Raw genomic sequence first — 56,399 nt, forward strand, 5'->3', positions numbered from 1 at the left:
GAACTCGGCCTCGACCAGTTCCCCGAGCTGCACCCGAACGTCGTGGCGTTCGAGGAGCGGCTGCCCAACTCCGAGGGCCAGGGCATGATCTCCATGGCCGAGCTGGTGCGGCGGTCGCTGCGTATGAACCCGTCCCGCGTCATCGTCGGTGAGGTGCTCGGCGACGAGATCGTCACCATGCTCAACGCGATGTCGCAGGGCAACGACGGCTCGCTCTCCACGATCCACGCCAACAGCTCCGCCGAGGTCTTCAACCGCATCTCGACGTACGCCCTCCAGGCGAAGGAGCGGCTGCCCGTCGAGGCGTCCCAGATGCTCGTCGCGGGTGCCATCGACTTCGTCGTCTTCGTGCAGCGCCGCAACGACTTCGAACGCGGCGGCACCCTGCGCCGTGTCGTCACGTCCATCCGGGAGGTCAACGGCATCGACGGCCGTGTCCTGTCCAGCGAGGTCTTCGCGGAAGGTCAGGACGGGCGGGCCTACCCGCACGCGCCCCTGTCCTGCCTGGACGAACTCCTCGCCAACGGCTACCAGCCCTCGGGGGTGTGGCGATGATGACCGGTGTGTTCTCCCTGCCCGTGCTGTACGGACTGCTGGCCGGCGCGGCCGTCGGCGGCGGCATCGCGCTGTTCGTCATCGCGCTGCGCGGCTGGGCGCCCAAGCCGGGCGCCTCGAAGGACAGCGGCAAGCGCGCCGCCGAAGTGGCCCGCTTCCTCTCCACCCGCGGCTCGCTGGCCATCGGCGGCGGACTCGTCGTCCTGGCGCTGACCCGCTGGATGGTGATGGGCGCCGCCACCGGCATCCTCGTCTTCACCTGGGACCGGCTCTTCGGCGGCGCCGCGGAGGAGCGCTCGGCCATGAAGCGCGTCGAGGCGCTCGCCGCCTGGACCGAGTCGCTGCGCGACACCATCGCCGGGGCCGTCGGCCTGGAGCAGGCCATCCCGGCCTCCGCCCGGGCCGCCGCACCCGCGCTGCGCGCCCACCTGGAGGCGCTCGTCGACCGGCTGCGGTCGCGTACGCCGCTGCCGGAGGCGCTGCAGCACCTCGCCGACGAGATCGACGACGCCTCCGCCGACATCATCATCGCGGCCCTCATCCTCAACTCCCGGCTCCGCGGCCCCGGCCTGCGCGAGGTCCTGGGCGCCCTCGCCAAATCCGCCCGCGAGGAGGTCGACATGCGCCAGCGCGTCATGGCGCAGCGCGCGAGCACCCGGCGCAGCGTGCAGATCGTCATCGTCGTGTCGGTGACCTTCGTCCTGGGCCTGGCGATCTTCAACCGGAGCTTCGTCGAGCCGTACGGGACGGCCGTCGGCCAGCTGGTGCTGGGCGTCGTGTGCGCGCTGTTCGCCGCCGGGTTCTGGTGGCTGCGCAACCTGTCGAAGATCGAGACGCCGGAACGGTTCCTGACGAACGCACCCGAGCGGCACGAGATGGGAGCCCGGTGAACAGCATCTTCCTGACCGTGACCGTCGGCGCCATCGCCGGCCTCGGCATCTTCGCCCTCGTCCGGGCGCTGATCCCGAACCGCCGGGGCGCCGTCGCGACCGTCGCGCAGATCGACGCGCTGCGCGCGGCCGGCCCGTCGAACGGCCCCGCGCCCCGCGCCACCGACCTCAAGGGGCGGATCGGCCAGCGCGTCTCCGCCTTCTACCTGCAGCAGGGCTGGGAACAGCGCTCGCTGCGGGCGGACCTCGCCGTGCTCGACCGCAGCTGGGACAACTTCCTCGCCACGAAGGTGATGCTGTCCGCGGTCGGCGTCTTCTTCGGCCCCTTCCTGTTCGCGATCGCCTGGCAGCTCGGCGTCGGCAGCAACCCGGTCATCCCGCTCTGGATGGCGCTGCTCTTCGGCGGGCTCTTCTTCTTCCTGCCGGACGTGGAAGTCCGGCGCGACGCCGTCGACAAGCGCCGCGACCTGCGGCGCGTCATCGGCGCCTACCTGGACCTCGTCTCCATGAACCTCGCCGGGGGCCGCGGCCTGCCGGAGGCGCTCATGGCCGCCGCCGAGATCGGCGACGGCTGGGCGCTGCTGCGCATCCGCAACGCCCTCGCGGACGCGCGGATCACCGGTACGAGCCAGTGGATCGCCCTGGGGCGGCTCGGCGACGAGCTGGGGGTCGAGGAGCTGAAGGACCTGTCGGTGACCCTGGGACTGGTCGCCGACGACGGGGCGAAGGTGCGTGAGTCGCTCGCCTCGCGCGCGGAGACCATGCGGCACCGGGAGCTTGCCGAGATCGAGGGCGGGGCAGGCGAGAAGTCGCAGTCGATGCTCGTGGCACAGCTGTTGCTCTGTGCGGGCTTCCTGGTGTTCCTGATCTTCCCCGCCGCAATGCGCGTTTTCAAAGTCTGATCCACGTAGTCACCGAGTCGAGAGGACTTGAACCATGAACCGTTTGCCCGTCAGTCACCCCGCGATCGCCTTCCTCGTCACGTTCGTCCAGGGGCGCGTGCAGCGTGCCCGAGCCGAGGAGACCTCGCGCGGCGCCTCCGCCGTGGAGTGGGTCATCATCTCGGCGGTGGTGGTGACGATCGTCGGCGTGGTCGCCGCACTGATCAACAACGCGCTCAAGGGCAAGGCCACCGACGTCGGCAACTGCATCTCCGGGACCACGGACACCGGTACCTGCAAGTAGGCCCGACCGCGAACAGTGACATGACAACGGGGAACAGGTCGATGAGCACCCGATCAGGGTCTTTCGTACGCCGCAGGCTGGACGCCGCCCGCGGCGACAGCGGTGTGGGCAGCAGCCCCGCCGGGGACAGCGGCATGACCGCGATCGAGTTCGTCTTCCTGACCCCCGTGCTCTTCTTCATGATCTTCGCGACCGTCCAGTTCGGGCTCTTCTACTTCGCCGACCACGTCGCGCAGGCCGCCGCCCAGGCGGGCGCCCGCAAGGCGCGGGCCGAGGCGGACGCCAACCCCGGCGGCTGGCAGGCGAAGGCGAGGTCGACGGCGCTGAGCTACATCGCGCAGCTCGGGCCGAACCTGCTGGAAGGGCCGACGGTGACGTCGTCCGGACCCGCCAACAACACCGTGGGGGTGCGGGTGACGGCGACCGTGCCGACGGTCTTCCCGGGGATGACGTTCACGGTGAACGAGCAGTCGCAGGGTCCGATCGAACGCTTCGTACCGGACATCGGGGGCTGAGGCCGGTATGCGTAGTCGGTTGCTGAACAGGCAGGACTGGTGGGACCTCCGAGGCAGAGCCCTCCGGAACAGGGTCCTCCGAACCGATGGTCCCGATCGGCCCGATCGACCCGGTGACCAGGGGATCTCCACCATCGAGGTGGTGATCCTCGCGCCGGTCATGATCCTGTTCATCCTCGTCCTGGTCGCCTTCGGGCAGCTGGTCGACGGCCGCGGCGCCGTGGACGGCGCCGCCCGCGACGCCGCCCGAGCCGGCTCGCTGCAGCGCAACGGCGGGACGGCGATGAGCCAGGCCCAGGCCGCGGCCGAGGCGGACCTCAAGGACACCTGCATCGGCCACCCCACGGTCACCAAGACCAGCGCGGGCTTCGAGGCGGGCAAGACCTTCGCCGTCGAGGTGAGCTGCAAGATCCGCGGGTTCGGGATCCTGGGGCTCGACATCACCAACACGATCACCGCCAGGAGCGCCTCGCCGCTCGACCCGTACCGGAGGGCGGCACCGTGACCCGGCTGAAGGCGCGGTGGAACGCCGCGCGCGACGATCGCGGTTCCGGCACCGCGGCCGTGCTCATGTTCGCCCTGGTGTTCATGACGCTCGCCGCCTTCGTCGTGGACGGCGGCCTGTCGATCCACAAGCGCGAGCGGGCGGCGGACATCGCCGAGCAGGCGGCCCGCTACGCGGCCCAGGACATCGACGTGGAGGCGCTGCGGAACGCGCCAGCCGGAACCGCGCCGCGCATCAACACCGCGAACTGCGACGCCCGGGTCCGGGACTTCGCGCGGCAGTCCGGGCTCAGCATCGCCGACGCCGCCGCCTCCGGCTGCGACATGGCCAGGACAACCGACCAGCATGTAGAGGTGCGGATCCAGCTCACCTACAGTCCCACCCTGACCGGTTTCTTCTACAGCAAGGACTTCACGGTCCGCGGAACGGCGGCGGCCGAGGTCGCCACCGGCTGACGCGTCCCGCACCAGCCACACGCACACGCACACTCGCAGGCACACGCAGCACGCACCACGCACCACGCACACGCACCGGCCCCAGCCAGCACACGCCCCACGTCCCCGTCCACCGCACCACCGATGGCAGAAGGCAGAGGAACGAGCCCATGGCACGCACGACCGCCAGCCGGCGACCGGCCCAACCGGCGCAACCGGGCCGGCCGCAGCCGCCCCGGCGCCGCCGCACGTTCGGGGACGTCGTCCGGGCGCTCACGGCTTTCCTCGCGCTCGCCGTCCTGGTGGCGGGGGTGCCGCTCGCGCTGCTGAACCTCGTCGGCTCGCCGTTCCCCGACAACTTCTCGATGGACGTGCTGCGGGAGCCGATCACGACGGACACGTTCATCAACGTGCTGGCGGTCGTGGTCTGGCTGGCGTGGGCGCAGTTCGCCGCGTGCGTGATCGTGGAGACGAAGGCCGCGATCAGCGGGATCGGCATGCCCTCGCGGGTGCCCGCGTCCGGGCCTAGCCAGCTGCTGGCGCGCCAGTTGATCGCGGCGCTGCTGCTGATCGGCGCGGGCGCCGCCAGCCTCACGCCGGGGCTCGCGCAGCTCGGGAACCTGAACGACCAGCCGCATCGCGGCGGCCCGGCCGTGACCGCTCAGCAGACGCCGGGGCAGGTGCAGCAGCACCAGCAGAGCGCCGCCGGTGCGCAGCAGCAGGGGGGCGGTGGCGCTGCCCCCACGACGGTGACGCCGGATGCGGCCGCCGCCGCGAAGGCCGCCGAGGCGGCGACGAAGTTCTACCGGATCCAGCCGCCCGAGGGCCGGCACCACGACTCGCTGTGGGAGATAGCGGAACGCCACCTCGGCGACGGCCGCCGCTACAACGAGATCTACCAGCTGAACAAGGACCGGGCGCAGCCCGACGGTTCGAAGCTCTCCAAGGCGAGCCTGATCCGGCCCGGCTGGATCATGGAGATGCCCGCCGACGCGCGCGGCGGCGACCTCGTGGAGATGCCCGTCGCGGCGCCGAAGCCCGCCCCCGACGTGCAGCACTACGCGGAGCGCGGCGGGGCCAAGGACACGAAGGCCGAGGGCGCGCACGCGGCGCAGACGGCACCGGCCCGGACGCCCGCCCAGACGCCCGCGCAGACCCCGGCCCAGACGCCCGCCCAGACTCCGGCCCAAGCCCCCGCACAGGCTCCCGCCCAGACCCCGGCCCAGACCCCGGCCCAGACGCCCGCCCACGCCGAGCCGGCGCCGGCCGTGGCCGCGCCGTCCGCGTCCCACGGCTTCGGGCACGGCTTCGGCCTGCCCGAGGCGCTCATCGGCGCCCCGCTGCTGGCGGCGGGCCTGCTGGCCGCGCTGGGCAGGCGCCGCCGCACCGCGCTGTGGCAGTCGGTCACCGCGGGCCGGGTGCGCACGCCGCGCACCCCCACCGGCCCCGAGGCCGACGCGTCCGACGCGCTGCGGATCGGCGCGGACGCCGACACCGTCGCCTTCCTCGACCGCGCGCTGCGCGCCCTGTCCGCGCGGCTCGCGTCGGACGGCGGCAAGCTGCCCACGGTCTACGCGGCGTGGCTCACCGACGAGGCGCTGCACCTGCAGCTGGCCTGGCCCGAGGGCCAGCCGCCCGCGCCCTGGCAGCTCGGCCAGGACCAGACGTTCTGGCGGCTGGACCGGGCGGACCTGCCCGCCGACGCGGACGTCGCCGCCAGCGCCCCCTACCCGGGCCTCGCGGCCCTCGGCACCCTCGACGGCGCCCGGCTGCTGCTCAACCTCGAAGCGGTGCCCGGCATCGTGTCGCTGACCGGCGCCCGCGCCGACCGCGAGGCGGTGCTCGCCTCCGTCGCCGCCGAACTGGCCACCAACGGCTGGTCGGACCGGATGACGGTGACGCTCGTGGGCTTCGCCGAGGACCTCACCGCCCTCGCGCCGGCCAGGATCCGGCACCTCGCGGACGTCCCGGAGGTCATCGAGACGATGGCCGCCGAGACCGCGCAGCGCTCCGGCGCCCTGCGGACCGCCGGCCAGGACAACGTCCTGACCGGCAGGACCGGCAACGCCCAGCACACCCAGCGCTCCCCGCACCTGGTCCTGATCGCCACCGAGCCCACCGAGGAGGAGGCCGACCGGCTCGCCGAACTCGCGGCCGACTCCGGCCGGCTGGGCATCGGCTACCTCGTCGCGTCGGCCCGCGACGACCTGCCGGGCGCCGCCTGGGCGCTCGAGGTCACCCCGGCGGGCCGGCTGCTCGCCCCGCTGCTCGGCCTGGACCTGGAGGCGCAGCTGCTCCCGGCCGCGCAGTACCAGGCGATCCTCGGGCTGTTCGCGGCGGCCGACCCGGACGGCGAACCGTCCGCCTCCGTACCGCCGTTCATGGTCGACCTCACCGACCAGGGACGACCCGGGGTGTACGCGCGCCTCCTCGGCCCGTTCGAGCTCATCGGCCTGCAGACCCCGGAGGCCGGGCGCAGCCTGCTGCTGCACGAGGCGCTGGCGCTGCTCCTGCTGCACCGCGAGGGCGTCCACCCGCGCGTCCTGGCGTCCGCGCTCTGGCCGCGCGGCGTCACGGACGACGTGCGCGACGCGCTCATCGACCGGCTGCGGGACTGGCTGGGCACCGACCCCGACGGCTCGTCGCGGATGTCGTTCGACGACACCGGCCGCCTGGTGCTGTCCAGCACGGTCGTCTCCGACTGGGACGTCCTGCAGACGCTGCACCACGCGGCCTTGGAGGGCCCCGGCGCCGACGACCCGCAGACGCGCCGCCGCCTGCTGGCCGACGCCCTCGCCCTGGCCCGCGGCTCCCTCCTGGAGGACCGCACCCCGGGCCGCTACGGGTGGCTCGCCCACGAGATCGTGGACGCCCAGCACCCCGTCCTCGTCGCCGAGGTGGCCCTCGCGCTGGCCGGCCTGCACCTCGACGCGGGCAAGCCGAAGGCGGCCGTGGCGGCCGTGCAGACCGCCCTGGCGGTCACCGGTTCCGACGAGCGCCTCTGGCTGGCCCTCCTGCACGCCACGCACGCCACCGGCGACCCCGCCCGCCTCGAAGCGGCCGCGGAGTCCCTCCTGGCCCGCAACCACTCCCTGAACGGCGCCGCCCGGGGCCTGCCGCCCCGCGTGGAGGCCCTGCTGGACGAACTCCTCCCCACCTGGCGCGGCAGCATCGCCAACTAGGCGGATCCTGACCACCGCCCCCGGCTCAGCCCTTCGACACCGCCGCCAGGATCTCCGGGAGGCGGCCCAGGAGGCGGGGGGCCGTGAAGCGGAGGGAAGCCGCCGCGACGGCGACGGCGTAGGCGGCGCCCAGGGGGAGCAGCAGCCAGAGGTAGGCGTGGTGGCCGGCCAGGTGGAGGTAGATCGTCAGGCCCGCCAGCGGGAGGCAGCAGGCGGCGCCCGTGAGGCCGCCGCCGAAGAGGCTGATGGCGGCGAGGCCGCCCTGACCGGGGGCCGAGCTGCCGAACGGGTTGTCCTGGGGGAGGGCGTACGGGAAGCGGACGCTGGCGAAGGCGCCGGCGGCGATGAGGGCGCCCAGCAGGGCGAACGACAGGCCCAGCGTCTCCGGGATCGCGTCCGGGCGGCCGAGGAGCAGGGCCGCGCCGATGGTGACGACCGTGACGTACGGGACGGCCACGGTCGACAGGGCGAGCGCGCGGGCGCGCAGTTCCGCGTGGGCGTCGGCGCGGGTGGAGATGGTGGACGCGACGGTCCAGAAGGCGGAGCCGTCGACGCCGAACTGGTTGTACATCTGCATGCCGAGCAGCCCCGCCGCCCAGCACGCCGAGTAGACGCTGCCGTGCTGGACGGCGGCCACGATCGGCAGCAGCAGGCCGACGGCCAGCGCCGTCGCCCAGGCCGCCTTGGAGCGCGGGTCGCGCCAGGCGTAGCGGAACTGGCGCTCCATGACGGTGCCGGTGCGGCCGCCCGGCAGCAGCCCGGCCAGCCGGCCGCCGCCGGTGCCGGCCTCCTTCTCCGCGGCCTGGAGGGTGGAGGCGTCGGGCGTGACCATCAGCCGGTACAGGCTGTGGTGCCACCAGCGCAGTACCAGCGCCAGCACGGCCGCGACATAGAGGAGTTCGGCGGCGGCGAGCCCGTAGGAGCCCTCGGCCGCCGCCCGGACCGCGTCGATCGCGGGGGCCGGCGGCAGCCAGCGGAGCACGGAGGCGAGCGACTTGACGCGCTCCAGGCCGTCGTTCGAGGCCAGCGAGCTGGCGCCGAGGTTGACGAGCTGCGCGCCGACCGCCACGAACAGGCCGCTGAGCAGCGCGAGGTCGCGCCCCTTGCGGCTGGTGAGCAGGCGCGTGTTGGCGGCGGCGACGGCGCGCGACAGTGCCACGCACAGCAGCAGCACGAGGGTGACGGCGAGCACCGCGACCGCGATGGAGACCGCGTTGCCCGCCAGCGCCGAGACCGCGCCCGCCGTCACGACGACCGTGAAGACCGGCCCCACGCCCAGCAGCGAGGAGATCAGCAGCGCGGTGATCAGCGGCCGCGGGCGCAGCGGCAGCATGGCGAGGCGGGTGGGGTCGAGGGTGTCGTCGCCGCCGAAGAGGAACAGCGGCATGACGGCCCAGCCGATGAGGAGGACGACGGCGAGCCCGACGGCCGCCGCCGGACCGTACTCGCTGCCGCGCAGCGCGATCATCCCGGCGCCCATGGCCAGCGCGTACAGCAGCGCGAAGACGACGCCCACGATCCAGCCGACGGTGCGGCCGGTGGACTGCCGCAGCCCGTTGCGGATGATGGCGAGCTTGAGGCGGATGAAGACCGGGGTGATGGAGGGGTCGTCGGGCGTGGCGGTGGGCGGGGCAGTGGACCGGGCGGGGTCGCCGGCGGGCGCGCTCATCGTGCGCCCCCCAGCCAGTCGAGATCCTGGCCGCCGCGTTCGGTGGCGCCGACGAGCGACAGGAACGCGTCCTGGAGGGAGGCCGCCCCGCCCCGGACCTCGGCGAGCGGGCCCTGCGCGACGATGCGGCCGGCGGCCATGACCGCGACCCAGTCGCAGAGGCTCTCCACGAGCTCCATGACGTGCGAGGAGAAGACCACGGTGGCGCCCGAGCGCGTGTAGCGCTCCAGGACACCCCGGATGACCTGCGCGGAGACCGGGTCGACGCCTTCGAACGGCTCGTCGAGGAAGAGCACTTCGGGGTTGTGGAGCAGGGCCGCGGCCAGCCCGATCTTCTTGCGCATGCCGGTCGAGTAGTCGACGACCAGTTTGTTCTGTGCGGCGGAGAGGTCGAGGACGTCGAGCAGCTGCGCGGCGCGCTTGTCCACCTCCGCGCCGGGCAGGCCGCGCAACCGGCCGGTGTACGCCAGCAGTTCCCGGCCCGACAGGCGTTCGAAGAGCCGCAGCCCCTCCGGGAGCACGCCGATCCGGGACTTCACGGCGACGGGGTCGGCCCAGACGTCATGGCCGGTGATCAGGACGGTGCCGTCGTCGGGGCGGAGCAGGCCGGTGACCATCGACAGCGTGGTGGTCTTGCCGGCGCCGTTCGGGCCGACCAGTCCGATGAACCGCCCGGCCGGGAGTTCGAGGTCGATGCCCGCGACGGCCACCTGCTCGCCGAAGCTCTTCCACAGGCTGTGGACGCTCACGGCGTACTCCTGGCCAGGAGCGCCCGGTGCTTCCGGCTCGAATGTCTTCGGCACGTTGCGCCGTCCTTCCCCGTGGAGACCGCTGATCCACGGGGAAGCCTAAAGCAGGCCGTTCGGCCCGTTAGCGGGCCCGGCTCGCCGCCGCCTCGCGGCCGCACGCGTACGCCAGCGGGCTCAGCAGCTCCTCCACGTCCGGGAGCCAGCGGTTGAGGGCGGTGGGCTGGCGCGCCCACTGCACGGAGCCGCCGGTGCCGGTGCGGGTGGGCGGGGAGGCGATGAAGTCGCCCTCGCCGCGGACCACGAGGTCCAGGGAGGCGGGCGGCCAGCCCAGCTTGCGCAGCAGGTCGGGCACCTTGACCGAGGCGCCGGGCAGCACCAGGAAGACCAGCCGCCGGTTGGGGGTGCAGAGCACCGGGCCGAGCGGCAGCTCCATGCGCTCCATGCGGGCGAGGGCGAGGCAGCCGGCCACCTCGGGGACGTCGATCGCGTCGAAGGTGCGTCCGGTCGGCAGCAGGATGGACGCCCGCGGCTGCTTCGACCACATCCGGCGCACCGCGACGGCGCTGCCGCTGGCCTGCGTCGGCCAGTCGGGGCGGGTCGGGTGCGCGCCGGGTGCCGGGCAGGCGGGGGAGGCGCACGAGCAGCGCGTCCCGCCGCCGTCGTCCTCCAGCCAGGAGCCGGGCAGCACGTCCCAGTGCCGCTCCTCCGCGTATCGGACCGCTGTGTCGAGCAGTTGGTCGGTGAGCTGCTGCGGGGGGGCTCCGATGGTGTCTTCCACGCGCTGCACAACTACGCCGGTCACCAAGGGTTACGGGGTGGGGCCGAGGCTCATCGCGGGCGCACGGGTGTAAGGCGGGGGGCGCGTGCGGGGACGGGGGTCCGGATGCGGGTAGTCCCTGGTGGGCGCGGTGACGTACGCCCGGGAATAAAAGCCGTGAAAACGGCGAATCCACGTCACGTGCTCTGGGCATTGATCTTCTGCAGAAGATCACCGGAGCTACCCCAGGGGGGCGGAACGCCGGGCGCGAGCCCGTGGTCCCGCGATGAAGGAGGGGCACGACATGGCCGCACGACCACTGGTGGCGCGGCAGCCGAACGAACGGCTGCAGGCGCTCATCCAGGAAGCCGGCTGCTCCAACGCCGGCCTGGCCCGCCGGGTCAACATGTGCGGGGCCGAACACGGCCTCGACCTGCGGTACGACAAGACGTCCGTCGCCCGCTGGCTGCGCGGTCAGCAGCCGCGCGGCCGGGCGCCGGCCATCATCTCGGAGGCGCTGGGCCGCAAGCTGGGCCGCGCCGTCTCCATCGACGAGATCGGCATGGCCAACGGCAAGAACCTCGCCACCGGCATCGGGCTGCACTTCGCGCCCACCGTCGTCGCGGCGGTCGAGCAGGTCTGCGAGCTGTGGCGCAGCGACGTCGGGCGCCGGGACTTCCTCACCGGGTCGACGGTGGCCGCCTCGGCCCTCGTCGAGCCCAGCCGCGACTGGCTGATCACCCGCCCCGACGCCGCGGTCGCCCGCTCGGGCGGCTCCCGGGTCGGCCGGGCGGACGTCGAGGCGGTGCGGGCGATGACGAAGGCGCTGGTGGACCTGGACCACCGCTTCGGCAGCGGCCACGTGCGCCCCGTCGTCGTGCACTACCTCAACAGCGTCGTGTCGGGCCTGCTGGCGGGCTCCTACCGGGAGGCGACCGGGCGTCAGCTCTTCGCCGTGGTGGCCCGGTTGACGGAGCTGGCGGGGTACATGGCCGTCGACACCGGCCAGCCGGGGCTCGCCCAGCGCTACTACATCCAGGCGCTGCGGCTCGCGCAGGCCGCGGGCGACCGCGCCTACGGCGGCTACGTGCTGGCCGCCGGGATGAGCCACCTCGCCGAGACGCTCGGCAACCCGCGGGAGATCGCCCAGCTCGCACGGGCCGCCCAGGAGGGCGCGCGCGGGCAGGTCACGCCCACCGCGCAGGCGATGTTCTACGCCGCGGAGGCCCGCGGGCACGCGCTGCTCGGCGACGCCCGGACGTTCGCCTCCGTGGCAGGCCAGGCCGTCGACGCGCTGGAGCGGTCCGACGCGGACGACGACCCGGACTGGATCGCCCACTTCGACCAGGCCTACCTGGCCGACGAGTTGGCGCACGGCCACCGCGACCTCGGGCAGGCGGCCCCGGCCGCCCGGCGCGCCGAGGAGTCCCTCGCCGGCCACCCCGTGACGCGGGTGCGCCGCCGCGCGATCGGCCTGCTCCTCCTCGCGGAGGCGCAGGTGCAGCAGCGCGAGGTCGAACAGGCCTGCGCCACGGGGGCGGAGGCGGTCACGCTGCTGACCGGGCTGCGCTCGCACCGAGGTGCCGAGTACCTCGACGGCTTCCGCCACCGCCTCGAACCGTACGGAGCGGAGCCCGCGGTAAGGGAGTTCGGCGCCCGGCTGCAGGAGCAGGAGGCCGCGGCCTAGCGCCCGGCGGACCCGGCGGACCTGGGGACTTGCTCTCCCGGCTCTCCCCGCGCCGGTCGTCGGGTCCGAGCGTTCGCGGTGCCGGCGGAATCACCGTCCGCCGGAATCGTTACCGGAACGACATCGCCGCGCGGGGTGGCCCAAGAGACGGCCCAAACCTCGCCATTCGGCTCTTCCCCGTCGTCAACCCGGGCATGTCCGGCGTTCCCCCGATCGGGTGCGTGGTGGGTTCTCAGGCTGACCCGGTAGCGTGAGCCGTCGAGTCCGATGACGGGTCCGACGAGGGGTAGAGGCGGGAGTGCCGGCGATGCACAGCGGACACGGCGACGAGACGCCGGACGATCAGTACCGGCAGAACCCGGGAGCGCCCGAGCCCCGCAGGGGCGTGGTGCTGCCGCCGGAGCAGCCGCCGCAGCACTACGGCGACCACGTACGGCCGGCGGGCGGGCAGCCCTGGAACCAGGCGCCGGGCGCCGCGCAGCCGCTGCCGCCCGAGGCCGGCACCGGGGCCGCCGACGCGACGATGATGTTCCCGCCGTACCCGCAGGACACCCCGCCGGCGCCCGCGATGCCGCCGGCGCCGCCCACCATGCCCCCGCCGGCGCCCGCGGCGGCCGCACCGGTGCCGGAGGCGGACGCCACCCAGTTCCTGCCGCCGTACCCGCGCGCGTCGCCGCCCGCGGAGCCGGCCACCCCTGACCCGTTCGGGCCCGGCCCGTACCCGCAGGAGCCCTTCCGGGCCGAGCCCTACGCCCCGGAGCCCTACACGCCGGGGTCCTACACCCCCGACCAGTTCCCGCCCGAGCAGTTCGGGGCAGGAACCGGGCCGGGCGGGTACCCGGAGGAGAGCGACGCGGAGGCCACCCGGCACCTGTCGCTCTCGATCTTCGACGAACCGTCCACCGACCAGCCCCGGACAGCGCCCCCGTACGGACAGCCGTACGAGGAGCCGCAGACCACCCCTCCGGGCGACTACGACCACCTGTACCGGCAGGAGGGCCCCCGGCAGCAGCCGAGGCCGGAGCCGGCCCGCCAGCCGTACCGGGCGCAGACCGCGCCGCAGGCGCCCGCTCCCGGCGGGCCCGGCGGCCCCGGCTACCCGGACTCCTACGACGGCGGGAACGGCGGCGGTGGCGGGTCGCGCCGACGGCTCTCGCGGGGCGCGGTGATCGGCATCGTCGTCGGCGGCTGCGCCCTGGCCGGACTGGCCGCGGGCGCCGCGCTCAGCATGGGCGGCGACGGCGACAGCAAGGACTCGGCCGCGACGACCAAGCCGCCGGCCTCGACCGGCGCGTCCGCCCAGCCGGGTGGCGGAGCCGACGACGCGGTGACGCAGCAGGCGAAGGCGCTGGACGCGCTGCTCAAGGACAGCGGCAGCAGCCGCTCCTCCGTGGTCAGCGCGGTCGAGTCGATCAAGTCCTGCAAGAACCTGCCCCAGGCGGCGAACGACCTGCGGGCGGCGGCCGGCCAGCGCGCCACGCTCGTCACCCGTCTCGCGGGCCTGCAGGTGGACAAGCTGCCGCAGCACGAGGGACTGACCGAGGCGCTGAACAAGGCGTGGGCGGCGTCGGCGGCCGCCGACAACGCGTACGCGTCCTGGGCGGACCAGGCGGCGAGCGACAACAAGACCTGCAAGGGCGGCAAGGCGAAGGGGACCCCGCAGAAGTCGGTGGGCGACCACGAGAGCGGCACCGCGACGACCGAGAAGAAGCGCGCCGTCCGCATCTGGAACGGGATCGCGAAGCAGCACGGCCTGACCGAGCGCGAGTACTCGCAGCTCTGAGCAGTGAGCGTGGTGAACGGCCCCTGAGGGCGCCCGTGGACGCGGGCGCCCTCAGGGGCCGGTCCTACTGCCCGTCGTGGTTCACCGGGCGGCCGAGCGTCGGCGCCATGTCGACGAAGCCGGTGCGGGCGGCGACCAGCTGGCCGTCGTGGACGACCTGGTAGACCACCTTCGCGTTCACCATCCGGGGGTGGCCCGGCACCGGCAGCATGTTCTCGTTGCGCCAGCCGAGGTCCGGGGTGAGGCCGCCGGTCGAGACGCCGGTCGCCTTGTCCAGCGCGCGCTTGAGCGTCATCGCGGTGATCTGCTCGTCGCCCATCGCCCGGACGACCTCGGTGAAGACCGAGTACGCGATCCAGGTGGTCTGGACGCCGGGGTCGGCGACGTCGATCCGGTTGTCGCCGAAGGCGTAGTGCCTCACCACGGCCTTCATCGGGTTCCACTTGGGGTCCGAGGTCGGCGGGTACCAGCCGGTGGCGATCGCGTTCTCCAGCGGGCTGGACTTCCCGCCCGTGCTGTCGATCAGCGACTGCTGGACGCTGCCGATCACGGAGGCGAGCCGCACCTTCGACACCTCGCTGCCGAGCCGCCGGAACGAGTCGACGAACGTGTCCGTGCGGTCACCGAGCACGGCCGCGACGCACGAGCCGGTCGGGGCGCCGCCGATCGCCCGCTGGGCCACGCCGGTGTACTCGGTGGAGTCGTCGGCCGTCGGCAGGTCGCCGGCGGCGGGCCGGCCGCCCGCCTTGAGGCCGGCGTCGAGGAACAGCGGGAACTGGTCGCCGACGATGGTGTCCGGCCGGACCAGGCTGACCTTCGAGCACGTACCGGCGAGCTGCTTCCCGTTGCCCGTCAGCAGCGCCGGCAGCCCGCCGTTGACGGGGTACGACATCGGGCTCTGGAACTCCTCCTGGGTGAGCCCGTACCCCCCGAGGTACGGGATCCCGGCCGACTCCAGGGCGGAGGTGAAGCTGGCGGCGTGCTCGCTGTACGAGCCGAGGACGGCGACCGCGCCCTTGTCCTGGGCCCGCTGCGCGCACTTCGCCGCCTCGACCGAATCGTTGTGGTCGTTGCAGGTGATGACCTTCAGCTCGCGGCCGTTCAGCCCGCCCGTGGCATTGATGTGCGCCGCGAACGCCTGCGCCATGGCAGGCATTCCGGGCATGTTGGTTGATTTCGTACCGTCCGGCGCCCACGTCATGACGACTACGGGGCCCGGGGAGCCCCCCGCGCTCCCCGGAAGCACACCGCAGCCGCTGATCAGCGCCGCGCACGTCGTCGATACAGCCAACAGGACAGCCATGCGCGAACGCCGCTCAGTCATGACAATGGACGTTTCCGTTCCGCGCCCAACGCGTGGGTGACCGCCGGAGAACGCAGCGTCACGTTCAGGTGAATTACAGGTGCGGATTCGCGGGAACGTACGATCGGTCACCGTGCAGACTTCGGAGAAGACTTCCCGCCGCGGTGCCCGCTCCTCCACGATGGGGGGCATGCCGCTCAATGACATGCCTTGGTGGCGCTGGCGCAGCAATGTGCGCTCGGCGCTGCACATGATCAGCGACCCGGTGTTCCAGCAGGAGTGCTGGCTCGCCGGGGTGCCCGGTTTCGGCGACGTCACCGACGCCGTCTACCGCCTCGTCGAGGACACCTGGCTCGACAACTGGTCCGCAGAGAAGTACGTCGGGACGATCTTCCGCGACTCGCAGGAGGCCGCCCTCGTCGACGTGGCGGTGCTGCGCGTGCTGAAGATCCTGCACCAGGTGGGCGCCGACGCGCCCGTCAGCACGTACCTGGAGCACCACGCGTGGCCGGAGGCGGTCCGCGCCGCCCGCGAGGCGCACGTGAAGCTCGCGACGGCCGACGGGGACGACGTGGACGCCCCGCCGCGCTCCCTGGACGTCCTGGCGATCTACACGCGCACCGCCTGACCACGCCCGCAGCCGCGGCCCGGCCGCGTACCGTCTGGCGGACGGCGGCGCCGCCGGGGCCGCCGGATATGCGAGGGTGGCGGGGTGAACGAGCCGCAATATGTGCTGACGCTGTCCTGTCCCGACAAGCCGGGCATCGTGCATGCCGTGTCGAGCTACCTGCTCATGACCGGCTGCAACATCGTGGACAGCCAGCAGTTCGGGGACCAGGACACCGGGCTGTTCTTCATGCGGGTGCACTTCACGGCGGAGCCGCCGGTGGACCTGGAGAAGCTGCGCGCGAGTTTCGCGGCGATCGGCGGCGCCTTCCAGATGGACTGGCAGCTGCACGCCGCGGACCAGAAGATGCGGGTCGTCCTTATGGTCAGCAAGTTCGGGCACTGCCTGAACGACCTGCTGTTCCGCACCCGGATCGGCGCGCTGCCCGTCGAGGTCGCGGCCGTGGTCTCCAACCACCGGGACTTCGAGGAGCTCGCCGGCTCGTACGGCATCCCGTTCCACCACCTTCCGGTCACCGCCGACACCAAGGGCGAGGCGGAGGCGCGGCTGCTGGAGCTGATCGAGGCCGAGCGCGTGGACCTGGTGGTGCTGGCCCGCTACATGCAGGTCATCTCCGACGACCTGTGCAGGCGGCTGCCCGGCCGGATCATCAACATCCACCACTCGTTCCTGCCGAGCTTCAAGGGCGCCAAGCCCTACCACCAGGCGCACGCGCGCGGGGTGAAGCTGATCGGCGCGACCGCGCACTACGTGACGGCCGCGCTGGACGAGGGCCCGATCATCGAGCAGGAGGTCGAGCGGGTGGGGCACGAGGTCACCCCCGAGCAGCTCGTGGCGATCGGGCGCGACGTCGAGTGCCAGGCGCTGGCGCGCGCCGTGAAGTGGCACAGCGAGCACCGCGTCCTGATCAACGGGCACCGCACGGTCGTCTTCGCCTGACGCGCGGTGCCGCGCTCCCCACCGGTCCGGTGGGGAGCGGCTCCGGTCAGGCGCCGGCGCCCAGCTCCTTGTAGCGGGCCTGGCAGACGTCGAAGTCCGGCAGCCGGCCGCCGTCGCGCATCTCGGCGAAGCTCGGGGCGGCCGCGTCGCGGGCGGACAGCTGCGGTGCGGCGGTCTGCCAGTCGATGCCCAGCTCCGGGTCGAGCGGGTGCACGCCGTGCTCCTTGTCGGGACGGAAGACGTCCGAGACGAGGTAGGAGAGCGTGGCGTCGTCGCTGAGGGCGGCGAAGCCGTGGCCCATGCCCTCGGCGATGTAGAGCGCCTTGCGGTCCACGTCGTCCAGCCGGACGCCCTCCCACTGCCCGAAGGTCGGCGAGCCGACCCGCAGGTCGACCACGACGTCGAGCACCGCGCCGCGCACGCACGTCACGTACTTGGACTGGCCCATCGGGACGTCGGCGAAGTGGATGCCGCGCACGACGTCCTTCGACGACACCGACATGTTGGCCTGCGCGAGCCGCATCGGGTGGCCGACCTCGGCCTCCAGCCGGTCGAAGCGGTACCACTCCAGGAAGAGGCCGCGCGGGTCGCCGTGCTGCTGGGGGGTGATCTCCCAGGCGCCGTGGAAGGAGAGCGGTCGGATGTTCATCGCGGGAGGTCCTCTTCCAGGGCGAGCGTGTTGACCAGGTAGTCGCCGTAGCCGCTCTTCAGCAGCGGCTCGGCCAGCTTGCGCAGCTGCTCGTCGTCGATGAACCCCATCCGCCAGGCGGTCTCCTCGACGCAGCCGAGCTTGAGCCCCTGCCGCTCCTCGATGACCCGGACGTACTCCGAGGCCTGGACGAGGGAGTCGAAGGTGCCGGTGTCCAGCCAGGCGGTGCCGCGGTCCAGCACCGAGACGCGGAGCTTGCCCTGCCGCAGGTAGGTCGCGTTGACCTCGGTGATCTCCAGCTCGCCGCGCGCGCTGGGCTTGAGGCCGTTGGTGATGTCGACGACCTGGCTGTCGTAGAAGTAGAGGCCCGGGACGGCGAAGCGCGACTTCGGGCGCTCCGGCTTCTCCTCGATCGACAGCGCGTTGCCGTGCTCGTCGAACTCGACGACGCCGTACGCGGTCGGGTCCTTCACTTGGTAGGCGAAGATCACACCGCCGTCGGGGGAGCTGTGGTCCTGCAATTGCCGCCCGAGGCCCGCGCCGTGGAAGATGTTGTCACCGAGAATGAGCGCCACTGGCTCGCCGCCGATGAAGTCCGCACCGATCTGGAATGCCTGGGCGATTCCGCCGGGATTCGGCTGGGTGCGGTATTCGATATTGATGCCGAATTGCGAGCCGTCGCCCAGCAGTCGGCGGAACTGCTCCTGGTCCTGCTCGGTGGTGATGAGCAGTATGTCGCGAATTCCCGCCATCATGAGCGTCGACAGCGGGTAATAGACCATCGGCTTGTCGTAGACCGGCATCAGCTGTTTCGAGACCGCTTTGGTGATCGGCCACAGCCGGGACCCGGTCCCGCCGGCGAGGAGGATACCACGCATGTTGTTTCTACTTTCTCCGCTGGCAGGCGGCCGATGACCGCTCGGCATCGCCCCCGCACTCGGGGAACGGCTAGAGTTACGGCGAAGCAAACCATCTTACGCCGCCCCCCAGTAGGGGCCTGACTGGACTCTGGCACTCATGAACATTCTTGTTACCGGTGGCGCCGGATTCATCGGCTCGCAGTTCGTCCGCGCGGTCCTGTCAGGGGAGATGCCGGGGCTCGAGACCGCCTCCGTCACCGTACTGGACAAACTCACCTACGCCGGCAATCCGGAGAACCTCGCTCCGGTCGCCCACCTGCCCGGCTACCGGTTCGCGCTCGGCGACATCTGCGACGCGGACTTCGTCGCCTCCGTCCTGCCCGGCCACGACGCGGTGGTGCACTTCGCCGCGGAGTCGCACGTCGACCGGTCGATCACCGGCGCCGCCGCGTTCGTCACCACGAACGTGCTCGGCACCCAGACCCTGCTGGACGCCGCGCACCGGCTCGGCATCGGCCGCTTCGTGCACGTCTCCACGGACGAGGTGTACGGCTCGATCAGCGAGGGCTCGTGGACCGAGGACTGGCCGCTCGCGCCCAACTCCCCGTACGCGGCCGCGAAGGCGGGCTCCGACCTGATCGCGCTCGCCTACCACCGCACGCACGGCATGGACGTGGTGGTCACCCGCTGCTCCAACAACTACGGGCACCACCACTTCCCCGAGAAGATGATCCCGCTGTTCGTGACCAACCTGCTGGACGGCAAGAAGGTCCCGCTCTACGGCGACGGCAGCAACATCCGCGACTGGCTGCACGTCTCGGACCACTGCCGGGGCATCGCGCTCGCGCTGCAGGGCGGCAAGGCCGGTGAGGTCTATCACATCGGCGGCGGCACCGAGTTGACCAACAAGGAGCTGGCCGGCCGGCTGCTGGCGGCCTGCGGCGCCGACTGGGACATGGTCGACTACGTCGAGGACCGCAAGGGACACGACCTGCGCTACTCCCTGGACATCAGCAAGTCCCGCGCCGAGCTGGGGTACGAGCCGCTGATCAGCTTCGACCAGGGCCTCGCCGACACCGTCGCCTGGTACCGCGACAACCGCTCCTGGTGGGAGCCGCTGAAGGCCAAGGCGGCGCTCTGATGGGCGACGCACCCACCGGCGCCACGCGCTGGCTGGTGACCGGGGCCGGCGGCATGCTCGGCCGGGAGGTCGTGGCGGCGGTGACGGCCGCCGACGCGTCCGCGGCCGTCACCGCCGCCACCCGGGCCGACCTGGACCTGACGGACCCCGAGGCGCTGCTAGCGGCCGTCCGCGGACACGACGTCGTGGTCAACGCGGCCGCCTGGACGGACGTGGACGGCGCGGAGAGCGACGAGGCGGCCGCCACCGCCGTCAACGGCGACGGGGTGCGCCACCTGGCCGCGGCCTGCGCCGCGGCGGGCGCGGTGCTCCTGCACGTCTCCACCGACTACGTCTTCCCCGGCGACGCCAAGGAGCCGTACCGCGAGGACGACCCGACCGGGCCCGTCAACGCCTACGGCCGCGGCAAGCTGGCCGGTGAACGCGCGGTCGCCGAGCTGCTGCCCGAGACCGGCTACACCGTCCGCACGGCCTGGCTGTACGGAGCGCACGGGCGCAACTTCGTCGCGACCATGCTGAAGCTCAGCGCCACCCACGAGACGCTCGACGTCGTCGACGACCAGCTCGGCCAGCCCACCTGGGCCCGCGCGCTGGCCGTCCGGCTCACCGAGCTGGGCCGCGCCGCCCTCGCGGGCGAGGCGCCGGCCGGCGCGTACCACGGCACGGCCTCCGGCCAGGCCACCTGGTACGAGCTGGCGCGCGCCGCGTTCGAGCTGTCGGGGCTCGACCCGGACCGGATCCGCCCCACCACGGCCGACAAGTTCGTCCGCCCGGCCAAGCGCCCGGCCTACAGCGTGCTGGGCCACGACCGCTGGTCCGCCGCCGGGCTGCCGCCGATGGCCGACTGGCGGGCCGAGCTGGAGGCGGCGGTCGCGGCGGGAGTGTTCCCCTCCGGGGCCTGAGTTCGCGGCGACCGGCTGAACGACCGAACGACGAAGGAGGGGCACCCGCCCGGGCGGGTGCCCCTCCTTCGTCGTTCGCCGCCTACCGGACTACGGCTGGTCCTTGCGCCAGGCGTACTCGCAGCCGTGCAGCAACTGGTCCGTCTCCGGCGGGGAGATCGGGTTGAGCTTGCGCGGCTTGTCGCAGGTGCCGTGCGGGGCGAACTTCGAGCAGGTGCCGTCGGGCTTCGCGAGCCGGTGCGCCTGGTAGGCGAGCCGTCCCATGGTGCTGACGCCCTTGGGGTTCTCCGGGAAGAACGGGTCGGACTGGGCCGAGGCCGCCATGCCGGTGAGCACGACGGTGGCGGCCAGGACGCCGACGGCCGCGTAGCGGCCCGCGTTGCGCGACGAGGCCGGCGACTGCAGCGCGGGGATCGCGGCGAGCCGCTCCTTGACGCGCTCGCCGGTCAGCACGCAGGCGAGGCCGAAGAGCGCGAGACCGCAGTACAGGAGCGTCTGGTACGTGCGGGGGAAGAGCTGCACCGCCTGGTCGCGCTCCATGTGGGACGCGAAGAAGAACCGGATCGCCCACGCGCTGCCGAAGCAGGCGACGACGCCGATGACGGCGGAGCGGCGCAGCCCGACGGTGAGCGCCACCGCGACGCCGACCATCATCAGCGCGGTGAACACCCCGACGCCGCCGAGTTCGCCCGGCGGCGGCCACATGCCGGGCAGGTTGCCGTTGCGGGTGTAGAACGGCGTCATCGCGATGTAGCCGGGATCGACCAGCGTCAGCGTCGAGCAGAACCGGTCCTTGGTGCTGTCGGCGGCCGACAGCAGCATGTAGCCGTACTTGCCGCCGATGATCAGGAACGCCAGCAGGGCCGAACCGAGGAAGGCGCCGGCCCGCAGCATCCCGTCGCGCCCGGAGCGCCAGGGGAAGAGCCCGACGATCGCGAGCAGTATCCCGGGTGCCGACCAGACGTGCCAGCCGGAGTAGACGATGAACAGGATGCCGAGCATCGCGCCGACGGCGGCGCCCCGCCAGGCCACGGCCGGGTACGGCCGGCGCGGTGCGTTGCGCATCAGCTGCAGGAGCTTGGCGAGCAGCGGGATGAGGACGACGAGCACCAGCGGGCTGTACGGCTTGTAGACCACGACGGACGGGATACCGGCCAGCATGCCGACGCCGAGGGCGGGCAGCGGGCGCAGGAACATCCGCCAGGCCAGGTACGCGGCCGGGCCGGTGAGCGCGATCGAGATGATCAGGATCCACTTGAGGGCGAAGGCCGTCTGGTGGTTGTCCACGAAGTGGTCGGCCCAGAAGGCCGTCAGGTGCGGCAGCACCGGCGGGTAGATGTTGACCATGTGGCCGGTGTGCTGGATCTGGGTGGCCCAGGCCTCCAGCCGCCCGTTGTCGCCGCTCTGGCCGTTCAGCGGCCAGGGGGTGCCGCGCAGGGCGACGACCTGTCCGCCGGCCGTCATGCCCGTCGCCAGACCGGCGACGGCGGCGCAGACCAGGCGCAGCACGATGCGGTGCACCCGGGGACTGGCCCGGAAGACCGACCAGACCACGAGCGCGAGCAGCGGCAGCGCGACCGCGATGAGCCGGAACTGGAGCGCGGCCAGCCCGCTGACCTGTCCGATCCGGGTCATCGGGTTGACGGCGATGGTGGTGCTCCACCGCGCGAAGGCGAGGGCGGCCCCGATCGCGACGGCGAATTCGGCCGCGATCATCGCCAGCCGTTTGCGCCAGGGTTTGAACGCGGCAGCCGCGGTGCCGAGCACCCCTGCTGCTCCTGGCGCGCTCGGCGCGTCGGTCGGTGTCATATCTCAGTCAGCTCCAGCGATCCGGTCGGTCGCCCTGGCAACGGCGTGACCGCCTCGGGGTCGTGTACGTGCGCCGGGGCCGGACGGGTAGGGCGGCAACCGTGTTGGCCGCCCGTTTTCACGTGTGAGGTGTGCTGTTCACACCGATAGGGATGAGGTTCGGCGGGACAGCGTTCCAGATCGTACGGGAATACCGATCGGCGTTTGCCGCCGGGCGGCCCCGCAGGCGCTGGGCAGCGGGCTGTCAGCCGGGCTTGACGGTGCCGATCGCCTCGGCGTCCCCGACGAGCGTCCTGGTCGTCGGATCGAACGGGCGGTCGAAGTTGCGCAGCCCGACGCGCAGCCCGAAGAGCAGGGCGACGGCCGCGGCGCCGGCGGCGACCGCGTACGACAGCTCCACCTGCAGCGCCGTGCCGCCGGGCAGCAGCGGGGCGGTGCCGAGGGCGAGGGCCCCGACCGTCCAGGCGACGCACAGTATGCGGTGGCCGCCGGTGGCCAGGGTGCCGCTGCTGAGCACGATCGCCGCGAGGTGCGCCACCGCGCCCAGGCCCAGCAGGCCGAAGTCCAGGGAGCTGAGGGCCGGCGGCGCGTGGAAGGCCGTCTCGTTCAAAGCCGGGCCGATCACCGCGCAGACGATCGCCCAGCCGGCCCCGAGGGCCGACACCATCAGCAGGTTGCCGCGCAGGGTGCGCTTGAAGCCGGCCTTGTCGCCGGCGGTGTGCCGCCCGGTCAGTTCCACCAGCAGGGACGCCTGCATCGAGCTGACCAGGAACTGCGGGACCCGCACCAGGATGAGGGCCGAGACCAGGGCGGTGACGAGCGGGGCGTTGTCCGGGTCGAGGAGCTTGGCGGTGACGACCGGAGCGTTGGCCACGGCCTGCATCAGCGTGGTGGAGACGACCAGGACCGCGAAACCGTTGTGGATCTCACCGGCGTCGGCGGCGGGACCGGAGCGGGACGCCCGGCGCATCGAGGGCACGCACAGGAGCACGGCGGGCAGCGGGGCGAGCGCCATCGCCAGGCCGAACGCGAGGAAGGAGCCGTTCCCGGCCAGCAGCGCGACCGCGGCGCCCACCCGCAGGATCGCGTCGGCGGTCAGCTGCACGGCGTACCAGCGGAAGTCCCCGTACCCGGCGAGGATGCCGCGCGCGGTGTGCTGCGCGGCCCAGCCCACGAACGCGGCCCCCAGGACCGCGACCATCGACCGGTCGCCGTTGAACAGCAGGTCCGCCAGCGGCCCGGAGGCCGCGGCGAGCGCGGCCAGGACCACGGCCAGCATCGCCGTGGCGGTGAGTATCCCGCGCCGGATGGCGGGTCCCGCGCCCAGCCCGGAGGCGGTCCGCGCGGCCACCACCCGGGTCAGTTCCTGCTCGACGGGGAAGAACAGTCCGATCCCGGCGAAGGCGATCACCGACCACAGGACCGAGATCTGGGCCATGTCGTCATGGCCGAGGGTCCGTCCGGCCAGGGCCAGGAAGATGTACGAGGCACCGGCGTTCGCCGCCACCCCGGCCCCGACGAGAAGGGTCCCGGAAGGGAGCGTGCGCAGGAGTGCTGTGGGCGACTTCATGTGGCCGCCAGAATACCCCGGAGGGCCTGACAGGTACTGGTCGGGCCGGTCCGCCCGGGCCCCGCGGTGCGCCCGCCCGCCCGGCTTTCGGCTCTTGTGGCCAGGGGGTACCATGAGCGCCGTGTCCGGCAGCGTGTGTGACGTCGCCACCCAGTCGCGGGTTGGCGGGACGTCTTCTTCGCCCTCTGCCAGGTAGCCGGTCATTCCCTGGACGTCAACGGACGTCGGTATGACGCGGCGGCCTCGTACTCCGACCGGAAAGACGGCTGAATCGTGCAATTGTCCGTGCTTACCTCGGTGACCGGCTTGGCGGTGCTCGGATGCATCGTCGAGCTGCTGCGTCGCCAGCAACTGCGCGAGAAGTATGCGGCCCTGTGGCTGCTCATCGGCCTGATCATCGCCCCGCTCGGTTTCTTCCCGACCTGGCTCGACTCGATCGCCAACAAGCTCGGCGTCGCCTCCGGCGTGAGCCTCGTGCTCTTCGCCGGCTTCGTCCTCGTGCTCCTCGTCACACTGCACCTGAGCTGGGAGTCCAGCCGTCTCGAAGCCGAGACGCGCACCCTGGCCGAGGAAGTGGCCCTGATCCGGGCCCACTTGGCGCAGGGCGCCGACCCGATGCCCGCCAACGCGGTGAAGCCGGTCGCCGGCACGCCGGGCACCGGCGGCACCCCGGACCGGGACGCCGACGACGCCACCTCTTCCCCCATCACTTCGGATGATCGCGAGGCCCGGGCATGATCGACGGCCGACGGGTGCTGGTGATCGTGCCGGCGTGGAACGAGGACGCCGGGTTGGCGACGACCCTGGGTGAGATCAGCAAGGAACTGCCCGACGCGGACATCCTCGTCGTGGACGACGGTTCCACCGACCGCACGGCCAAGGTCGCGGCGGCGGAGGGCGTGAACGTGGCCCGCCTGCCGTACAACCTCGGCGTCGGCGGCGCCATGCGGCTGGGCTACCGCTACGCGCTGGAGTACAACTACGACGTCGCGATCCAGATCGACGCCGACGGCCAGCACGACCCGAGCTACGTGCCGGCCCTGCTGCGCGAGCTCGACAACGCCGACCTGGTCGTCGGCGCCCGCTTCGGCGGCGAGGGCGACTACCAGGCGCGCGGCCCGCGCCGCTGGGCGATGCGGCTGCTGTCCGGAGTGATGTCCCGGCTGGCCGGCGCCAAGCTGACCGACGCCACCTCCGGCTTCCGCGCCTGCAACCGCGACCTGATCGAGTTCTTCGCCGGCTGGTACCCGGTGGAGTACCTCGGCGACACGGTGGAGAGCACCGTCGGCGCCATCCGCTGCGGCTACAAGGTCCGCCAGGTCCCGGTCGCGATGCGGCCGCGCACCACGGGCAAGCCCAGCCACTCCCCGCTGCGCGCGATGGTCTACCTGGCCCGCGCCGGCCTGGTGCTGCTGCTCGCCCTGATCCGCCGGGTGCCGAAAGAGGCGCCGCACACGATGGTGACGGCATGACGGACCAGGTCCAGCCCGGCGGGAGCACCGCCGGGCCGCGCTTCCACATCCTGATGCCGTACTACGGCGACGTCACCCTCATGCAGGACGCCGTCCGCAGCGTGCTGGCCCAGGACGGGGACGACTGGCGGCTGACGGTGGTCGACGACGGCAAGGAGGCTGGCGTACCGGAGTGGTTCGCCGCCCTCGGCGACGAGCGCGTCAGCTACCTCCGCAACGAGCGGAACCTCGGGGTGACCGGCAACTTCAACCGGTGCCTGGAGCTGTCGGAGGGCGAGTTCACCGTCTTGATGGGCTGCGACGACCTCCTGCTGCCCAACTACCTGCGCACGGTGCGCGCGGCTCTGGACCATGAGCCGAAGGCGACCATGGTGCAGCCCGGCGTCGACGTGATCGACGGTGAGGGGAAGCTGTCGCGGACCCTGGTGGACACCACCAAGGAGAAGCTCTACGCGCCGAAGGGCGCGCGCCCCCTCATGCTCAGCGGCGAGGACCTGGCCGTGAGCCTGCTGCGCGGCAACTGGCTCTACTTCCCGTCCATCTGCTGGCGTACCGAAGTGATGCGGAAGTTCCGCTTCCAGGCCGACCTCGGGGTGATCCAGGACCTGGCGCTCGTCGTCGACCTGCTGCTCGACGGGGCCTCGCTGGTCGTCACGGACACCGTGGCGTTCCAGTACCGCAGGCACGCCGTCAGTGAGTCGTCCGCGAAGGCCCTCTCGGGGGACCGCTTCGACGAGGCACGGCGGTTCTTCCGGGACACGGCCGAACGGCTGACGGCCCATGGCTGGAATCGTGCGGCCAAGGCGTCCCGCCGCTACTGGTCCTCGCGGCTGCACGCGCTCACCCTGCTGCCCGCCGCGGCCCGCCGCGGGCCCCGGGGGAGCACCCGCGGATTGATTCGGCACGCGTTTGGTTCCATCGGCAAGGGCTCGAACGCCTGATTGTTACGCAGCTGCACCATGCCGGTGAACGAATCGTTATCGGCCTTCTTCGGCTGGTTCGGGGAATTCCCATTCCCCGGACCAGCACGCCTGTATGATCGTAAAATCATGAATCTGCGCCGTATAGCTCTCCTTGTCGCCGCTCTCGGCGTAGTTGTCGCAGTGTGCGTCCAGTACGGCACCAACCTGCTGGACAGCGCCAAGGAGACGGTGACCGCGCTCCCGACACCAGGGCGCCCGCCGGTGCAGGTGGTGACGCCGCCGCCCGAGAAGGGTGGTCCGGGTAAATCCGTCGGAATCAATGTCGTCAAGGAGAATTCGCTTGAGGGCACGACCGACTGGAAACTGAAGAGCCCCGGTCCGCAGAATGCGATCGAGGGTTATGCCGATCGGGTGAGTGTTGACCCGGGTGACGCATTCGGGCTGTACGTTTCCACCCCCGCTCGTGATTTCCGGGTCGAGGCCTACCGAATGGGTTGGTACGGCGGTAAGCAGGGCCGGCTGGTCTGGTCCTCCTCCCACATCCGCGGCCAGCGGCAGGCCGACGGCGAGATGACCCCGCAGATCTACATGGCGCGCGCCCCCTGGAAGCGGTCCCTGGAGATCTCCACCAAGGGCTGGCCGGAGGGCGACTACCGGCTGAAGCTCGTCTCCGCCGCGGGACACGACCGCTGGGTGCCGCTGACGGTGCGCTCGAAGTCCGCCGAGGGCCGCAGCGTCTTCATCAACGCGGTCGCCACGTGGGCCGCGTACAACTCCTGGGGCGGCGCGAACATCTACGGCGGCGTCAAGGGCTACAGCGACCGGGCGCGCAAGGTCAGCTTCGACCGCCCGTACGCGGGGGCCGGTGACGGCCTGTTCGGCTGGCACGAGCTGCCGATGCTGACGCTCGCCGAGCGCATGGGCATCCCGCTGGCCTACGGCACCTCCCTGGAGCTGGACTCCGACCCGGGCCGTTTCAGGGGCGCCCGCGGAATGATCTTCCCGAGCCATGACGAGTACTGGTCGTCGGGGATGCGGACCAACACGATCGCGCTGCGGGACAAGGGCGTGAACCTGGCGTTCTTCGGCGCGAACAACGCCTACCGCCACGTGCGGTTCGAGGCCTCTCCGCTGGGCCGCGAGCGCGTCGTCACCTGCTACAAGGACGCCTCCGAGGACCCGATGAGCCTCACGAACGCCGACGAGGCCACGAAGCAGTGGCGGCAGGCGCCCAACCCGCGCCCCGAGGCCTCCTTCCTCGGCATCCAGTACGAATGGGCCGGTGTGCTCGCCCCGTACGTGGTCACCGACCCGGACGCCTGGATCTACAAGGGAACCGGCGCGCGCGCCGGCTCGCAGTACCCGGGGCTCGTCCGCAGTGAATTCGACCGGGTTTTCTCGGACGCCGACACGCCGCGTCCCATCCAGGTCCTCTCGAATTCGCCGGTGGTCATCAACGGCAGGGACAAGAGTTTCGCCAATTCGACCTACTACACCGCTGCTTCCGGTGCGGGTGTCTTCAGCGCGGGAACCCTGGGCTGGACGTGTGCCGTGGACGCGAACCCGTGCTGGGGCAAACTGCCCAAGGTGACGGGGAAATTCGCCACCAAGGTGGCGGAGAACATAATCGGTGCCTTCCAGTCGGGACCGGCCGCCAAGGCCCACCCGGCCGTGGACAACTACGACCAGTACGCCCGTCCGACGGGCCGGTTCAGGTACAACATGTGACCCGCCGTGCGACGCATGTCGCACCCGCGCACCCTGCGGTGCGCGGGTGGCGGGGTCCGCTCACAGCCTCGACAGTGACGCGGCGGCGAAGAGCACGTCGCGGATGACCTCGCGGTCGCCGTCCTGGCCCACCGCTATCCGCTCGGGTTCGAGATGGCCGGCGGCCAGCTGGCAGAACTCGACGCTGTCGAGGGCGACATGGGCCACCGCCTCCCCGGCGGTGGCGAGCGCGCCGGGCGAGTCCAGGGCGATGTACCAGTTGCCGCCGCCCTGGCCCTCGATCTCCAGGTGCACCGAGCGGCCAGGCGAGCCCGCGGTGGTGAGGCGGGCCGGGGAGGCCGTGAGCCCGGCGCGGCGGCGCCCCGCGATGGCGGTGGGCAGCATCCGCGCGGCCAGGTCGATCATCGGGTGCAGATCCCGCGCCGCCGGCGGATCGTAGGGGTAGTCGACGGCCTCGGCGATGTCCCAGGCGTGGATCCAGCACTCGAAGGCCCGGTCGAGGAACGCGTCCCGCAGCGGCAGCGTGAACGCGCCGTACTCCACGTCCAGTCCGCCCGTGCCCCGACCGGCGAAGGACACCGTGCGCACCAGGGTCCGGCCCTGCTCGCGCCAGGCGCCGCGCAGCGGGGCGCCCGCCTGCCCGTGCGCGCCGGCCCAGTAGCTCTCGGTGCGTTCCGCGGGGTCGAGCGGCAGCTCGTCGAGGGGCAGCCCGAGCGCGGACGCCACCAGGCCGTCCACCGCGTACAGGTGGCCGATGACCTGCGCGACGGAGACCTCGCGGGCCACCCGCTTGCCCTCGTACCAGCGCAGCTCCACCGGCGCGTCCCAGTACCCGTCGCCGAGGTCGCGCAGCAGCGCGTCCAGCCGGGCGGTCTCCGCGTCGTACGGGCCCGCCCAGCGGGGCAGCGGGACGCGGGCCGGGCGGCGGTCGAGGCAGCCGGACAGCACCCGGGAGCGCAGCAGCGGATCGAGGTCGAGCGTCTCCTCCTGGTGCAGCAGCCCGACGGCGTCGCGCAGCCGCAGCGCCTCGTCCGCGCAGGCCGCGCAGTCCGTGAGGTGCAGTTCGACGGCGAGCGACTCGTCGCGCGAGCAGGCGGCCAGCGCCCAGGCCCCCAGCAGGGACTTGAGCGTGCTGTGGTCGTAGGGGGAGAGCTCCCCCTGCCCGGTGTCCGGCCTCCCGGCGTTCACCGCTGTCGCCCGTCGGGGCCCGGGTCGAAGGCCGCGTCGATGCCCGGGTGCCCGGCGGGTGTGATCGCGGTGGACAGCAGTTGCAGGCCCAGACGCAGCCGGCGCCGGGCCTCGTCCTCGGTGACGCCCAGGTCGGCGGCGGTCTGCCGGTAGTCGCGCCGCCGGAAGTAGGCGAGTTCGAGGGCCTGGCGCAGCGGGGCCGGCATGGACGTGACGATGAAGTCGGCGCGCGCGGCCGTGGTGGCCTCGCGCACCTTCGCCTCGATCTCGTCCTGGCTGCCGCGGGCGCGGTCCTCCTCGAAGCGCAGCCGCTGCACGGCCCGGCTCTGGGTGAGCGCGGCGATCCAGGAGCGCAGGGAGCCGCGCCGTGGGTCGTAGGCGTCGGGGTTCTCCCAGACGAAGCCGAAGACGTCGCGGGTGATGTGGTCGGCGGCCTCGTCGTCGTCCAGCACGCGGTGGGCGAGGCTGTGCACCAGCGGCGCGTACCGGTCGTAGAACTCGCCGAGCGCGGCTTCCTCGCCGCGGGCCAGCCGCTGCTGCATCCTGCGGTCCCAGCGGGGTGGTGCCGGTGTGGTCATGCCGCCGCCCCTTTCCCCTCGCCGGCGCCCGTACCGCGCGCCGGTCGTGCCCGTCCGTCGGTGCCGGCGGAGCGGTCGGCCGCACCCGGCCTCCGGCCCCGTCAGCTCGAATGTAGCCGCCACCTACGACAGCGGACGCCCCTTTGCGCCATCCTGTTGCCGTTTCGGACCGGTTCTGGCGATGTGTTATGCGGGTGTGACCGCTGGACTGCTCGGCCTTGCGGTATTCCGGGCATAGGGTTCACATGATGACGCTGTCGCCTTTCCTAGAGGAGCGGCCTTCCGGGCCTCCGCGGACCGCCAGGGCGGCCGGGCTGCTCCCAGCGACGTCGCGAGGTGAGACTCAGTGGAAGTAACGCATGCCGACCAGGGCGGCTGGGCCGTGGTGATCGTCACGGGCGAGATGGACCTCCTGACCTCCCCCACCGTGCGCCAGCACGTGCACCAGGCGGTCGCCGACGGGCGCCGCAGCGTGGTCCTCGACCTCGCCGAGGTGCGTTTCTGCGACTCCAGCGGCGTGGGCGTGCTGATCGCCGCCCGCCGCCTGATGCGCTCGTGCGCGGGCCGGCTGCGCATCGTCCTGCCCGACCAGGGCGCCGCCGACGACGGGTCGCACGTCAACCGGGTGCTCGCTGCCCTCGGCGTCCGCCGCCTCTTCGACGTCTACCCGGACCTCGCCGCCGCGACCGACGACTCGGCCCGGCCGATATCGGCCTGACCACCCGGGTACCGGTTCAGTACCCCGACGGTCTGGTCTGCGGCATCGACGGAGCCGGGCCCAGGGTGGTGGTGCCGATGGCGGCCCGGTGGCCCAGGCCGGTCCGGTAGGCGTCCAGGGCGGCCTCGACCCGCCCGGTGCTGCGCAGCAGATCCCCCAGCAGCCGGCAGAGATCGGCGAGATCGCCGGCCGCGCCGGCGCGTTCCAGCAGGGACAGCGCGTTGACGTAGTGCTCCTCGGCGGCGTCGAGGTCGCCGTCCTCCTGCGCGATCAGACCGAGCAGGCGGTGCGCGCCCGCCGCGTGGATGGCGCCGCGCTCGGGACCGATGCGGTCGAGCAGCCGGCCGAGCAGTTCGCCCGCCTCGGAGTGGCTGCCGCGCCGCCGCAGCACGTCGGCGAGCTCCACCTCCACCTGATCGGTGAAGAGCGCGGACCGCTGGGCCGCCAGCATGTCGCGGGCGAGCCGAAGCTCCTGCTCCGCGCGCTCCAGGTCGCCGTCCTGGGCGTGCACGTATCCGCGCATCCAGTGACACTTCGCGAGGTCGGAGCAGAGCCCCAGACGTTCGTACAGCTCCTGGGCCTTGGCGAGGGACGCGTCGGCCTCGGCGATCCGGCCCTCGGCGATCAGCGTGCGCGCCACGCTGCGGTGCATCCCGGCGACCAGCGTGGGATCGGTGGCGCTGGGGGCGAGCCCGAGGGCGAGTTCGGCGGCCTGGGCGGCGCGGGCGTGGGCACCCATGTCCATGTAGGGGGCGATCACGGCGGTGTGCAGGAGCAGCAGCGCGTCCGGGTCCTGGGTGCCGGCGGTGTGCAGCCCGTCGATCGCGGTCTCCAGCAGGTAGCAGGCGTAGCGCAGTTCGCCCGCCAGCAGATGGGAGACCGCCCGGCCGCGGATCGCGGCGGCCCGGCGCGGCAGCGGCTCGCTGCCGAGCAGCTTCTCCACGGCCTCGAAGTGCTCGCGGGCGCGGGTGAGTTCACCGGTCTCCAGGGCGCAGTCGCCCAGCCCGAGCAGGGCCGAGACGCGCTCGTCCGCGAGGTCGTGGTCCCCGGCGGTGGCGAGCGCCGCCCGGAACCGGTCCGCCGCACCGGCCGCGTCGCCCGCGGCCAGCGCGATCCGGGCCTCGCCCAGCCGTCGCGCCGCGTGCACCCGCGCCTGTGCGCGGCCGGGCCGACGGTCCCGCGGACCGCTCTGCTCCGCAACCGCACTGTCCGTAGCGTCCGCCACGTCCGCCTCCCAAACCCCTGGTAGCGCCACGCGGCCGGACGTTCAGCGCGCGTCAACTCGGCGACGCGTTCCGGAAGTTACGTGGTCAGCAGACGCAGACTAGCGGCTGCCGGGGCACCCCCGACCACACCTGTCGCGCCCCGCCAAACCTGAAAGGGGGAGGGAACCGAGAAATTCCCACCGTCCGGGCACGGCTCAGGACGGTTCGGTGCCGCCGAAGCGCTCGCGGAGTTTGAACTTCAGGACCTTGCGGAGCACGTCGTTGCGGGGGAGGGCGTCCACTGTCTCCAGTTGTTCCGGGAGCTTGTGGGCGGACAGGCCGTGCTCGCGCAGGTAGGCCGTGAGGTCCGCGAGGGTGATCGGCGGGGCGCCGGGGGGCTGCTCCACGACGGCGCAGACGCGTTCGCCGCGCTCCGGGTCGGGGAGGCCGATGACGGCGGCGTCGGCGACGGCGGGGTGCTCGTAGAGGAGGTCCTCGATCTCCTGGGCCGAGATGTTCTCGCCCTTGCGGATGATGATGTCCTTGAGCCGGCCGGTGAGGACGAGGTAGCCGTCCGGGGTGAGGCGGCCGAGGTCGCCGGTGATGAGGAAGCCGTCCGGGTCGAAGACCTCGGCGGTCTGGGCGGCGTGCAGATAGCCCTGGCAGACGGCCTCACCGCGCAGCCTGACCTCACCGTCGGTGCCGGCGGGCAGCGGCTTGCCCTCGGAGTCCGTGATGCGGATCTCCATCGCGGCCGGGGGGCGGCCCTCGGTGGTCGCGAGGTGGTCGGGGGTGTCGTCGGGGGCGCCCATCGTGATCATGGGCACCTCGGTCATGCCGTAGCCGTGCGTGAGTTGGCAGCCCATCTCCCGGGTGACCTCGTAGTACAGCTCGGGCGGCATGGGCGCGCCGCCGCCCGCCAGCAGCCGCAGGGTGGGGATGAGCTTGCGGCCGGGGTCCTTGCGCTGCTCCGCGAGGAACATCGAGTAGAAGACGGTGCTGCCGCCCGCGACCGTGACGCCGTGCTCCCGGTAGGCGTCGAGCGACGCGGGCAGCGCGAAGTGCTCCAGGAGCAGCGCGGGGAAGCCGTAGAGCAGCAGCATCACGGTGTAGTCGGGCCCGGCGACGTGGGCGTAGGGGAAGGCCATCGAGCCGACGTCGCCGGGGGTCAGGCGCAGGGCGTGGGCGAGGCAGCCGCCGGCGGCGATGAGGCTGCGGTCGGTGTGCAGGACGCCCTTGGGATCCGAGGTGGTCCCCGAGGTCCAGTAGATCCAGCGGACGGAGGTGCCGTCGGCGGGCGGCTCCGGCAGCACGGCCGGGTCGCCGTCCGGGAGCCGGTCGTAGGCGGTGATCAGGAGCGGCGGCCGGGGCAGGCGCGGCGCGAGGCGGTCGGCCATCGCCGCGTAGTCGTGGCCGCGCCACTCGCCGTCGGGGATCGCGAAGAACTCGGCCCCGGCCTCGCGCAGCGCGTAGCCGACCTCGCGGTCCCGGTAGAAGGGGATGAGCGGGGTCTGCACGGCGCCGAGCCGGGCGAGCGCGAAGGTCAGCAGCACCGTCTCGATCCGGGTGGGCAGCTGCCAGGCGAACCGGCTGCCGGGCCGGACGCCCAGGTCGTGGAGGCCGGCGGCGACGCGCTCCGCCCGATCGCGCAGCTCGCCGAAGGCGATCCGGCGGCCGTCGGTGTCGAGGAGGGCGGGGGCGTCGGGGGTGAGCTCGGCGCGGCGGGCGGCGAGCGCCCAGAGGGTCGGCGAGTCCCCGAGCTCGGCTGCGAGGGCTGCGACGGCCGGGTCGGTTGCGGCGGCTGCGGCGTTTTCGGCGTTTGGGACGGACGGGGCGGACAGGGCATTTGTGACGGACGGGGCGGTGGGGACGGGCGGGGTGGTGGCGGTCTCCTGCGCCGGGGCGGTGCCCGTCTCCTGTGCCGGGGCCGTGCCGGTCTCCTGCGTCGGGTCCATGCCGGTCTCCTCCGTACCGTCATCGCACCTGACGTAGCGTCAGATACTGGCGGCAGCGTATGCGGCCGGGCCGCGCCGGTCCAGGGGTGTGACGCCGATGGACGCGGGGTGTGTGCGTGCGTACTCTAAATCTGACGATCCATCAGATCTGCAGGGAGAGGCCGATGGAACTGCCCAGGATCATCAGCGTCGACGACCACGTGATCGAACCCGCGCACCTCTTCGAGAAGTGGCTGCCGGCCCAGTACCGCGACCGCGGCCCGAAGCCGCTGACCGCGGGCATCGGTGAGCTGGCGTACGTCGCCGGGAAGTACCAGATCACGATGGACCCGGACGGACCCGCCACCGACTGGTGGATCTACGAGGACCTCAAGTTCCCGTACAAGCGGAACATCGCCGCCGTCGGCTTCGACCGCGACGACATGACGCTGGAGGGCATCACCCGCGCCGAGATGCGCCGCGGCTGCTGGGACCCCAAGGAACGCCTCGCGGACATGGACCTCAACCACGTCGAGGCCTCGCTCTGCTTCCCGACCTTCCCGCGGTTCTGCGGCCAGACCTTCTCCGAGGCGCACGACAAGGAGGTCGCGCTCGCCTGCGTCCGCGCCTACAACGACTGGATGGTCGAGGAGTGGTGCGGCGACAGCGGCGGCCGGCTCATCCCGCTGTGCATCATCCCGCTGTGGGACATCGACCTGGCGGTCGCCGAGATCCGCCGCAACGCAGCCCGCGGCGTCAAGGCCGTCACGTTCAGCGAGATCCCGACGCACCTGGGCCTGCCCAGCATCCACTCCGGGTACTGGGACCCCTTCTTCGCGGTGTGCCAGGAGACCGGCACGGTCGTGAACATGCACATCGGCTCGTCCTCGCAGATGCCCGCGGCCTCCCCGGACGCGCCCCCCGCCGTCCAGGCCGCGCTCAGCTTCAACAACGCGATGGCCTCGATGATGGACTTCCTCTTCAGCGGGGTGCTGGTCAAGTTCCCGACGCTCAAGCTCGCGTACAGCGAGGGCCAGATGGGCTGGATCCCGTACGCCCTGGAGCGCGCCGACACCGTCTGGGAGGAGCACCGGGCCTGGGGCGGGGTGCGCGACATCATCCCCGAGCCGCCGTCGTCGTACTACTACCGGCAGATCTTCTGCTGCTTCTTCCGCGACAAGCACGGCGTCGCGTCCCTGGACGTCGTCGGACGGGACAACGCGACCTTCGAGACGGACTACCCGCACGTGGACTCGACCTTCCCGCACACCAAGGCGGTCGCCGAGGACCACATGAAGGGGCTCGACGACGAGACCGTCTACAAGCTCATGCGCGGCAACGCCATCCGGATGCTCGACCTCGACTTCGACCGGGGCCTCGACCTGTCCTCCCTCGCGAAGTCCGGCCCGGCCGGTGGATCGGGCCGGTGAGGCGCGCGTGGATCTGACGTACACCGCCGAGCAGGAGGAGTTCCGGGCCGGGCTGCGCTCCTGGCTCGGCGAGGTGCTGCCCGGGCTGCCGCCCCGGCCCGACCCCCGCGACTGGCCGGGCCGGCGCGCGTACGACGCCGGCTGGCAGCGGAGGCTGTACGACGCCGGGTACGCGGGCCTGCACTGGCCGGTCGACGCGGGCGGGCGGGGCGCGACGCCGGTGCAGCACCTGATCTTCCTGGAGGAGACGGAGAAGGCGGGCGCGCCCTACGTGGGCGCCAATTTCGTCGGCCTGCTGCACGCCGGACCCACCATCGCCGCCGAGGGCACCGAGGAGCAGCGGCGGCGCTGGCTGCCGCCGGTGCTGCGCGGCGACGAGGTGTGGTGCCAGGGGTTCAGCGAGCCCGGCGCCGGCTCGGACCTGGCCTCGCTGCGGACCCGCGCGGTGCGCGACGGCGACGCGTACGTGGTGACCGGCTCCAAGATCTGGACCTCGCACGCGGAGGTCGCGGACTGGTGCGAGCTGCTGGTCCGCACCGACCCGCAGGCGCCCAAGCACCGCGGCATCTCCTGGCTGGCGATGCCGATGGACGCCCCGGGCGTCACGGTGCGCCCGCTGCGCACCCTCGCCGGGTCGACGGAATTCGCCGAGATGTTCCTCGACGAGGTGCGGGTGCCGGTCGCCAACCGGGTGGGGGAGGAGAACGACGGCTGGCGCGTCACCATGGTGACCCTCTCCTTCGAGCGCGGCACCGCCTTCGTCGGCGAGGTCGTCGCCTGCCGCCGCGTCCTGGGCGAGGTCGCCCGTACCGCGAAGGCCAACGGCAGCTGGGACGATCCGGCGCTGCGGCGCAGGCTGGGGCGGCTGGCGGCGGAGTTCGCCGTCCTGTGGCGGCTCACCCAGTGGAACGTCAGCGAGGCGGAACGCTCGCTGCGGGCGGGCGGCACGGGCGTGCCGGGGACCGGCGGCTCGGTCTTCAAACTGCGCTACTCGCACGCCCGGCAGGAGCTGTACGACGCGGCCGCCGAGGTACTGGGGCCGCTGGCGCAGGACGTCGGGCAGCCGTGGACGGCGGAGCGGCTGTCGTCGCTCTCCTACACGATCGCGGCCGGCACGTCGCAGATCCAGAAGAACATCGTGGCCGAGCGCATCCTCGGCCTGCCGAAGGGCTGACGGCCGCCGAAGGCCGAGGAGCGGGGGCTGATCGTGGATTTCCAGCCGACGGAGGACCAGGAGGCGCTGCGGTCGGGCGTGCGGGAGCTGCTCGCGGGGCGCTTCCCGCGCGAGGCGCTGCGCGCGGCGGTGGACGCCGGGGATGTGGCGGATGTGGGGGATGGTTCGGGGGTCGATGTGGGCTCGGGGTCGGGGCCCAGGCCTGGGTCTGGGTCTGGCTCCGGTGGGCGTTCCGGCTCCGGTTCGGGTTCCGGTTCCGCGTCTGGTGCGGGTTCCGGTTCCGGTTCCGGGCGTGGCTACGAGGCGGGGGGTGCGGCCGCCTTCTCGGGCGGTCCGCAAGTGGTCGACCGGGCGCTGTGGCGAGAGCTGGGCGCGGCCGGGTTCTTCTCGCTCCGGCTGCCGGAGGCGGCTGGGGGCGTGGGCCTCGGGTTGCCCGAGGCGGTGCTCGTCTTCGAGGAGGCCGGGCGCGTCCTGCTGCCCGGTCCGCTGGTCGGTACGCACCTGGCGGCGACCCATCTGACCGGGCCGGTGGCAGCGGGAGCGGCGGCCGGGGACCTGCTGGTGGCCCTGGCGCTGCCGCCCGCCCCGGTCGGCCACCTGGGCGCCGCGGACGCCGTGCTGGCGCTGGGGGAGCCCGGAGCCGCCGGCGCTCCCTCGATGCGCGTCACGCTCTTCCCAGTGGACGGTTTCGCGGCGGAGCCGATCCGCTCCGCCGACCCGCTCACCCCGCTCCACCTGCCCCGCGGCGATGCGGACGGCGGCGAGGCCGTCGCGGGCGTCGACCCGGCCGTGCTGCGGCGGGAGGCGGCACTACTGACCGCGGCGCAGCAGGTCGGCAGCGCGGGCAGGACGTTGGCGATGGCCGTGCAACACGCCCGGGAACGTGAGCAGTTCGGGCGTCCGATCGGGGCTTTCCAGGCGGTGAAACACCTGTGCGCGGACATGCTCGTACGGGTGGAGATGGCCCGTACGGCCGTTTACGCGGCGGCGGTGTCCGGCGACGGCTTCGAGACGGCCGCGGCGCGGCTGCTCGCCGACGACGCGGCGGTGCGCAACGCACGCGACTGTCTGCAGGTCTTCGGGGGGATGGGCTTCACCTGGGAGGCCGACGTGCACCTCGACATCAAGCGGTCCTGGGTCCTCGCCGCCGGGCGCGCGGACGCGGAGCGGCTGGAGGAGGAGCTGGCGGCGGAACTGCTCGGGTGAAGGCGCGTGAGCGGTCGGTGACGCTGCGTTGATATCGGGTTGTGTCCGATGCGTTACCGGTGACGGACCGGAGTCGGCGTCCGGCTCGGGTACGCTCCATCGGGTGCGAGAGGTCCAGAGGCGCCGAGTGGTCGCCGCCCGGCAGAGCCGGGCGGGCGCCGCACGTGGGACGCCTAAGTGTTCGAATGCTCCGCACGCAAGGCCCCGCAAAGTGCTCCGCGCAGTATGCGCCAGGCGTACTCCTTTTCGCTGGAATATGCCCGAAGCGCTTGTTGTGGTGACTGTAGGTCAATCATGCTGTGCTTCACGGGCGTCACGTACGGTGACTCTCCTGTGGCGCGAGGCGATGTGTCCGCCGGTTCGGATGGTGTGAGCGGTGCAGATGCTTCAGGTTCAGCTCGAGGTCGGTGCGGATCCCGCGGAAGTGGGCCGGGCCAGGCGATGGGCGCGCTCGCGGCTCCTCGGCTCCGGCATAGGGGCCGACGAACCGCTGGCGGAGACGTTGATCCTGCTGATCTCCGAGCTCGTGACGAACGCGGTCGTGCACACCGGCTGTCCGGCCGTGCTGCGCATGCTCTTCCCCGACGCCTCCGACGCGACGGTCCGGGTCGAGGTGGCGGACACCAGTGACTGCCCGCCCACCCCGCGGCACGCGCAGCGGGACGAGACCGGCGGCCGCGGCCTGGAGCTGGTGGACGGGCTGGCCGACCGGTGGGGCTGGCAGCCCGAAGGGGGCGGCAAGCGGATCTGGTGCGAGGTGGACCGCGCCGAGCGGATCGCCTGCCAGGAGGCCGGTGACCAGCAGCCCGGCGAGCGCCCGAGTACGACGCACCGGGCCGCGGACCACTCCGTGAAGGACCACTCCGTCAAGGACCGGGGCGCGGACCACTCCGTCAAGGACCGGGCCGTGAAGGACCGGACCGGCCGGATCGGGACCCGCGGGGATCAGCGGATCAGCCTCAAGCGCCTAGAGCACTGCGACCGGTGCGACCGGACTGCCTGCCCCGCCCACGAAGGGCTCGGGCGTGGCGTCCAGGAAGAACTCGTACCGCCCCGCCTCGGCGCAGGCCTCTGACAGCTCCTCCAGATTCCAGTTCTGGCCCTGCAGCATCCCCATCTCCACGAGGTCGAGGCCGTGCACGGGCAGCCAGAGGTTCTCGATCTCGGGCGGGAAGATCTCGAAGGTGAGCGTGTCGTTGGCGACCGCCGCCACGTTGCGGGCGTGGAACCACTCCGGCGTCCTGATGGAGAGCCCGGGGGACGGGAAGGCGTAGCCGTGCTTGTCGCCGCCCAGGTAGGAGCGCATCTGGCCGGTGCGGACCAGCACGATGTCCCCGGCCCGGACCGTGGTCCCCGCCAGTTCCTCGGCCGCCTCCAGATCCTCGGGCGTGACGGCGTGGTCGCCGGGCAGCCGGTCCAGCTTCCTGGCGGCGGCGACATCGAGCAGCACACCCCGTGAGACCAGGGTCGTCACCTTCTCGATGCCGCTGAAGGCGGCGCCGCCGTGCGCGGTGACGGAGTCGGCCGGGCGGCCGTTGTAGATCTTCCCGGAGTGCGAGACGTGGGTCAGGCCGTCCCAGTGGGTGGCCGCCTGCAGGCCCATCGTGACGGCGTCGTCGCTGGTGGCGATGGTTCCCGGGCCGAATATCTCCAGGTTGAGCGCGACCATCGTGCGCAACGGGTTGACCCGGCCGGGGATCATGCCGGTCTGCACCCCGTCCTGCTGCAGCGGCAGGGCCAGCGGGACGCGCCGGCCGCTGCGTACGGCCCCGGCCGCGACGCGCACCACTTCGTCGGTGATCAGGTTCAGCGTGCCGATCTCGTCGCCCTCGCCCCACCGCCCCCAGTTGTTGATCCTTTTGGCGATGTCGTGGAACTCGGCGGGAAGCGTCACAGCGGCCTCCTGGTCGTAGGGCTTGTGCTGGGGTGTGTACTCACTCCTAGAATCTAACGGTCCGTCAGAAACCATGAGAAGGGGCGGGACGTGGGCAACTTCCTGACCGGAAAAGTCGTCGCTGTTACGGGTGCCGGGCGCGGCATCGGGCGCGCGGTGGCGCTCGCCTGCGCCGCCGAGGGGGCCAAGGTCGTCGTCAACGACTACGGGGTCTCGATCGACGGCGCGAGCGAGCCGGCGAGCGAGATCGCGGAATCGGTCGTCAAAGAGATCCAGGCGGCGGGCGGCGAGGCCGTCGCCGTCGCCGACGACGTGTCGACGATGGCGGGCGGCGCCCGCATCGTCACCACGGCCGTCGAGACGTGGGGACGGATCGACGGCGTCGTGTGCGTCGCCGGCATCCTGCGCGAACGCATGCTCTTCAACATGGGCGAGGAGGAGTGGGACCCGGTCATCGCCACCCACCTGAAAGGCACCTTCACCGTCTTCCGGGCCGCGTCGGCGGTGATGCGCAAGCAGGGCGCCGGCACCCTGATCGGCTTCACCAGCGGCAACCACCAGGGCAGCGTCTCGCAGGCGAACTACTCGTCTGCCAAGGGCGGCATCATCTCCCTGGTGCGCAGCGCCGCCCTCGGCCTCAACAAGTACGGGGTGACGGCGAACTGCGTCGCCCCGGTCGCCCGCACCCGCATGTCGGCGAACGTGCCCATGGAGCTGAAGGAGATCGGCGAGCCGGAGGACGTGGCCGCCATGGTCGTCTTCCTGCTCTCCGACCGGGCCTCCGACATCACCGGGCAGGTCTACACCGTCGCCGGACCGAAGATCGCCGTCTGGGCGCAGCCCCGTGAACTGCGGTCCGCCTGGGGCGACGGGCCCTGGACACCGGAACGCATCGCGGACGTCCTGCCCGGCACCGTCGGCGTCGACCCGATGCCGATGCTCGAACAGCTGGAGGCCATGCGCGCGGCAGCGGCCGCGGCGGAGCGGCCCAACGCGTAACGGTCCGACGCGTAAAGGCCCGACGCGTAAGGGCCCGACGTGTAGCGGCCCAACGCGTAACGGCCCGACGCCCAACGCGTGCCGGCGCACGGCGTATCGGCCCGTAGGCCGCGGCCCACCCCGTAGTGATCCGCCCGACGTTCCCCCCGATGACCGGAGGACCCGTGGACTTCACGTTCGGCCCGGACGCCGACTCCTTCCGCGCCCAGGCGCGGGCCTGGCTCGCCGAGCACCGTGACGGGTGGGGGGCGGGCGGGCGCGGCTGGGAGCGCACCCTCGGCGCCGCCGGCTGGATAGGGCTCGGCTGGACCGGCGACTACGGCAACCGCCGGGCGACCCTCGCCCAGCAGGTCGTCTGGGGTGAGGAGTACGCGAGAGCCGGTGCCCCCGGCCGATCCGGCCACATCGGCGAGAACCTTCTCGCGCCCACCCTCCTCTCCCACGGCACCCCCGCCCAGCGCGACCGCTTCCTCCCTCCGATAGCCCGCGGCGCTGAACTGTGGTGCCAGGGCTACAGCGAACCGGACGCCGGCTCCGACCTGGCCGGTATCCGCACCACGGCGGTCCGGGACGCCGACGGCGGCTACCGGATCACCGGCCAGAAGATCTGGACCTCGCTCGCCCAGGACGCCGACTGGTGCTTCGTCCTGGCCCGGACGGAACCCGGCTCCCGCCGGCACCACGGTCTCGGCTTCCTGCTGGTCCCCATGGACCAGCCCGGCCGGATCGAGGTCCGTCCGATCCGCCAGATGTCCGGCGAAGCCGAGTTCAACGAGGTGTTCTTCGACGGTGCGCGCGCGTCCGCCGAACACCTCGTCGGGACGGAGGGCGGCGGCTGGACCGTCGCCATGTCCCTGCTCGGCTACGAGCGCGGGGTGTCCACGCTCGTCCAGCAGATCGGCTTCGAGCAGGAGCTGCGCGAGATCACCGACCTCGCCCGGACCACCGGCGCCGACACCGAACCCCTCCTGAGGGCCCGGATCGTCCGCCAGTGGGCCGAGCTCAAGACGATGCGCTGGAACGCCCTGCGCACCCTGGGCACCGACTCACCCGGCGCCCCCAGCGTCGCCAAGCTCCTCTGGGGCGGCTGGCACCAGCGGCTCGGTGAGCTGGCCATGGCGGTCCGGGGCACGGAAGCCGCCACCGGCCCCTCCGCCTGGAGCCCGTCCCGGCCCTACGAACTCGACCCGCTGCAGCGGATGTTCCTCTTCAGCCGTGCCGACACGATCTACGGCGGCTCGGACGAGATCCAGCGCAACATCATCGCCGAGCGGGTGCTCGGCCTCCCGAAGGAGCCGCGGCCATGAGCCGACCTGTACCCCCGACCTACGCGCACTGGATCGACGGACGGTGGCACGAGCCCGCCCAGGGCCACTACGCGATCATCAACCCGGCCACCGAGGAGACCGTCGGGCACGCCCCCGAAGCGAGCGCCGACGAGGTGGACGCGGCCGTCCGGGCCGCCCGCGCCGCCTTCGACGGCTGGTCGCGCACCGCCCCGCGCGACCGTGCCGCCGTCCTCGACCGGATAGCCGACGCGATCACCGCCCGCGCCGCCGACCTCGTCCCCCTCCTCCAGGCAGAGACCGGCGCCACCGCGCGCGTCGCCGCCGCCCTGCAACTCCCGCCCGCCGCCGACCGCTTCCGCCGCTACGCCCGCGGCGCGGTCGAGCCCGATGTCATCCCGCTCGCCCCACAACCCGTCAAAGCCTCTCCTCTCGCTCCTGGTGGACTGATCGGCGCCGCCGCCGTACGCCGCCCGGTCGGCGTTGTCGGCTGCGTCACCTCGTACAACTTCCCGCTCGCCAACCTCGCGGGAAAGGTCGCCCCCGCCCTGGCGATGGGCAACACGGTCGTGGCCAAGCCCGCGCCGCAGGACCCGCTGACCTGCCTGCTGCTCGGTGCGATCTTCAAGGAAGCGGGCCTGCCCGACGGGGTGTTCAACGTGATCGCGGGTTCGGGCGCGGCGGCGGGCGAGGCGCTCGTCGCGCACCCGGGCGTCGACATGATCAGCTTCACCGGGTCGACGGCGGTCGGTAAGGCGATCGCCTCAGCGTCCGGCCGAACGCTGAAGCGCACGCTGATGGAACTCGGCGGCAAGGGTGCGGCGATCGTCCTGCCGGAATCGGGTGGAGCGGTCCTCAAGGCGGCGGTCGGGGCGGTCGCCTCCACCTGGGCCTTCCACAGCGGTCAGATCTGCACGGCGCCCACCCGCGTACTGGTCCACCGCGACCAGTACGAGCAGGTGGTCTCCGCTCTTGAACAGTACGCCGGAGCCCTGATCACGGGGGACCCTGTGGATAACTCGACGGTCGTCGGCCCGCTCATCAGCGCGGCCCAGCGCGACCGCGTCGAGGCCTACATCGCCGGAGCCCGCGACCAGGGAGCCCGTGTCGTCACCGGCGGCGAGCGCCCCGACCTCAAGTCCGGCTTCTACGTCGTCCCCACCCTCATCGCCGACGTCACCCCCGACATGACCGTCGCCCAGGAGGAACTCTTCGGCCCGGTCGTCGTCGCCCTCGCCTACGACACCGAGGACGACGCCGTCGAGATCGCCAACGGCACCCCGTACGGGCTCTACGACTACGTGTTCTCCGACGACGCGGGACGGGCCTGGGCGCTCGCCGCCCGGCTGCGCAGCGGCAACGTCGGCATCAACACCGTTCAGCGCCACCCCGAGACGCCGTTCGGAGGCTTCAAGGAGAGCGGGGTCGGCCGGGACGGCGGCTCGTTCGGACTGCACGCGTACAGCGAACTGCAATCGGTCGTCTGGCCTTCCTGAACGTGGGGGCCCCGAAGGAACAGGACAGTTCATGAGAGGCGTCATTTTCGACGGCACGCAGCCCCAAGTGGTCGACGACCTGGAGATCCGCGGCCCCGGCCCCGGCGAGGTGCTGGTCGCCATCCAGGCCGCGGGCCTGTGCCACAGCGATCTGTCCGTCATCGACGGCACGATCCCGTTCCCCGTCCCCGTGGTCCTCGGCCACGAGGGCGCCGGCATCGTCGAGGCGGTCGGCCCCGGCGTCACCCATGTGGAGCCCGGTGACCACGTGGCGCTGTCGACCCTCGCCAACTGCGGCACGTGCGCGGAGTGCGACCGCGGCCGCCCGACCATGTGCCGCAAGGCGATCGGCTACCCGGGCAAGCCCTTCTCGCGGCAGGGCAAGGACCTGTTCAACTTCGCCTCGAACTCGGCGTTCGCGGAGAAGACCGTGGTCAAGGCCGTCCAGGCGGTCAAGATCCCACGGGAGATCCCCTTCACCTCCGCCGCCCTCATCGGCTGTGGCGTCCTGACGGGCGTCGGCGCGGCCCTCAACCGCGCGAAGGTCGACCGGGGTGACACGGTCGTCGTCATCGGCACCGGCGGTATCGGGCTCAACGTCCTCCAGGGGTGCCGGATAGCGGGCGCGACCAGGATCGTCGCCGTGGACGCCAACCCGGCCAAGGGGGAAGTGGCGAAGCAGTTCGGCGCCACCGACTTCATCGACGCGTCCGCCGTGGACGACACCGTCGCGGCCGTCCGCGAGCTGCTGCCGACCGGCGCTGACCACACCTTCGAATGCGTCGGCAACGTCAAGCTCATCCGCCAGGCCATCGACCTCCTCGACCGGCACGGGCAGGCCGTCCTGCTGGGCGTTCCGCCGGCCGACGCCGAAGCGAGCTTCCTGGTGTCGTCCATGTACTTGGACAAGTCCATCCTGGGCTGCCGCTACGGCTCGTCCCGCCCGCAGCGCGACATCGCGCTCTACGCGGAGCTGTACAGGCAGGGCAGGCTGCTGCTCGACGAACTGGTCACCGAGACCTACCCCGTCGAGGACTTCGCGAAGGCCGCGGACGACGCGCACCACGGGCGGGTGGCCCGGGGGGTGCTCACGTTCTGACGGGGCCGCTCGACGGCGGGTCTCCGGAGGGTCTCCGGAGGGTCTCCGGAGGGCCGTCCTCCGGCGGTGCGACGGGGTTCGGGCGCCCGGATCCCCGGGGTTCGGGCGCCCGGATCCCCCGGGGTTCAGGCGCCTGGCGCCGTCTGGAAGGTGCGGCGGTAGGCGGACGGCGAGACGCCGAGCGCCGCGTGCAGGTGCTGCCGCATGGACGTCGCCGTGCCGAACCCGGCCCGGTGCGCGACCTGGTCGACGCTCAGGTCGCTGGACTCCAGCAGGTGCCGGGCGCGCTCCACGCGCTGCTGCACGAGCCACTGCCCCGGGCTGATCCCGACCTCCTCGCGGAAGCGCCGGGTGAAGGTCCGTACGCTCATCGACTCGCGCTCGGCGAGTTCGCGCAGCGTGAGCGGCTGGTCGAGGCGGCCCAGCGCCCAGGCGCGGGCGGCCGTGGTGCTGGCCAGCTGCGGTTCGGGGAGCGGGCGCTGGATGTACTGCGCCTGGCCGCCGTCGCGGTGCGGCGGGACGACGGTGCGGCGGGCGACGGCGTTCGCGATCGCGGTGCCGTGGTCGCGGCGCACGATGTGCAGGCAGAGGTCGATGCCGGAGGCGACGCCGGCGGAGGTGAGGATGTCGCCGTCGTCGATGTAGAGAACGTCGGGATCCACCCTGACCTGCGGGAAGAGCCGCTGGAAGTGGTCTGCGCTGTCCCAGTGGGTGGTGGCGGGCCGGCCGTCCAGCAGGCCGGCGGCGGCCAGCAGGTAGCTGCCCGTGCAGATCGACACGACGCGGGTGCCGGGCCTGATGCGCGCGAAGGCGTCGGCCAGCGGGCCGCTCAGCCGGCCCGAGACGTAGATGTCGTCCAGCTCGTGGGTGGCGGGCACGACGACGGTGTCGGCGGCCTCCAGGACCTCGGGTCCGTGCTCGACCAGGATCGGGAAGTCCGCGTCGGTCTGCACGAGCCCAGGCACGGCCGAGCAGGTCACGACCTCGTAGAGGTTGCGGCCCTCCTGGGTGCGGGCACCGCCGAAGATCCTGGCGGGGATCCCCAGCTCGAACGGGATCACACCGGGCATGACCAGGACCGCCACCCGGTGCCGGTCCTGGTGCCGGAACGGTCCTGCCGAGCCCCCCGTGGCGGCGCCTTGCGCCCGCGCGCCCTCGTCCGAAGTCGTCATGGCCCGATCCTTTCACATCATGGCCATCCGGCCACTCGTTCGGCTTCGACGCAGGCCCGAAGCTGATCGTGTGACGCAGACACCTCAAGCTCCCCCGCAGGATCCGATACCGGCGGTCCCTGGAACCCCTGTGCCCGCCCCGGGCCGCCGGTCCAGGGTCCACCGCGCGTGGTTCGTCGCGGCCGTCACCTTCGTGACGATCATCGGCGCGGCGGCGTTCGCCTCCCTGCCCGGTCTGCTGATCGAGCCCCTGCACGCGGAGTTCGGCTGGTCACGCGGCATGATCGGCTTCGCCGTCTCGATCAACCTCGCGCTGTACGGGCTCACCGCACCCTTCGCCGCCGCCCTGATGGACCGCTTCGGCATCCGCCGCGTCGTCGCCGCCGCGCTCACCACCATCGCGCTCGGCGCCGGCCTGACCATCGTCATGACGCAGACCTGGCAGCTGATCCTCTGCTGGGGCATCCTCGTCGGCACCGGCAGCGGGTGCATGGCGCTCGCCTTCGCCGCCACCGTCGCCAACCGGTGGTTCGTCACCCGCCGCGGGCTGGTGACCGGCCTCCTGACGGCGGCCGGTGCGGCCGGGCAGCTGGTCTTCCTGCCGCTGCTCTCCTGGATCATCGAGCAGCACGGCTGGCGCCCCGCCGCCGCGACCGTCTCCCTCTCGGCGCTGGCCGTCGTCCCGTTCGTCTGGCTGCTGCTGCGCGACCACCCGGCCGACGTCGGCCTCGCGGCCTACGGGGCGCCGGAGTTCACCCCGAAGCCGGTCCCGGTGCGCGGCGCCGCCCGGCGGGCGCTCAAGGCGCTGTCCGTCGCCGCCCGTACCGGGCCCTTCTGGCTGCTCGCCGGGTCCTTCGCGATCTGCGGAGCCTCCACGAACGGCCTGATCAGGACCCACTTCGTACCCGCCGCCCACGACCACGGGATGCCGGTCACGGCGGCCGCGTCGCTGCTCGCCGTCATCGGGATCTTCGACATCGCCGGAACCATCGCCTCCGGCTGGTTCACCGACCGCTTCGAACCGCGTCGGCTGCTCGCCGTCTACTACGGGATGCGCGGACTGTCGCTGATGTTCCTGCCCCAGCTGATGGCCGACACCGTGCACCCGCCGATGATCGTCTTCATCGTCTTCTACGGCCTGGACTGGGTCGCGACGGTCCCGCCGACGATCGCGCTCTGCCGCGAGTACTACGGCGACGACAGCGCCATCGTCTTCGGCTGGGTCCTGGCCGCGCACCAGATCGGCGCTGCCGTGGTCGCCTTCCTGGGCGGAGCGGCGCGCGACGCCCTCGGCTCCTACGACGTCGTCTGGTACAGCTCGGGCGCGCTGTGCGCGGTCGCCGCGCTGATGGTCCTGGTCATCCGGCGGGGCCGGTCGCGGGGGATCCCGGTCGCGGTGGCGGCGTGAGCCACGGGGCGGGCCGTTCCGGCGGGAGCCACGGGAGCCGCGGGAGCCGGGGGCCAGAGGGCTACTGGGCGAAGCGTCCGAAGCGTCCGCGGTAGAAGAGCAGCGGCCCGGCCTCGGGCGTGGTCCCGTCGGCGTCGGCGGGGTCCTGGCAGCCGAGCTCGTTGACCCGTCCGACGACGATCAGATGGTCGCCACCGGTGTGCACCGCGTGGATCGTGCAGTCGATCCACGCCGGTATCCCCGCCAGCCGCGGCGACCCCGTGACGGGCGCGGGCGTCCAGTCGACCCCCGCGAACTTGTCCGCCCCGCTCACGGCGAAGCCGCGACAGAGGGCGCCCTGTTCGTCGCCGAGGATGTTGACGCAGAAGACGCCGGCCCGCGCGATCTTCGGCCACGTCGTGGACGTACGCGCCACCATGAACGCGACCAGCGGAGGATCGAGCGACAGCGACGCGAACGACTGGCACGCGAACCCCGTGGGGCCGTCATCCCCAGGGGCGGTGATGACCGTCACCCCGGACGCGAACGTTCCCAGCACTTGGCGGAACGTCGCCGGATCGACCGGCGCCCGTTCGTCCGGCCCCACAGCCCGCAAATCCGGGCGCGGCAGCGGCTCCACGGGTTCCGCCGTCGTGGCGGCCCCGACCGACCTGAGGTACCGGACGGCGGTGGCCGCCATCCCTGCGTGTCCCATCACACCAACCATTGAACCTGACGGTACGTCAGATGGGAAGTGAATTCCGCCGCCGCTCTGGGTGGGGGGCCACCTGCGCGGGGGTCCGACCCGGCGTCCCGCGCCGTCAGCGGCCTGTGAAGTCGGGGGATCTGCGTTCCACGAAGCTTCGGACGCCTTCCTGGGCGTCGTGGGTCGTCATGTTGATCTCCTGGGCGGTTGCCTCCGCTGCGAAGGCCGTCGAACGGTCGCTGTCCAGTGAGGCGTTGACGAGGTGCTTGGTCAGGGCGATGGAACGGGTCGGGCCGGTGGCGAGGCGTTCGGCCCAGGCGCGGGCGGTCTTCTCCAGGTCGTCGGCGGGGACGACGCGGTTGACGAGGCCGAGGCGTTCGGCGGCGGGGGCCGGGAGGTCGTCGCCGAAGAACATCAGCTCCTTCGCCTTCTGCGGGCCGATGAGCCGCGGCAGCAGATACGCGCCGCCTCCGTCGGGCACCAGCCCGCGACGGGCGAAGACCTCGATGAACTTCGCGCGGTCGGAGGCGAGGACCAGGTCGCAGGCGAAGGCCAGGTGCGCGCCGATGCCGGCCGCGGTGCCGTTTACCGCGGCGATGACCGGCTTCTCGCAGTCCAGGACGGCGGAGATGAGGCGCTGCGCGCCGCGCCGGATCGTGCGGGCGACATCGCCCGCGACGCGCTCGCCGGGTGCGGCCGCGCCGCCGCTGAGGTCGGCTCCCGCGCAGAACGCGCGGCCGGTCGCGGTGATCACGACGGCCCGGACGGCGGGGTCCGCGGAGGCCTCGTCGAGCAGCGCGATGACGCGTTCGCGCTGGTCCCAGGTGACGGCGTTCATCGCTTCCGGGCGGTTGAGAGTGATCCACGTCACGCCGTTGTCAGTGGCGTGGAGTACCAATGAATCGACCGGATCAACGGAATCGTCACGGGGGGTTGGCGTCATGGGCAAGGGGCTCCTAGCTGTGCGGAAGGCCGCGCGCGCGGTGGTGGGCGGCGTGCGGATCACGGGGTGGGACGGCGGGCGGGCCCGGCCGCCGAGCGGGTCGTCACGGCCGCACGGCCCGTGCCCGCCGGGTCCCGGCGGGGGCGCGGGCCCGGCGGGCCGCGCGAGCCGTTCAGCGGCAGATCGCGAGGGCGTCGAGCGCCACCGCTCCCTGCCCGCGCGGCAGCACCATCAGCGGGTTGATGTCGAGTTCGGAGAGGTCGCCGCCGAGCTCCATCGCCATCCGCTGCACGCGCATGACGACGTCGACGAGCGCGTCGACATCGGCCGGCGGGGCCCCTCTGACCCCTTCCAGGAGCCGGTGGCCGCGCAGTTCGCCGAGCATGTCGCGGGCCATGTCCTCGCCGAAGGGGGGCACGCGTACGGCGGCGTCGGCGAGGATCTCGACGAGGACCCCGCCGAGGCCGACGGTGACGGTCGGGCCGAAGAGCGGGTCGTGGGTGACGCCGACGACCATCTCGACGCCGCGCTCGACCATCTGGCAGACGAGGATGCCGTCCAGGTCCACGCCCTCGTAGCGGGCGATGTCGGTCAGGTCGCGATAGGCGTCGCGGACCTGGCTGGCGGAGGTCAGGCCGATCTTGACCAGGCCGAGTTCGGTCTTGTGGCCGAGCTGGGCGCCGGACGCTTTCATGACGACGGGGTAGCCGACCAGGCCCGCGGCGCGGACGGCGCCGGCCGCGCTGGTGACCAGCTGCTCGCGCGGCACGCGGATCCCGTACGCGCGCAGCATCTGCTTCGCCGCGTGCTCGCTGAGCTGGTGGCCCGCGCGCATCAGTGCCTGCGCCTTGCGGGCGGAGGAGGAGCGGGTACGGGGGGCCTCGTCGAAGGGCGAGCGGTAGGCGGCGGCGAAGCGGTGGTGGTCGAGGTAGGACTTGACGGCGCTGACGCAGTTGCCGAAGGTGCGGAAGGTCGCGAGCCGGGACGAGCCGAGGAGGGTGGTGCGATAGGCGTCCTCGGTGCCGAGCGGCGAGCCCCACACCACGCACACCAGCTTGTCGGTGCTCTCCGCCGCGTCGGTCAGATCCTGCGCGAGCTTGTCGCTCATGGGTGGGAACGGGCCGGTGATCGGACAGATGAGCACGCCGACGGACGGATCGGCGAGGATCGCGTCGATGATCTTCCGGCCGCGCCAGTCGCCCACCGGGTGGCCGCCGTTGTCGATCGGGTTCGCGACGTTGAGGTAGTCGGGGATCCACTGGTGGAGCTCGGCCTGCTTCGCGTCGGACAGAATCGGGATGTCGAGTCCCGCGGCGGTGGCGAGGTCCGAGAAGTGGGCGCCGGTACCGCCGGATATGGAGTAGACGGCCACGCCGTCGGCCGTGGGCGGCTTGGCGCGCGCCAGCAGGGCCGCCGTGTCCTGGAGCTGGTCGAGTCCGTCGACGCGGATGACGCCGAACTGCCGGAGGGCCGCGTCGACGACGGCGTCGGAGCCGGTCAGTTTGCCGGTGTGGGAGGCGGCCATGCGGGCGCCGGTCTCGGTGCGGCCGACCTTCACCATCACCACGGGCACCTTGTTGCGGGCCGCGCGGTCGGCGGCGAGGGTGAACGAGCGGCCGTCCCGGAGCCCTTCCACATACGCGGCGATGGCCCCGACCTCGGGCTGCTCGGAGAAGTACGAGATGAAGTCGGCGGTCTCGAGGTCCGCCTCGTTGCCGGTGGGTGCCCAGTGGCTGATCCGGATGCCCAGTTCCTGCAGCGTGTAGAGGGGCCGGCCCTGGTGGCCGGACTGGGTGATCAGGGCGATGGCGGGCCCGGTCAGGTCCTCGCGGAACTTCTCGAAGGCGTTGAGGTTGGTGTTCGGACCGAGCAGCCTCATGCCGGAGGCCGCGACGACCTCGGCGAGACGGGCCTGCGCGGCGGCGCCCTCCTCGCCGGTCTCGGCGAATCCGGAGGCGAAGGCGACGGCGAACCGGACCTTGGCCTCGCCCAACTGCTCGATGACGGGAAGGGGGTCGCCGACGAGGAGCACCGCGAGGTCCACGGTCTCCGGCAGATCCGCCACCGAGGCATAGCAGGGCAGGTCGAAGACGGTCTCGCGGCCGGGGTTGACCGGGAAGAGCCGGGCCCCCACCCGCTGGGACCAGGCGATCAGCTGTCTGGTGATGCCGGTGTTCGGGCGTCCTTCGGTGTCGGACGCCCCGACCACGGCCACGGTCTCCGGCCGGAAGAACCGGTCGAGGTCCGGGACGGTGTTGTGCAGCGGGCGGCCGCCGACGTCGGTGTCGGACGCGCCGCGTGCGGCGGGCCCGGGGCCGGGGCTACGGGTGCTGTATGTCGATCCAAGCATCGGTCTCGCCCGCTCCTGCTCGAAGGTATACAGAACTGACGCATAGTCAGATTACTGAACTGACGACGTGTCAGGAACAGTTCGGGCATGTGAAAGATGTGAAGGAGGCCGACAGGGCCGATATTCAGGGCGTTTGAGCGGGGTGAGGCCATGCCGACGGCCCCTGCCGGCAACTTCTTTGGCCGAAACGGACCGGGCGGGGTCCGGGGGAAGTCCGGGCAGAGGTCCGGCAGAGATTGGGCAGAGTCCGGGGGATGAGGGGAGGAATATGGATGAATGCGGGTGAGGCGGGCGGGGTGGGCGAGACGGACAGGGCGATGGTCACGCCCGCCGGGAGGCCCGGGACGTCTGGGAGGCCCGGGACGTCTGGGAGGTCCGCGGCGGCTGGGGGGTCCGGGACGCTCGGGAGGTCCGGGCGGCCGCGTGGGCGATGCGCCGGGCGTCGATGGCGAGCTCGCGGAACATGCCGCTGATGGGATTGGTGAAGCCGGTGAAGTAGAGGCCGGGAGCGCCGGGCGGGGTGTGCGGGCCGTGTACGAGGGGGCGGCCGTCGCCGTCGAGGACGCCCAGGTGGCCGACGAGGGGTTCGAGGCCGCGCCGGTAGCCCGTGGCGGCGATGACGACCTCCGGGCTGATGCGTGAACCGTCGGCCAGCACGACCTTGTCGCCGTTGAAGCTCTCCACGGCGGCGACGGGCTCCACCCGTCGCGCCCGGATCGCGTCGATGAGGCCGACGTCCTGCACCGGGATGGCACCGTCGTCGCGGACGCGGGAGTAGAGGCCGGTGGTGGGGCGGGCGAGCCCGTAGGCGGACAGGTCGGGGACGCTGAGGCGCTCCACGTGCGGGGCGATGCGGTCGACCAGCCCGGTCGGCAGGCGGCGGCAGAGGATGCCGGTGGCCTGGGCGGGCCAGCCGGCGGTGGTGCGGCGCAGGATGTGCGGCGGCGTCCGGACGGCGATCCGCACGCGGGCGGCGCCCCCTTCGATGAGGTCGACGGCGATCTCGGCGCCGGTGTTGCCGACGCCGACGATCAGGACGTCGCGGCCCGCGTAGGGCTCGGCGTTGCGGTAGTGGGCGGCGTGCAGCAGCTCGCCGGGGAAGCTCTCGCGGCCGGGCCAGTCCGGGACGTGGGGCACGTGGTTGGTGCCGGTGGCGACCACGACGACGGGGGCGGTGAGCAGGCGCCCGCCGGTGGCGGGCAGCTGCCACGTACCGCCGCCGCCCTTGGCGCCGCGTCTGCGGAACCCCGCCTTGCCGCTCGCGCCGACACGCGAATCGCCCGCGCCACCCGGCCCGCCCACCCCACCCGAGCTGTCGACGTGGTCGACGCGGTCGATCCGGGAGACCTCGATGCCGGTGGCGACGTCGATCCGGTGATGCTCCGCGTACCCCTCCAGGTAGCGGATGACGTCGTCGCGGCCGACCCAGCGTCCGTACGCGCGCGGGATGGGAAGGCCGGGCAGGCCGGACAGCCGTCGCGTGGTGTGCAGATGGAGCCGGTCGTAGTGGCCGCGCCAGGACGAGGCGACCGCGTCCGACCGCTCCAGTACGAGCGTGCGCACGCCGCGCCGGCTCAGCGCCGCCGCCGCGGCGAGGCCGCCGGGCCCCGCGCCGATGACGATCGCGTCGGGGGTCGCGGTGGGCAGGGCGCCCGCGGAGGTCGCGGCGGACGCCGCCGACGGGACGGAGGGGGTGGGGCGGTCGACCATGGTGGCTCCCGGGGTGTGTCGGAGTGGCTGTCGGAGGGACGTACCGGAAGGCGACGGTGGCGCGGGAGCGAGAGTAGTCCCGGAAGCGATCAATCCGAGGGCGTTTGCCCCCGGACCCTTGCGCTAGGCGGCCTCCATCCGCTGAACTGACGTACCGTCAGATGAGACGAAGGAGGCCTGCGATGCAGACGATCTGGCTCACCGGAGCCGAATGGCTCGCGGTGCTGCGCATAGGCCTCGGGCTGTGGTGGCTGGAGAGCTGGCGGCACAAGGACAAGAAGGGCTGGTTCGAGCGGGGAACGGGCATCGCCTGGGCGAAGAGCGTCGCGGACAAGCACCGCTGGGGCGCGGTGAAGGGCGGCTTCGCCGCCGTCGTCGCGCCACGGCCCAAGCTGATGGCGTACGTCGTCGTGTACGCCGAGCTGGCGCTCGGGCTGGGGTTGACGTTCGGCCTGCTGACGCCCGTGGCCCTCGTGGGCGGGCTGCTCCTCAACCTGCTCTACCTGGTCCTGATGATCCATGACTGGGCCGAGCAGGGCCAGAACGCGATGATGGCGCTGATATCGCTCGTCGCCCTCTTCACCATGAGCTGGCAGGCGTGGTCGCTCGACAACCTGTGGGGGCTCTTCCTGTGACGGCGCAGCGCTTCGACCTCCCCGACATCGACGCCTTCACCCGCCCGTACTGGGACGCGGCCGCCGACGGGCGCCTGCTGATCCGGCGCTGCGCGGCCTGCGGGGCGGCGCACCACTACCCGCGGGAGTTCTGCCCGTCCTGCTGGAGCGAGGACGTCGCCTGGGAGCAGGCGAGCGGCCGCGCCACGCTCTACACCTGGTCGGTCGTCCACCTCAACGACCTGCCGCCCTTCGGCACCCGGGTCCCGTACGTCGCCGCGGTCGTCGACCTCGCCGAGGGTCCGCGGATGATGACGGAGGTCGTCGACTGCGAGGAGTCGGACCTGCGGATCGGTATGGAGCTGCATGTTCGTTTCCGCAGGGACGAGGCCCATCGTGAGACCGCCGACCCCGGCGCCGCTCCCGAGGTTCCGGCCGTCGCGGTCTTCGCCCCCGGCGAAGCCCGCCGGTCCGGGCCGTCGGGGAGGTCCGGGCCGTCTGGGCGGTCGGGGCTGTCGCGCGACGATCAGCCGCCGGCCGTTCCGTAGAGCGCGAAGAGGGCGTCCTCGAAGAGCGGGCTGTACGAGACGCTGTCGTCCGGACCGCCGCCGTCCAGGCCGCCCACCAGGCCGATGACCTTCCCCGTCCGCGTCCTCGGGTCGTAATCCAGCAGCCAGGGGCTGCCGGACGTGCCGTCGTAGTAGCCGCCGCAGTCCATCTGCAGCTGGCGCAGGCCGGACAGCCGGGAGGTGGCGGTCGTGCAGCTGATCGGGCGGCCCGTCGGGTCGAAGGCCTCGACGGGGTAGCCGATCACGGTGACCTTGTTGATCCACCCGGGCGTCCGGGCCAGGACGTTGGCGCCGGTGACGTCCTCGATGCCCTTGCCCCGGTCGTTCCGCTTCACCCGCGCGAAGGCGAAGTCGTAGTCGGACCCGGTGTCGACATCGTCCCACCGGGGGTCGGTGAAGACCTGGTCGACGGCCCAGGTGCCGTACGGCTGCACCTTCGCGCCCTTGACGTAGTCGGGGACGAAGACGACGTCCGTGCCCGCACCGCAGTGCGCGGCGGTCAGCAGCAGGCTGCGGGACGGGCTGTGCACCACGCTCGCCGAGCAGAAGTGGGCGTCGGCCGAAGCGTCGACGGAGAAGAGCACGCCGACGGTCGGGATGCCGCTGATGTGGCGGGCGGCGCCCGCCGGGGCGATGGTGGTGCTGACGTTCGCGTTGGGGGCGGGTAGTTCCTCCGGCCCGACCGGGGCGGACTGCGGCATGGCGTTCGCCATCCGCTCCGGGGTCCAGAACCGGGCCGCGGCCTGGTTCGTCCAGCCCTGCCGGCTTTCCGGCTGCGAGTCGGCGGTCCACGGCATCCACAGCGCGGCGGCGGTCAGCACGAGAGTGCAGGCCAGGGGCAGGGCGAACCGCTCGACCACGCGACACCCCTCTCCGGACCACCCGCGGATCCACCGACCCGGCCAGGGTACCCAGGCGCCCGGCGGACGGCCGTTGCCAGCCTCTCCCGGACCCTCGCGCCCCTCGCGCCCCTCGCGTCCATCGCCCCCTCCCCGATCCCTCGCGCCCCTCCCGGCCTGCTCGGATCGGCGCGGCCCCGCTCAGCGCAGGCGCGGCTCGGCCCAGGCGCGGCTCCGCTCGCCCCCTCCCGGGCTCCACTCGGACTCGCGCGGCTCCGCTCAGCCCCGCTCAGCTCCGCTCAGCCCCGTTCGAGGATCACCGTGCCCGAGGAGCAGAACCAGCCGCCCGTGCCGGAGGCGATCGCCAGGCGGGGGAGGTGGCCGCCGGGCTTGCGGACCTGGCGTTCGCCCGCCTCGCCGCGCAGTTGCCGGACGGCCTCGATGAGCAGGAACAGGCCGCGCATCCCGGGGTGGCAGGCGGAGAGGCCGCCGCCGTCGGTGTTGACCGGCAGATCGCCGTCGATCGTGAGCCGGCCCTTCTCGACGAAGGCGCCGCCCTCGCCCCTGGCGCAGAAGCCGAGGTCCTCCAGCGTCACGAGCGTCATGTACGTGAAGGCGTCGTAGATCTCGGCGAGGTCGATGTCGGCGGGGGCCACACCGGCGCGCTCGAACGCGATGCGGCCCGAGACCGCCGCCGGGGAGACCGTGAAGTCCTCCCACTCGGACATCGTGGTGTGCGAGACCGAGGTGCCCGAGCCGAGGATCCAGACGGGGGTCTTGGCCGTGTCCCGCACGTACTCCTCGGCGGCCAGCAGCACCGCGCCGCCCCCGTCGGAGCGGATGCAGCAGTGCAGCTTGGTGAACGGGTCGGCGATCATCGGCCCGGACAGCACCTCGTCCACGGTGATCGGGGTGCGGTACATCGCGTCGGGGTTGCGGGCGGCGTTGGCGCGGGCCTGCACGGCGACCTCGGCGAGCTGCTCCAGCGTCGTGCCGTACTGGTGCATGTGGCGGCGGGCGGCCATCGCGTACTTGGAGATCAGGGTGTGGCCGTACGGGACCTCGAACTGCAGCGGCCCGCGGGCGCCGAAGGAGAGGTTGGCGGTGCGCCGCTTCGCCTTGATGTCGGCGCGCGCGGTGGAGCCGTAGACGAGCAGCACGGCGTTGGCGTGGCCGGCGGCTATCGCCTCGGCGGCGTGCGCGGCCATGACCTCCCAGGTGGAGCCGCCCACCGCGGTGGAATCCACCCAGGTGGGACGCAGGCCGAGGTACTCGGCGACCTCGACCGGCGCGAGGATGCCGAGGCCGGCCGAGGCGAGGCCGTCGACAACCGATCGGTCGAGCCCGGAGTCGGCCAGCGCCCGGCGGGCGGCCTGGGCGTGCAGGGCGTACGGGGTGGCGTCGTCGACCCGTCCGCAGTCGGACAGCGCGACGCCGACGACGGCGACCTTACGAGCAGCAGCGGCCATAAATCTGACGGTACATCAGATTCGGCGCCACCGAACAGGGGAGGCGACCACCAGGGCGGCGGGGGGTCTGCCGACCGGCTCAACGCCTCTTGCGCAGCTGGGCGGCCGCCGATGACATCTGCGTCAGCGCGACGAGCGCGAGCAGCACGTAGAGCACCCGCTGGAAGCCCGAGATGTGGCTCATCCAGAACTGCGCGCTGATCCACAGGACCAGCAGTACGGCCCAGACCCCGACATAGACCTTGAGCTGCGTCGTGGACGAGTCGGGGCCGGGGGAGAGGAAGCGCAGGGTGCTGCCGCGCGGGCGCTGCGGCTTCGGCTGCGGGGCGCCGCCGCCCCCGCCTGCGTTGTGACCGGAATCTCGGCGGGGCTGCTGGCTGGGGTTCTGGCTCATGTCGGACATCATGCCCGGTCGGGAATGGGTGCTCCCCGGCCCTGTGCATCTGGACCGCCGCTCCCTAAGATGACGCACCGTCAGATCAGCCGTGAGGAGCCCGCCGATGGATGCCGCGTTCACCGAGGAGCAGGACGAGATCCGGCGCACCCTGCGCGAGGTGCTGCAGAAACGTTGCGGGCCGGACGATGTCAAAGCCGCCGT

The 56,399-nt window shown here is 72.5% G+C and carries 51 protein-coding genes and 1 pseudogene (2 of these 52 running past the window's edge); 31 read left to right on the plus strand and 21 right to left on the minus strand.

The window, feature by feature from the left end:
- The 8 genes from ABZ721_RS00750 to ABZ721_RS00785 all read left to right on the plus strand — a co-directional run.
- A protein-coding gene (locus ABZ721_RS00750; RefSeq protein WP_358786354.1) for an ATPase, T2SS/T4P/T4SS family crosses the window boundary here: on the plus strand, positions 1-555 show its 3' portion. The gene continues 753 nt to the left of window position 1, outside the view; the window shows 555 of its 1,308 coding nt (coding positions 754-1,308); the start codon falls outside the window, past its left edge; it ends in the stop codon at positions 553-555.
- Positions 555-1,445 (plus strand): type II secretion system F family protein, encoded by an 891-nt coding sequence (locus ABZ721_RS00755; protein ID WP_358786631.1) that lies wholly within the window; start codon positions 555-557, stop codon positions 1,443-1,445. The genes ABZ721_RS00750 and ABZ721_RS00755 overlap by 1 nt, the downstream gene beginning before the upstream one ends.
- Positions 1,442-2,347, plus strand: coding sequence for a type II secretion system F family protein (locus ABZ721_RS00760; RefSeq protein ID WP_358786355.1), 906 nt, complete (start codon positions 1,442-1,444; stop codon positions 2,345-2,347). The genes ABZ721_RS00755 and ABZ721_RS00760 overlap by 4 nt, the downstream gene beginning before the upstream one ends.
- Before the next feature lie 34 nt (positions 2,348-2,381).
- Positions 2,382-2,630 carry a hypothetical protein gene (locus ABZ721_RS00765; RefSeq protein WP_358786356.1) on the plus strand — a complete coding sequence of 83 codons (249 nt, stop codon included), beginning with the start codon at positions 2,382-2,384 and terminating at the stop codon, positions 2,628-2,630.
- Between the two features lie 41 nt (positions 2,631-2,671).
- Positions 2,672-3,145 carry a TadE family protein gene (locus ABZ721_RS00770; RefSeq protein WP_358786357.1) on the plus strand — a complete coding sequence of 158 codons (474 nt, stop codon included), beginning with the start codon at positions 2,672-2,674 and terminating at the stop codon, positions 3,143-3,145.
- A gap of 124 nt (positions 3,146-3,269) precedes the next feature.
- On the plus strand, positions 3,270-3,650 hold the full coding sequence (locus tag ABZ721_RS00775) for a TadE/TadG family type IV pilus assembly protein (RefSeq protein ID WP_358786632.1): 381 nt from the start codon (positions 3,270-3,272) through the stop codon (positions 3,648-3,650).
- Positions 3,647-4,105, plus strand: a complete 459-nt coding sequence (locus ABZ721_RS00780) for a pilus assembly protein TadG-related protein (RefSeq protein WP_358786358.1) — start codon at positions 3,647-3,649, stop codon at positions 4,103-4,105. Before ABZ721_RS00775 ends, ABZ721_RS00780 begins: the two co-directional genes overlap by 4 nt.
- Positions 4,106-4,254: 149 nt before the next feature.
- Positions 4,255-7,266, plus strand: coding sequence for a BTAD domain-containing putative transcriptional regulator (locus ABZ721_RS00785; protein WP_358786359.1), 3,012 nt, complete (start codon positions 4,255-4,257; stop codon positions 7,264-7,266).
- Positions 7,267-7,291: 25 nt separating this feature from the next.
- Here ABZ721_RS00785 and ABZ721_RS00790 read toward each other — a convergent pair whose 3' ends face one another.
- The 3 genes from ABZ721_RS00790 to ABZ721_RS00800 form a co-directional block, all read right to left on the minus strand.
- Positions 7,292-8,935 carry a transporter gene (locus tag ABZ721_RS00790; RefSeq protein ID WP_358786360.1) on the minus strand — a complete coding sequence of 548 codons (1,644 nt, stop codon included), beginning with the start codon at positions 8,933-8,935 and terminating at the stop codon, positions 7,292-7,294.
- Positions 8,932-9,684, minus strand: a complete 753-nt coding sequence (locus ABZ721_RS00795; RefSeq protein WP_358786361.1) for an ABC transporter ATP-binding protein — start codon at positions 9,682-9,684, stop codon at positions 8,932-8,934. Before ABZ721_RS00795 ends, ABZ721_RS00790 begins: the two co-directional genes overlap by 4 nt.
- Positions 9,685-9,805: 121 nt before the next feature.
- The gene (locus ABZ721_RS00800) at positions 9,806-10,462 is read right to left on the minus strand and encodes a bifunctional DNA primase/polymerase (RefSeq protein ID WP_358786362.1); all 657 of its coding nucleotides are present in this window, start codon (positions 10,460-10,462) and stop codon (positions 9,806-9,808) included.
- A gap of 283 nt (positions 10,463-10,745) precedes the next feature.
- Here ABZ721_RS00800 and ABZ721_RS00805 point away from each other — a divergent pair, with 283 nt between their 5' ends.
- Both ABZ721_RS00805 and ABZ721_RS00810 read left to right on the plus strand, forming a co-directional pair.
- Positions 10,746-12,128, plus strand: a complete 1,383-nt coding sequence (locus ABZ721_RS00805) for a transcriptional regulator (protein ID WP_358786363.1) — start codon at positions 10,746-10,748, stop codon at positions 12,126-12,128.
- A gap of 307 nt (positions 12,129-12,435) precedes the next feature.
- Positions 12,436-13,911: a hypothetical protein gene (locus tag ABZ721_RS00810; RefSeq protein WP_358786364.1), complete on the plus strand. Its 1,476-nt coding sequence runs from the start codon at positions 12,436-12,438 to the stop codon at positions 13,909-13,911.
- A 64-nt stretch (positions 13,912-13,975) separates the two neighbouring features.
- Here ABZ721_RS00810 and ABZ721_RS00815 read toward each other — a convergent pair whose 3' ends face one another.
- Positions 13,976-15,235, minus strand: coding sequence for an ABC transporter substrate-binding protein (locus ABZ721_RS00815; protein WP_358786365.1), 1,260 nt, complete (start codon positions 15,233-15,235; stop codon positions 13,976-13,978).
- Positions 15,236-15,395: 160 nt separating this feature from the next.
- On the opposite strand from ABZ721_RS00815, the gene ABZ721_RS00820 reads away from it, so the two are divergent.
- Positions 15,396-15,842, plus strand: a complete 447-nt coding sequence (locus ABZ721_RS00820; protein ID WP_187145299.1) for a hypothetical protein — start codon at positions 15,396-15,398, stop codon at positions 15,840-15,842.
- 84 nt (positions 15,843-15,926) lie between these two features.
- Complete coding sequence (gene purU / locus ABZ721_RS00825) at positions 15,927-16,781, plus strand: formyltetrahydrofolate deformylase (RefSeq protein ID WP_358786366.1); 855 nt, start codon at positions 15,927-15,929, stop codon at positions 16,779-16,781.
- Between the two features lie 46 nt (positions 16,782-16,827).
- Here purU and rfbC read toward each other — a convergent pair whose 3' ends face one another.
- Both rfbC and rfbA read right to left on the minus strand, forming a co-directional pair.
- Entirely contained in the window at positions 16,828-17,430 is a 603-nt protein-coding gene (gene rfbC / locus ABZ721_RS00830) for a dTDP-4-dehydrorhamnose 3,5-epimerase (RefSeq protein ID WP_358786367.1), read from the minus strand.
- Positions 17,427-18,308, minus strand: coding sequence for a glucose-1-phosphate thymidylyltransferase RfbA (gene rfbA, locus ABZ721_RS00835; protein WP_358786368.1), 882 nt, complete (start codon positions 18,306-18,308; stop codon positions 17,427-17,429). Before rfbA ends, rfbC begins: the two co-directional genes overlap by 4 nt.
- A gap of 139 nt (positions 18,309-18,447) precedes the next feature.
- Here rfbA and rfbB point away from each other — a divergent pair, with 139 nt between their 5' ends.
- Both rfbB and rfbD read left to right on the plus strand, forming a co-directional pair.
- A complete protein-coding gene (gene rfbB / locus ABZ721_RS00840; protein WP_358786369.1) occupies positions 18,448-19,431 on the plus strand; it encodes a dTDP-glucose 4,6-dehydratase in 984 nt (327 codons plus the stop codon).
- Entirely contained in the window at positions 19,431-20,333 is a 903-nt protein-coding gene (gene rfbD, locus ABZ721_RS00845) for a dTDP-4-dehydrorhamnose reductase (RefSeq protein ID WP_358786370.1), read from the plus strand. The genes rfbB and rfbD overlap by 1 nt, the downstream gene beginning before the upstream one ends.
- A 90-nt stretch (positions 20,334-20,423) precedes the next feature.
- On the opposite strand, the gene ABZ721_RS00850 is transcribed toward rfbD, so the two are convergent.
- Together ABZ721_RS00850 and ABZ721_RS00855 are read right to left on the minus strand one after the other, a co-directional pair.
- Positions 20,424-22,142, minus strand: coding sequence for a hypothetical protein (locus ABZ721_RS00850; RefSeq protein WP_358786371.1), 1,719 nt, complete (start codon positions 22,140-22,142; stop codon positions 20,424-20,426).
- Positions 22,143-22,386: 244 nt separating this feature from the next.
- Positions 22,387-23,712 carry a hypothetical protein gene (locus ABZ721_RS00855; protein ID WP_358786372.1) on the minus strand — a complete coding sequence of 442 codons (1,326 nt, stop codon included), beginning with the start codon at positions 23,710-23,712 and terminating at the stop codon, positions 22,387-22,389.
- A 297-nt stretch (positions 23,713-24,009) separates the two neighbouring features.
- Here ABZ721_RS00855 and ABZ721_RS00860 point away from each other — a divergent pair, with 297 nt between their 5' ends.
- Genes ABZ721_RS00860 through ABZ721_RS00875 form a run of 4 tightly spaced genes read left to right on the plus strand, consistent with a single transcriptional unit; the run spans position 24,010 to position 27,835 of the window.
- On the plus strand, positions 24,010-24,450 hold the full coding sequence (locus ABZ721_RS00860) for a DUF2304 domain-containing protein (RefSeq protein WP_358786633.1): 441 nt from the start codon (positions 24,010-24,012) through the stop codon (positions 24,448-24,450).
- On the plus strand, positions 24,447-25,184 hold the full coding sequence (locus ABZ721_RS00865; protein ID WP_358786373.1) for a glycosyltransferase family 2 protein: 738 nt from the start codon (positions 24,447-24,449) through the stop codon (positions 25,182-25,184). The genes ABZ721_RS00860 and ABZ721_RS00865 overlap by 4 nt, the downstream gene beginning before the upstream one ends.
- A complete protein-coding gene (locus tag ABZ721_RS00870) occupies positions 25,181-26,125 on the plus strand; it encodes a glycosyltransferase (RefSeq protein ID WP_358786374.1) in 945 nt (314 codons plus the stop codon). The genes ABZ721_RS00865 and ABZ721_RS00870 overlap by 4 nt, the downstream gene beginning before the upstream one ends.
- An 18-nt stretch (positions 26,126-26,143) precedes the next feature.
- On the plus strand, positions 26,144-27,835 hold the full coding sequence (locus tag ABZ721_RS00875; protein ID WP_358786375.1) for a N,N-dimethylformamidase beta subunit family domain-containing protein: 1,692 nt from the start codon (positions 26,144-26,146) through the stop codon (positions 27,833-27,835).
- Positions 27,836-27,895: 60 nt separating this feature from the next.
- Here ABZ721_RS00875 and ABZ721_RS00880 read toward each other — a convergent pair whose 3' ends face one another.
- Positions 27,896-29,023: a maleylpyruvate isomerase N-terminal domain-containing protein gene (locus tag ABZ721_RS00880; RefSeq protein ID WP_358786376.1), complete on the minus strand. Its 1,128-nt coding sequence runs from the start codon at positions 29,021-29,023 to the stop codon at positions 27,896-27,898.
- On the minus strand, positions 29,020-29,601 hold the full coding sequence (locus tag ABZ721_RS00885) for a sigma-70 family RNA polymerase sigma factor (RefSeq protein WP_358786377.1): 582 nt from the start codon (positions 29,599-29,601) through the stop codon (positions 29,020-29,022). Before ABZ721_RS00885 ends, ABZ721_RS00880 begins: the two co-directional genes overlap by 4 nt.
- Positions 29,602-29,947: 346 nt before the next feature.
- On the opposite strand from ABZ721_RS00885, the gene ABZ721_RS00890 reads away from it, so the two are divergent.
- Positions 29,948-30,319 (plus strand): STAS domain-containing protein, encoded by a 372-nt coding sequence (locus ABZ721_RS00890; protein ID WP_358786378.1) that lies wholly within the window; start codon positions 29,948-29,950, stop codon positions 30,317-30,319.
- Positions 30,320-30,335: 16 nt separating this feature from the next.
- Here the strand turns inward: ABZ721_RS00890 and ABZ721_RS00895 are convergent, their stop codons facing one another.
- Complete coding sequence (locus ABZ721_RS00895; RefSeq protein WP_358786379.1) at positions 30,336-31,544, minus strand: tetratricopeptide repeat protein; 1,209 nt, start codon at positions 31,542-31,544, stop codon at positions 30,336-30,338.
- Positions 31,545-31,739: 195 nt separating this feature from the next.
- Positions 31,740-33,479 carry an AMP-binding protein gene (locus ABZ721_RS00900; RefSeq protein ID WP_358786380.1) on the minus strand — a complete coding sequence of 580 codons (1,740 nt, stop codon included), beginning with the start codon at positions 33,477-33,479 and terminating at the stop codon, positions 31,740-31,742.
- Positions 33,480-33,643: 164 nt separating this feature from the next.
- Between ABZ721_RS00900 and ABZ721_RS00905 the strand changes: the two genes are divergently transcribed.
- From ABZ721_RS00905 to ABZ721_RS00920, 4 genes and pseudogenes are all read left to right on the plus strand, one after another.
- Positions 33,644-34,888: an amidohydrolase family protein gene (locus ABZ721_RS00905; protein WP_358786381.1), complete on the plus strand. Its 1,245-nt coding sequence runs from the start codon at positions 33,644-33,646 to the stop codon at positions 34,886-34,888.
- 7 nt (positions 34,889-34,895) lie between these two features.
- Positions 34,896-36,062: an acyl-CoA dehydrogenase family protein gene (locus ABZ721_RS00910; RefSeq protein ID WP_358786382.1), complete on the plus strand. Its 1,167-nt coding sequence runs from the start codon at positions 34,896-34,898 to the stop codon at positions 36,060-36,062.
- A gap of 33 nt (positions 36,063-36,095) precedes the next feature.
- Complete coding sequence (locus ABZ721_RS00915; RefSeq protein WP_358786383.1) at positions 36,096-37,268, plus strand: acyl-CoA dehydrogenase family protein; 1,173 nt, start codon at positions 36,096-36,098, stop codon at positions 37,266-37,268.
- 376 nt (positions 37,269-37,644) lie between these two features.
- A pseudogene (locus ABZ721_RS00920) lies at positions 37,645-38,034 on the plus strand (ATP-binding protein); the annotation flags it as partial.
- 201 nt (positions 38,035-38,235) lie between these two features.
- On the opposite strand, the gene ABZ721_RS00925 reads toward ABZ721_RS00920, so the two are convergent.
- Complete coding sequence (locus ABZ721_RS00925) at positions 38,236-39,162, minus strand: cyclase family protein (protein ID WP_358786384.1); 927 nt, start codon at positions 39,160-39,162, stop codon at positions 38,236-38,238.
- Positions 39,163-39,252: 90 nt separating this feature from the next.
- Here ABZ721_RS00925 and ABZ721_RS00930 point away from each other — a divergent pair, with 90 nt between their 5' ends.
- The 4 genes from ABZ721_RS00930 (at position 39,253) to ABZ721_RS00945 (ending at position 44,042) form a co-directional block, all read left to right on the plus strand.
- Positions 39,253-40,161 carry an SDR family oxidoreductase gene (locus ABZ721_RS00930; RefSeq protein ID WP_358786385.1) on the plus strand — a complete coding sequence of 303 codons (909 nt, stop codon included), beginning with the start codon at positions 39,253-39,255 and terminating at the stop codon, positions 40,159-40,161.
- Positions 40,162-40,325: 164 nt separating this feature from the next.
- Positions 40,326-41,468: an acyl-CoA dehydrogenase family protein gene (locus ABZ721_RS00935; protein WP_358786634.1), complete on the plus strand. Its 1,143-nt coding sequence runs from the start codon at positions 40,326-40,328 to the stop codon at positions 41,466-41,468.
- Positions 41,465-42,943, plus strand: a complete 1,479-nt coding sequence (locus tag ABZ721_RS00940; RefSeq protein ID WP_358786386.1) for an aldehyde dehydrogenase family protein — start codon at positions 41,465-41,467, stop codon at positions 42,941-42,943. The genes ABZ721_RS00935 and ABZ721_RS00940 overlap by 4 nt, the downstream gene beginning before the upstream one ends.
- A 31-nt stretch (positions 42,944-42,974) precedes the next feature.
- On the plus strand, positions 42,975-44,042 hold the full coding sequence (locus tag ABZ721_RS00945) for a Zn-dependent alcohol dehydrogenase (RefSeq protein ID WP_358786387.1): 1,068 nt from the start codon (positions 42,975-42,977) through the stop codon (positions 44,040-44,042).
- 125 nt (positions 44,043-44,167) lie between these two features.
- Here the strand turns inward: ABZ721_RS00945 and ABZ721_RS00950 are convergent, their stop codons facing one another.
- Positions 44,168-45,214 (minus strand): helix-turn-helix domain-containing protein, encoded by a 1,047-nt coding sequence (locus ABZ721_RS00950; RefSeq protein WP_358786388.1) that lies wholly within the window; start codon positions 45,212-45,214, stop codon positions 44,168-44,170.
- 19 nt (positions 45,215-45,233) lie between these two features.
- On the opposite strand from ABZ721_RS00950, the gene ABZ721_RS00955 reads away from it, so the two are divergent.
- Positions 45,234-46,622, plus strand: coding sequence for an MFS transporter (locus ABZ721_RS00955; protein ID WP_358786389.1), 1,389 nt, complete (start codon positions 45,234-45,236; stop codon positions 46,620-46,622).
- Between the two features lie 61 nt (positions 46,623-46,683).
- Here the strand turns inward: ABZ721_RS00955 and ABZ721_RS00960 are convergent, their stop codons facing one another.
- From ABZ721_RS00960 to ABZ721_RS00975, 4 genes are all read right to left on the minus strand, one after another.
- Complete coding sequence (locus ABZ721_RS00960; protein WP_358786390.1) at positions 46,684-47,316, minus strand: flavin reductase family protein; 633 nt, start codon at positions 47,314-47,316, stop codon at positions 46,684-46,686.
- A 106-nt stretch (positions 47,317-47,422) separates the two neighbouring features.
- Entirely contained in the window at positions 47,423-48,250 is an 828-nt protein-coding gene (locus tag ABZ721_RS00965; RefSeq protein WP_358786391.1) for an enoyl-CoA hydratase-related protein, read from the minus strand.
- Positions 48,251-48,422: 172 nt separating this feature from the next.
- The gene (locus ABZ721_RS00970; RefSeq protein ID WP_358786392.1) at positions 48,423-50,600 is read right to left on the minus strand and encodes an acetate--CoA ligase family protein; all 2,178 of its coding nucleotides are present in this window, start codon (positions 50,598-50,600) and stop codon (positions 48,423-48,425) included.
- A 321-nt stretch (positions 50,601-50,921) separates the two neighbouring features.
- Positions 50,922-52,310: an NAD(P)/FAD-dependent oxidoreductase gene (locus ABZ721_RS00975; RefSeq protein WP_358786393.1), complete on the minus strand. Its 1,389-nt coding sequence runs from the start codon at positions 52,308-52,310 to the stop codon at positions 50,922-50,924.
- Between the two features lie 182 nt (positions 52,311-52,492).
- On the opposite strand from ABZ721_RS00975, the gene ABZ721_RS00980 reads away from it, so the two are divergent.
- On the plus strand, positions 52,493-52,945 hold the full coding sequence (locus tag ABZ721_RS00980; protein WP_358786394.1) for a DoxX family protein: 453 nt from the start codon (positions 52,493-52,495) through the stop codon (positions 52,943-52,945).
- A complete protein-coding gene (locus tag ABZ721_RS00985) occupies positions 52,942-53,472 on the plus strand; it encodes a Zn-ribbon domain-containing OB-fold protein (protein WP_358786395.1) in 531 nt (176 codons plus the stop codon). Before ABZ721_RS00980 ends, ABZ721_RS00985 begins: the two co-directional genes overlap by 4 nt.
- Here ABZ721_RS00985 and ABZ721_RS00990 read toward each other — a convergent pair.
- From ABZ721_RS00990 to ABZ721_RS01000, 3 genes are all read right to left on the minus strand, one after another.
- A complete protein-coding gene (locus tag ABZ721_RS00990; protein ID WP_358786396.1) occupies positions 53,451-54,353 on the minus strand; it encodes a trypsin-like serine protease in 903 nt (300 codons plus the stop codon). The two genes, ABZ721_RS00985 and ABZ721_RS00990, sit on opposite strands and share 22 nt — an antisense overlap.
- Positions 54,354-54,631: 278 nt before the next feature.
- On the minus strand, positions 54,632-55,801 hold the full coding sequence (locus tag ABZ721_RS00995) for an acetyl-CoA acetyltransferase (RefSeq protein ID WP_358786397.1): 1,170 nt from the start codon (positions 55,799-55,801) through the stop codon (positions 54,632-54,634).
- 79 nt (positions 55,802-55,880) lie between these two features.
- A complete protein-coding gene (locus ABZ721_RS01000) occupies positions 55,881-56,195 on the minus strand; it encodes a hypothetical protein (protein ID WP_358786398.1) in 315 nt (104 codons plus the stop codon).
- 106 nt (positions 56,196-56,301) lie between these two features.
- Between ABZ721_RS01000 and ABZ721_RS01005 the strand changes: the two genes are divergently transcribed.
- Positions 56,302-56,399, plus strand: partial view of an acyl-CoA dehydrogenase family protein gene (locus ABZ721_RS01005; protein WP_358786399.1) — the start only. It continues 1,279 nt past the right edge of the window; 98 of the gene's 1,377 nt are visible here — the first part of the coding sequence; the start codon lies at positions 56,302-56,304; its stop codon lies beyond the right edge, outside the window.

It is taken from the genome of Streptomyces sp. NPDC006733, assembly GCF_040636125.1.
Classification (GTDB): domain Bacteria; phylum Actinomycetota; class Actinomycetes; order Streptomycetales; family Streptomycetaceae; genus Actinacidiphila.

Coding starts and splice junctions, on each gene's coding strand:
- ABZ721_RS01000 (WP_358786398.1), bottom strand. CDS start 56,195: ATGAGCCAGAACCCCAGCCAGCAGCCCCGCCGAGATTCCGGTCACAAC.
- ABZ721_RS00765 (WP_358786356.1), top strand. CDS start 2,382: ATGAACCGTTTGCCCGTCAGTCACCCCGCGATCGCCTTCCTCGTCACG.
- ABZ721_RS00785 (WP_358786359.1), top strand. CDS start 4,255: ATGGCACGCACGACCGCCAGCCGGCGACCGGCCCAACCGGCGCAACCG.
- ABZ721_RS00900 (WP_358786380.1), bottom strand. CDS start 33,479: ATGGACCCGACGCAGGAGACCGGCACGGCCCCGGCACAGGAGACGGGC.
- ABZ721_RS00995 (WP_358786397.1), bottom strand. CDS start 55,801: ATGGCCGCTGCTGCTCGTAAGGTCGCCGTCGTCGGCGTCGCGCTGTCC.
- ABZ721_RS00945 (WP_358786387.1), top strand. CDS start 42,975: ATGAGAGGCGTCATTTTCGACGGCACGCAGCCCCAAGTGGTCGACGAC.
- ABZ721_RS00885 (WP_358786377.1), bottom strand. CDS start 29,601: ATGACCACACCGGCACCACCCCGCTGGGACCGCAGGATGCAGCAGCGG.
- rfbA (WP_358786368.1), bottom strand. CDS start 18,308: ATGCGTGGTATCCTCCTCGCCGGCGGGACCGGGTCCCGGCTGTGGCCG.
- rfbC (WP_358786367.1), bottom strand. CDS start 17,430: ATGAACATCCGACCGCTCTCCTTCCACGGCGCCTGGGAGATCACCCCC.
- ABZ721_RS00965 (WP_358786391.1), bottom strand. CDS start 48,250: ATGACGCCAACCCCCCGTGACGATTCCGTTGATCCGGTCGATTCATTG.
- ABZ721_RS00875 (WP_358786375.1), top strand. CDS start 26,144: ATGCCGGTGAACGAATCGTTATCGGCCTTCTTCGGCTGGTTCGGGGAA.
- ABZ721_RS00805 (WP_358786363.1), top strand. CDS start 10,746: ATGGCCGCACGACCACTGGTGGCGCGGCAGCCGAACGAACGGCTGCAG.
- ABZ721_RS00955 (WP_358786389.1), top strand. CDS start 45,234: ATGGCCATCCGGCCACTCGTTCGGCTTCGACGCAGGCCCGAAGCTGAT.
- ABZ721_RS00950 (WP_358786388.1), bottom strand. CDS start 45,214: ATGACGACTTCGGACGAGGGCGCGCGGGCGCAAGGCGCCGCCACGGGG.
- ABZ721_RS00980 (WP_358786394.1), top strand. CDS start 52,493: ATGCAGACGATCTGGCTCACCGGAGCCGAATGGCTCGCGGTGCTGCGC.
- ABZ721_RS00960 (WP_358786390.1), bottom strand. CDS start 47,316: ATGGGACACGCAGGGATGGCGGCCACCGCCGTCCGGTACCTCAGGTCG.
- ABZ721_RS00975 (WP_358786393.1), bottom strand. CDS start 52,310: ATGGTCGACCGCCCCACCCCCTCCGTCCCGTCGGCGGCGTCCGCCGCG.
- ABZ721_RS00790 (WP_358786360.1), bottom strand. CDS start 8,935: ATGAGCGCGCCCGCCGGCGACCCCGCCCGGTCCACTGCCCCGCCCACC.
- ABZ721_RS00940 (WP_358786386.1), top strand. CDS start 41,465: ATGAGCCGACCTGTACCCCCGACCTACGCGCACTGGATCGACGGACGG.
- ABZ721_RS00865 (WP_358786373.1), top strand. CDS start 24,447: ATGATCGACGGCCGACGGGTGCTGGTGATCGTGCCGGCGTGGAACGAG.
- ABZ721_RS00810 (WP_358786364.1), top strand. CDS start 12,436: ATGCACAGCGGACACGGCGACGAGACGCCGGACGATCAGTACCGGCAG.
- ABZ721_RS00905 (WP_358786381.1), top strand. CDS start 33,644: ATGGAACTGCCCAGGATCATCAGCGTCGACGACCACGTGATCGAACCC.
- ABZ721_RS00850 (WP_358786371.1), bottom strand. CDS start 22,142: ATGACACCGACCGACGCGCCGAGCGCGCCAGGAGCAGCAGGGGTGCTC.
- ABZ721_RS00870 (WP_358786374.1), top strand. CDS start 25,181: ATGACGGACCAGGTCCAGCCCGGCGGGAGCACCGCCGGGCCGCGCTTC.
- ABZ721_RS00815 (WP_358786365.1), bottom strand. CDS start 15,235: ATGACTGAGCGGCGTTCGCGCATGGCTGTCCTGTTGGCTGTATCGACG.
- ABZ721_RS00755 (WP_358786631.1), top strand. CDS start 555: ATGACCGGTGTGTTCTCCCTGCCCGTGCTGTACGGACTGCTGGCCGGC.
- ABZ721_RS00970 (WP_358786392.1), bottom strand. CDS start 50,600: ATGCTTGGATCGACATACAGCACCCGTAGCCCCGGCCCCGGGCCCGCC.
- ABZ721_RS00820 (WP_187145299.1), top strand. CDS start 15,396: ATGGGGGGCATGCCGCTCAATGACATGCCTTGGTGGCGCTGGCGCAGC.
- rfbD (WP_358786370.1), top strand. CDS start 19,431: ATGGGCGACGCACCCACCGGCGCCACGCGCTGGCTGGTGACCGGGGCC.
- ABZ721_RS00855 (WP_358786372.1), bottom strand. CDS start 23,712: ATGAAGTCGCCCACAGCACTCCTGCGCACGCTCCCTTCCGGGACCCTT.
- ABZ721_RS00770 (WP_358786357.1), top strand. CDS start 2,672: ATGAGCACCCGATCAGGGTCTTTCGTACGCCGCAGGCTGGACGCCGCC.
- rfbB (WP_358786369.1), top strand. CDS start 18,448: ATGAACATTCTTGTTACCGGTGGCGCCGGATTCATCGGCTCGCAGTTC.